At 70.1% G+C, this 57,671-nt stretch carries 43 protein-coding genes (1 of these 43 running past the window's edge); 19 read left to right on the top strand and 24 right to left on the bottom strand.

The features are described from left to right. Together ACWGKJ_RS30935 and uvrA are read right to left on the bottom strand one after the other, a co-directional pair. Positions 1 to 223 carry the beginning of an alpha/beta fold hydrolase gene (locus ACWGKJ_RS30935; RefSeq protein ID WP_385026407.1) on the bottom strand. It extends 614 nt beyond the left edge of the window, so the window shows 223 of its 837 coding nt (coding positions 1-223); its start codon is at positions 221 to 223; its stop codon lies off the left edge, out of view. Between the two features lie 55 nt (positions 224 to 278). Next, positions 279 to 3,371, bottom strand: coding sequence for an excinuclease ABC subunit UvrA (gene uvrA, locus ACWGKJ_RS30930; protein WP_385026410.1), 3,093 nt, complete (start codon positions 3,369 to 3,371; stop codon positions 279 to 281). 188 nt (positions 3,372 to 3,559) lie between these two features. On the opposite strand from uvrA, the gene ACWGKJ_RS30925 reads away from it, so the two are divergent. Continuing rightward, the gene (locus ACWGKJ_RS30925; RefSeq protein ID WP_385026413.1) at positions 3,560 to 4,183 is read left to right on the top strand and encodes a maleylpyruvate isomerase family mycothiol-dependent enzyme; all 624 of its coding nucleotides are present in this window, start codon (positions 3,560 to 3,562) and stop codon (positions 4,181 to 4,183) included. 53 nt (positions 4,184 to 4,236) lie between these two features. Further along, on the top strand, positions 4,237 to 4,893 hold the full coding sequence (locus ACWGKJ_RS30920) for an MBL fold metallo-hydrolase (protein ID WP_385026416.1): 657 nt from the start codon (positions 4,237 to 4,239) through the stop codon (positions 4,891 to 4,893). 83 nt (positions 4,894 to 4,976) lie between these two features. Here ACWGKJ_RS30920 and ACWGKJ_RS30915 read toward each other — a convergent pair whose 3' ends face one another. The 4 genes from ACWGKJ_RS30915 to uvrB form a co-directional block, all read right to left on the bottom strand. Further along, a complete protein-coding gene (locus ACWGKJ_RS30915; RefSeq protein ID WP_385026419.1) occupies positions 4,977 to 5,963 on the bottom strand; it encodes a TerC/Alx family metal homeostasis membrane protein in 987 nt (328 codons plus the stop codon). A 361-nt stretch (positions 5,964 to 6,324) separates the two neighbouring features. Further along, entirely contained in the window at positions 6,325 to 8,247 is a 1,923-nt protein-coding gene (locus tag ACWGKJ_RS30910) for a TerD family protein (protein WP_385026422.1), read from the bottom strand. 153 nt (positions 8,248 to 8,400) lie between these two features. Further along, positions 8,401 to 8,967, bottom strand: coding sequence for a TerD family protein (locus ACWGKJ_RS30905; RefSeq protein ID WP_385026487.1), 567 nt, complete (start codon positions 8,965 to 8,967; stop codon positions 8,401 to 8,403). Between the two features lie 181 nt (positions 8,968 to 9,148). Then, positions 9,149 to 11,281: an excinuclease ABC subunit UvrB gene (uvrB, locus tag ACWGKJ_RS30900; RefSeq protein ID WP_385026425.1), complete on the bottom strand. Its 2,133-nt coding sequence runs from the start codon at positions 11,279 to 11,281 to the stop codon at positions 9,149 to 9,151. Positions 11,282 to 11,343: 62 nt separating this feature from the next. On the opposite strand from uvrB, the gene ACWGKJ_RS30895 reads away from it, so the two are divergent. Further along, positions 11,344 to 11,913 (top strand): methylated-DNA--[protein]-cysteine S-methyltransferase, encoded by a 570-nt coding sequence (locus ACWGKJ_RS30895; protein WP_385026428.1) that lies wholly within the window; start codon positions 11,344 to 11,346, stop codon positions 11,911 to 11,913. Between the two features lie 110 nt (positions 11,914 to 12,023). Here ACWGKJ_RS30895 and ACWGKJ_RS30890 read toward each other — a convergent pair whose 3' ends face one another. Both ACWGKJ_RS30890 and ACWGKJ_RS30885 read right to left on the bottom strand, forming a co-directional pair. Next, positions 12,024 to 12,386, bottom strand: a complete 363-nt coding sequence (locus ACWGKJ_RS30890) for a cupin domain-containing protein (RefSeq protein ID WP_385026431.1) — start codon at positions 12,384 to 12,386, stop codon at positions 12,024 to 12,026. After that, the gene (locus ACWGKJ_RS30885; RefSeq protein ID WP_385026434.1) at positions 12,373 to 13,155 is read right to left on the bottom strand and encodes a class I SAM-dependent methyltransferase; all 783 of its coding nucleotides are present in this window, start codon (positions 13,153 to 13,155) and stop codon (positions 12,373 to 12,375) included. Before ACWGKJ_RS30885 ends, ACWGKJ_RS30890 begins: the two co-directional genes overlap by 14 nt. A gap of 117 nt (positions 13,156 to 13,272) precedes the next feature. Between ACWGKJ_RS30885 and ACWGKJ_RS30880 the strand changes: the two genes are divergently transcribed. After that, positions 13,273 to 14,721: a WGR domain-containing protein gene (locus tag ACWGKJ_RS30880; RefSeq protein WP_385026437.1), complete on the top strand. Its 1,449-nt coding sequence runs from the start codon at positions 13,273 to 13,275 to the stop codon at positions 14,719 to 14,721. A gap of 65 nt (positions 14,722 to 14,786) precedes the next feature. On the opposite strand, the gene ACWGKJ_RS30875 is transcribed toward ACWGKJ_RS30880, so the two are convergent. Continuing rightward, positions 14,787 to 15,428, bottom strand: a complete 642-nt coding sequence (locus tag ACWGKJ_RS30875) for a nucleoside/nucleotide kinase family protein (RefSeq protein ID WP_385026440.1) — start codon at positions 15,426 to 15,428, stop codon at positions 14,787 to 14,789. A 75-nt stretch (positions 15,429 to 15,503) separates the two neighbouring features. Between ACWGKJ_RS30875 and ACWGKJ_RS30870 the strand changes: the two genes are divergently transcribed. Further along, the gene (locus tag ACWGKJ_RS30870) at positions 15,504 to 15,875 is read left to right on the top strand and encodes a nuclear transport factor 2 family protein (RefSeq protein ID WP_385026443.1); all 372 of its coding nucleotides are present in this window, start codon (positions 15,504 to 15,506) and stop codon (positions 15,873 to 15,875) included. 339 nt (positions 15,876 to 16,214) lie between these two features. On the opposite strand, the gene ACWGKJ_RS30865 is transcribed toward ACWGKJ_RS30870, so the two are convergent. Next, entirely contained in the window at positions 16,215 to 16,958 is a 744-nt protein-coding gene (locus ACWGKJ_RS30865; protein ID WP_385026446.1) for a DUF7873 family protein, read from the bottom strand. A gap of 191 nt (positions 16,959 to 17,149) precedes the next feature. Here ACWGKJ_RS30865 and ACWGKJ_RS30860 point away from each other — a divergent pair, with 191 nt between their 5' ends. Next, on the top strand, positions 17,150 to 18,916 hold the full coding sequence (locus ACWGKJ_RS30860) for a translation initiation factor 2 (RefSeq protein ID WP_453315875.1): 1,767 nt from the start codon (positions 17,150 to 17,152) through the stop codon (positions 18,914 to 18,916). A gap of 92 nt (positions 18,917 to 19,008) precedes the next feature. Here ACWGKJ_RS30860 and ACWGKJ_RS30855 read toward each other — a convergent pair whose 3' ends face one another. Further along, a complete protein-coding gene (locus ACWGKJ_RS30855) occupies positions 19,009 to 21,168 on the bottom strand; it encodes a hypothetical protein (RefSeq protein ID WP_385026452.1) in 2,160 nt (719 codons plus the stop codon). A gap of 60 nt (positions 21,169 to 21,228) precedes the next feature. Here ACWGKJ_RS30855 and ACWGKJ_RS30850 point away from each other — a divergent pair, with 60 nt between their 5' ends. The 8 genes from ACWGKJ_RS30850 to ACWGKJ_RS30815 all read left to right on the top strand — a co-directional run bounded on the left by ACWGKJ_RS30850 (position 21,229) and on the right by ACWGKJ_RS30815 (position 32,726). Then, the gene (locus tag ACWGKJ_RS30850; RefSeq protein WP_385026455.1) at positions 21,229 to 21,762 is read left to right on the top strand and encodes an HAD domain-containing protein; all 534 of its coding nucleotides are present in this window, start codon (positions 21,229 to 21,231) and stop codon (positions 21,760 to 21,762) included. Positions 21,763 to 22,828: 1,066 nt separating this feature from the next. Beyond that, a complete protein-coding gene (locus ACWGKJ_RS30845) occupies positions 22,829 to 24,550 on the top strand; it encodes a DUF262 domain-containing protein (protein ID WP_385026458.1) in 1,722 nt (573 codons plus the stop codon). Next, complete coding sequence (locus ACWGKJ_RS30840) at positions 24,537 to 25,802, top strand: type II toxin-antitoxin system HipA family toxin (protein ID WP_385026461.1); 1,266 nt, start codon at positions 24,537 to 24,539, stop codon at positions 25,800 to 25,802. Before ACWGKJ_RS30845 ends, ACWGKJ_RS30840 begins: the two co-directional genes overlap by 14 nt. An 896-nt stretch (positions 25,803 to 26,698) precedes the next feature. Further along, entirely contained in the window at positions 26,699 to 27,991 is a 1,293-nt protein-coding gene (locus ACWGKJ_RS30835; RefSeq protein ID WP_385026464.1) for an ABC transporter substrate-binding protein, read from the top strand. A gap of 12 nt (positions 27,992 to 28,003) precedes the next feature. Continuing rightward, a complete protein-coding gene (locus ACWGKJ_RS30830) occupies positions 28,004 to 28,930 on the top strand; it encodes a carbohydrate ABC transporter permease (protein ID WP_385026467.1) in 927 nt (308 codons plus the stop codon). Positions 28,931 to 28,954: 24 nt separating this feature from the next. Beyond that, positions 28,955 to 29,782 (top strand): carbohydrate ABC transporter permease, encoded by an 828-nt coding sequence (locus ACWGKJ_RS30825; RefSeq protein ID WP_385026490.1) that lies wholly within the window; start codon positions 28,955 to 28,957, stop codon positions 29,780 to 29,782. Next, positions 29,779 to 30,774: a LacI family DNA-binding transcriptional regulator gene (locus tag ACWGKJ_RS30820; protein WP_385026470.1), complete on the top strand. Its 996-nt coding sequence runs from the start codon at positions 29,779 to 29,781 to the stop codon at positions 30,772 to 30,774. The genes ACWGKJ_RS30825 and ACWGKJ_RS30820 overlap by 4 nt, the downstream gene beginning before the upstream one ends. 17 nt (positions 30,775 to 30,791) lie before the next feature. Then, complete coding sequence (locus ACWGKJ_RS30815) at positions 30,792 to 32,726, top strand: cellulase family glycosylhydrolase (RefSeq protein WP_385026473.1); 1,935 nt, start codon at positions 30,792 to 30,794, stop codon at positions 32,724 to 32,726. Positions 32,727 to 32,939: 213 nt separating this feature from the next. Here the strand turns inward: ACWGKJ_RS30815 and ACWGKJ_RS30810 are convergent, their stop codons facing one another. The 4 genes from ACWGKJ_RS30810 to ACWGKJ_RS30795 form a co-directional block, all read right to left on the bottom strand. Continuing rightward, entirely contained in the window at positions 32,940 to 33,356 is a 417-nt protein-coding gene (locus ACWGKJ_RS30810; RefSeq protein WP_385026476.1) for a hypothetical protein, read from the bottom strand. Positions 33,357 to 33,392: 36 nt separating this feature from the next. Beyond that, positions 33,393 to 34,562, bottom strand: coding sequence for an SWIM zinc finger family protein (locus tag ACWGKJ_RS30805; protein ID WP_385026479.1), 1,170 nt, complete (start codon positions 34,560 to 34,562; stop codon positions 33,393 to 33,395). Beyond that, on the bottom strand, positions 34,559 to 37,390 hold the full coding sequence (locus ACWGKJ_RS30800) for a DEAD/DEAH box helicase (RefSeq protein WP_385026493.1): 2,832 nt from the start codon (positions 37,388 to 37,390) through the stop codon (positions 34,559 to 34,561). The genes ACWGKJ_RS30805 and ACWGKJ_RS30800 overlap by 4 nt, the downstream gene beginning before the upstream one ends. A gap of 333 nt (positions 37,391 to 37,723) precedes the next feature. Continuing rightward, the gene (locus ACWGKJ_RS30795; RefSeq protein WP_385026482.1) at positions 37,724 to 39,166 is read right to left on the bottom strand and encodes a carboxylesterase/lipase family protein; all 1,443 of its coding nucleotides are present in this window, start codon (positions 39,164 to 39,166) and stop codon (positions 37,724 to 37,726) included. Positions 39,167 to 39,739: 573 nt separating this feature from the next. Between ACWGKJ_RS30795 and ACWGKJ_RS30790 the strand changes: the two genes are divergently transcribed. Next, positions 39,740 to 40,075, top strand: a complete 336-nt coding sequence (locus ACWGKJ_RS30790; RefSeq protein ID WP_385026484.1) for a hypothetical protein — start codon at positions 39,740 to 39,742, stop codon at positions 40,073 to 40,075. A 174-nt stretch (positions 40,076 to 40,249) separates the two neighbouring features. On the opposite strand, the gene ACWGKJ_RS30785 is transcribed toward ACWGKJ_RS30790, so the two are convergent. The 5 genes from ACWGKJ_RS30785 to rpsA all read right to left on the bottom strand — a co-directional run bounded on the left by ACWGKJ_RS30785 (position 40,250) and on the right by rpsA (position 44,713). Further along, complete coding sequence (locus tag ACWGKJ_RS30785) at positions 40,250 to 40,951, bottom strand: class I SAM-dependent methyltransferase (RefSeq protein ID WP_385032872.1); 702 nt, start codon at positions 40,949 to 40,951, stop codon at positions 40,250 to 40,252. A gap of 58 nt (positions 40,952 to 41,009) precedes the next feature. Further along, entirely contained in the window at positions 41,010 to 41,378 is a 369-nt protein-coding gene (locus ACWGKJ_RS30780) for a tetratricopeptide repeat protein (RefSeq protein WP_385032875.1), read from the bottom strand. 43 nt (positions 41,379 to 41,421) lie between these two features. Further along, entirely contained in the window at positions 41,422 to 42,021 is a 600-nt protein-coding gene (gene coaE, locus ACWGKJ_RS30775; RefSeq protein WP_385032878.1) for a dephospho-CoA kinase, read from the bottom strand. Between the two features lie 45 nt (positions 42,022 to 42,066). Next, entirely contained in the window at positions 42,067 to 43,005 is a 939-nt protein-coding gene (locus ACWGKJ_RS30770; RefSeq protein WP_385032881.1) for a PAC2 family protein, read from the bottom strand. A 193-nt stretch (positions 43,006 to 43,198) separates the two neighbouring features. Continuing rightward, positions 43,199 to 44,713 carry a 30S ribosomal protein S1 gene (gene rpsA / locus ACWGKJ_RS30765; RefSeq protein WP_164267217.1) on the bottom strand — a complete coding sequence of 505 codons (1,515 nt, stop codon included), beginning with the start codon at positions 44,711 to 44,713 and terminating at the stop codon, positions 43,199 to 43,201. Positions 44,714 to 45,168: 455 nt separating this feature from the next. On the opposite strand from rpsA, the gene ACWGKJ_RS30760 reads away from it, so the two are divergent. Together ACWGKJ_RS30760 and ACWGKJ_RS30755 are read left to right on the top strand one after the other, a co-directional pair. Next, on the top strand, positions 45,169 to 46,008 hold the full coding sequence (locus ACWGKJ_RS30760) for a class I SAM-dependent methyltransferase (protein WP_385032885.1): 840 nt from the start codon (positions 45,169 to 45,171) through the stop codon (positions 46,006 to 46,008). Between the two features lie 4 nt (positions 46,009 to 46,012). Continuing rightward, positions 46,013 to 48,664: an ATP-dependent RNA helicase gene (locus ACWGKJ_RS30755; protein ID WP_385032888.1), complete on the top strand. Its 2,652-nt coding sequence runs from the start codon at positions 46,013 to 46,015 to the stop codon at positions 48,662 to 48,664. Between the two features lie 40 nt (positions 48,665 to 48,704). Here the strand turns inward: ACWGKJ_RS30755 and ACWGKJ_RS30750 are convergent, their stop codons facing one another. From ACWGKJ_RS30750 to polA, 4 genes are all read right to left on the bottom strand, one after another. Beyond that, positions 48,705 to 49,703, bottom strand: a complete 999-nt coding sequence (locus ACWGKJ_RS30750; RefSeq protein WP_385032891.1) for a DUF3068 domain-containing protein — start codon at positions 49,701 to 49,703, stop codon at positions 48,705 to 48,707. Between the two features lie 34 nt (positions 49,704 to 49,737). Then, positions 49,738 to 49,878, bottom strand: coding sequence for an SPW_0924 family protein (locus tag ACWGKJ_RS30745; protein ID WP_385032894.1), 141 nt, complete (start codon positions 49,876 to 49,878; stop codon positions 49,738 to 49,740). Positions 49,879 to 50,221: 343 nt separating this feature from the next. After that, positions 50,222 to 51,469 (bottom strand): lytic transglycosylase domain-containing protein, encoded by a 1,248-nt coding sequence (locus ACWGKJ_RS30740; protein WP_453315874.1) that lies wholly within the window; start codon positions 51,467 to 51,469, stop codon positions 50,222 to 50,224. Between the two features lie 264 nt (positions 51,470 to 51,733). Then, positions 51,734 to 54,445 (bottom strand): DNA polymerase I, encoded by a 2,712-nt coding sequence (gene polA, locus ACWGKJ_RS30735; protein WP_385032897.1) that lies wholly within the window; start codon positions 54,443 to 54,445, stop codon positions 51,734 to 51,736. A gap of 124 nt (positions 54,446 to 54,569) precedes the next feature. On the opposite strand from polA, the gene ACWGKJ_RS30730 reads away from it, so the two are divergent. Together ACWGKJ_RS30730 and ACWGKJ_RS30725 are read left to right on the top strand one after the other, a co-directional pair. Further along, positions 54,570 to 56,849, top strand: coding sequence for an FdhF/YdeP family oxidoreductase (locus ACWGKJ_RS30730; RefSeq protein ID WP_385032900.1), 2,280 nt, complete (start codon positions 54,570 to 54,572; stop codon positions 56,847 to 56,849). 95 nt (positions 56,850 to 56,944) lie between these two features. Then, positions 56,945 to 57,427, top strand: coding sequence for a PaaI family thioesterase (locus tag ACWGKJ_RS30725; protein WP_385032903.1), 483 nt, complete (start codon positions 56,945 to 56,947; stop codon positions 57,425 to 57,427). Positions 57,428 to 57,671 lie beyond the last annotated feature (244 nt).

Raw genomic sequence — 57,671 nt, 5'->3', positions numbered from 1 at the left:
GGTCGGCGACCGAGCGGGCCACCGTGTACGGGCCGTCGGAAGGGCCCGAGCGGCCGCACCCCCGCTGGTCCCAGCGGTGCACGGCATACCCGGGCAGCAGATCCGCGACGTCCTCAAGGGTGTCCCACAAGCCGGGACCGCCGTGGCAGAACACCACGGGCGGGCCCGCACCCCGGCGCACGGCCCAGAGCCGTGCGCCATCATCGGTCCGTATCCCTGTCACCGCTGCACCCCCGTCGCCATCCGGAGCCCGGTCGGCTCCCGGCGGCCCGACCCCGTCACGAAGCGCGGCGCGTACGCGGCACCTTCTTCGCCACTGCTTTCTTGGCCGCTGCCTTCTTCGTCGCTGCCTTCTTGGGCGTGGTCTCCTTGGTCGCCGCCGTTTTGACCGCCGCCGTCTTGACCGCCGTCTTCCTGGCCGCGCCCGCCTTCCCGGCTGGTGCCTTCGGCGCCGCCTTCTCCGCTGCGGCCCTCTTCAAAGCCGCCCTCTTCGCCGGTGCCTTCCCGCCCGGAGCGGCGTCGCTGATCCGCTCGCTGTCCAGGATGTCCCGGAGGAACTTCCCGGTGTGGCTGGCGGGGACCCCGGCAACCTGCTCCGGAGTGCCTTCCGCGATGACCAGGCCACCGCCGCTGCCACCCTCGGGGCCCATGTCCACGACCCAGTCGGCGGTCTTGACGACATCCAGGTTGTGCTCGATGACGATCACCGAGTTGCCCTTGTCGACCAGGCCCGACAGCACATTGATGAGCTTGCTGATGTCCTCGAAGTGAAGGCCCGTCGTCGGCTCGTCCAGGACATAGACGGTGCGGCCGGTGGAGCGCTTCTGCAGCTCGCTCGCCAGCTTCACCCGCTGTGCCTCGCCGCCCGACAGCGTCGGCGCGGACTGCCCGAGCCTGACGTAGCCGAGGCCCACCTCGTTGAGCGTGCGCAGATGACGCGCGATCGTCGGGACGGCCTCGAAGAAGTCCAGGCCCTCCTCGATCGGCATGTCCAGGACCTCGGCGATGGACTTGCCCTTGTAGTGGACCTCAAGGGTCTCCCGGTTGTAGCGCGCCCCGTGGCAGACCTCGCACGGGACGTACACATCCGGCAGGAAATTCATCTCGATCTTGATCGTGCCGTCGCCCGAGCAGTTCTCGCAGCGGCCGCCCTTGACGTTGAAGGAGAAGCGCCCCGGCAGATAACCGCGGACCTTGGCCTCCATCGTCTCGGCGAAGAGCCTGCGCACATGGTCGAAGACCCCGGTGTACGTAGCCGGGTTGGACCGGGGGGTACGGCCGATGGGCGACTGGTCGACGTGGACGACCTTGTCGACCAGGTCGTCGCCGTCGACCCGGGTGTGCCGGCCGGGGACGGTACGCGCGCCGTTGAGCTCCCGCGCGAGGTGGGTGTAGAGGATGTCGTTGACCAGGGTCGACTTGCCGGATCCGGAGACACCGGTGACCGCTGTCAGCACGCCCAGCGGGAAGGACACATCGATGTCCTGGAGGTTGTTCTCCCGGGCGCCGTGCACCGTCAGCCGCCGCCCCGGGTCCACCGGCCTGCGCACGTCCGGGATCGGGATGGCGCGCTTACCTGCCAGATACTGGCCGGTCAGGGACTCCTCGTTGGTGAGGAGCTCCTTCAGCGACCCGGAGTGCACGACCTTGCCGCCGTGCTCACCGGCGCCGGGGCCGATGTCCACGACCCAGTCGGCGACCTTGATGGTGTCCTCGTCGTGCTCCACGACGATCAAGGTGTTGCCCATGTCGCGGAGGCGGACGAGCGTCTCGATGAGGCGGTGGTTGTCGCGCTGGTGCAGCCCGATGGACGGCTCGTCCAGTACGTACAGCACACCGACAAGACCGGAGCCGATCTGGGTGGCCAGCCTGATGCGCTGCGCCTCACCACCGGAGAGGGTGCCGGCCGCGCGGTTGAGCGAGAGGTAGTCGAGACCGACGTCGACCAGGAACCTCAGCCGTTCGTTGACCTCCTTGAGCACCCGCTCGGCGATCTTCTTGTCGCGCGCGTTGAGCCGCAGCCGGCCCAGGAAGTCCGCGCACTCGCTGATCGACATGGCGGCGACATCGGCGATGGACTTCTCCATCACCGTCACCGCCAGGACGATCGGCTTCAGCCGGGTGCCCTCACAGGTCGGGCAGGGCACCTCGCGCATATAGCCCTCGAAGCGCTCCCGGCTGGAGTCGCTCTCGGCCTCCGAGTGCCGCCGCTTGACGAAGGGCACCACGCCCTCGAAGGAGGTCGTGTAGGCGCGCTCCCGGCCGTACCGGTTGCGGTAGCGGACCTCGATCTGGGTCTTGTGGCCGTACAGCAGAGCCTTTCTGGCGCGCTGCGGCAGCCCGGCCCAGGGGATGTCGGTCCGGAATCCGAGCTCGTCGGAGAGCGCGCCGACCAGCCGTGCGAAGTACTCCTTGGTGTGGCCGTGCGACCACGGGGAGATCGCTCCCTCGTCGAGTGACTTGTCCTCGTCCGGGATGATCAGCTCGGGATCGACCTCCATCCGGGTCCCGATGCCGGTGCAGTCGGGGCAGGCTCCGAAGGGCGAGTTGAACGAGAAGGAGCGCGGCTCCAGCTCCTCGAAGGACAGGTCGTCGTAGGCGCAGTAGAGGTGCTCGGAGTACATCCGCTCACGCTCGGGGTCGTCCGCGGGCAGATCGACGAAGTCCAGGATGACCATGCCGCCGGCCAGTCCGAGCGCCGTCTCGACGGAGTCGGTGAGGCGGCGCTTGGCGCTGTCCTTCACGGTGAGGCGGTCGATGACCACCTCGATGGTGTGCTTCTCCTGCTTCTTGAGCTTGGGCGGCTCGGCGAGCTGGATCGTCTCGCCGTCCACCCGGGCGCGGCTGTACCCCTTGGTCTGGAGATCGGAGAAGAGGTCGACGAACTCGCCCTTGCGCTCCCGCACGAGCGGCGAGAGCACCTGGAAGCGGCTGCCCTCGGGCAGTTCGAGGACCTTGTCGACGATGGCCTGCGGGGACTGGCGCGAGATGGGCCTGCCGCACTGGGGACAGTGCGGCTTGCCGATGCGCGCGAAGAGCAGACGCAGGTAGTCGTAGACCTCGGTGATCGTGCCCACGGTCGAGCGCGGGTTGCGCGAGGTGGACTTCTGGTCGATCGAGACAGCGGGGGACAGGCCCTCGATGAAGTCCACATCGGGCTTGTCCATCTGCCCGAGGAACTGCCGGGCGTACGAGGAGAGCGACTCGACATAGCGGCGCTGCCCCTCGGCGAAGATCGTGTCGAACGCGAGGGATGACTTGCCCGATCCGGAGAGCCCCGTGAAGACGATCAGGGAGTCACGCGGGAGGTCGATCGAGACGTTTTTGAGATTGTGCTCGCGAGCGCCACGAATGATGAGACGGTCGGCCACGCCGGTCCGCACCTTTCTGAGAGAAGAAGCAGGGGCGGAGCCCCCTCCCCAGGGTATGGGGGGCGCCTCAGCGATGTCGGGTGATGGGTTGTTGGATGTCTCTCACGAGCCTATAGCACGCGCATTCGATTACCGGCCTTCGGTAAAGAGCTTCACCCAAAGGAGTGGCGGGGCCTATCGTCAGCCGCATGATCGATCACGCGCGCGACCTGAGATCCCTGGACGAGGCGACCGAACGGCTCCTGGCCTCGGCCGCCGGACTGGACAACGCCGCAGTGGCGGAACCGTCACGGCTCCCCGGCTGGTCCCGCGGACATGTGCTCGCCCATCTCTCCCGTAACGCCGACGCGGTCGGAAATGTTCTCGCCGGGCTGCCGATGTACGCGTCCGCCGAAGCCCGCGACGCCGACATCGAGCGTGACGCCCACCGTCCGCTCACCGCGCAGCTCGCGGATGTACGGGAGAGCGCGGCCCGGCTCCGTGGGCGCGCGTCCCAGCCCGCCGACTGGTCGCGCACTGTGACCCTGCGTAACGGTGTCACCGACACGGCTGCCGGTATCCCCTTCCGTCGGTGGGTCGAGATCGAGCTGCACCACGTCGACCTCGGAATCGGCTACGAGCTGGCGGACCTCTCCGCTGAATTCACCGAGCGGGAGATCGCCTTCCTGCGGGAGCGCTTCTCCGCCGATCCCGCGGTGGCCGGGGTGACGGGACCCGACACGGCTCTGCTGGGCTGGCTGTCGGGACGCGGCGACGGCCAGGGGCTGACGGCTTCCGGCGGTGGCGCGCTGCCGGTCCTGCCCTCGCTCTAGAAGGACGTACGGCGGCGGTCCCCGCCCCGGGCCGCCGCTCTAGACTCGGCACCATGACGTACAGCGGAGTGGTGAAGGTCGGCGGCCCGGCGGACGTACACGAGCTGACAGCTCTGATGATCTCCAAGGTCGCGGTGGGCCCGATGAACAACAACGCGTATCTGCTGCGCTGCCGGGAGACCGGTCAGCAGCTGCTGATCGACGCGGCCAACGACACCGCGACGCTGCTGCAGCTGATCGGGGCCGACTCCATCGCCTCCGTGGCCACCACCCACCGCCACGGCGACCACTGGCAGTCCCTGCAGGAGGTCGTGGACGCCACGGGCGCCCGCACCTACGCCGGGCGGTACGACGCCGGGGGCATCCCGGTCGCCACGGATGTGCCCGTGGAGGACGGTGACACGATCCGGGTGGGCCGGGTCGAGCTGAACGCCCGCCGGCTGATCGGCCACACCCCCGGCTCCCTCGTGCTCATCTACGACGACCCGCACGGCCACCCGCATGTCTTCACCGGTGACTGCCTTTTCCCGGGGGGCGTCGGGAACACCCATGGCGACCCGGAAGCGTTCACCAGCCTGCTCGACGGTGTCGAGGAGAAGCTCTTCGACCGGCTCTCGGACGAGAGCTGGGTCTATCCGGGGCACGGCCATGACACCACGCTGGGCGACGAGCGCCCGCATCTCGGAGAGTGGCGCGCCCGCGGCTGGTGAGCCGCAGGCGCGCGTACGCCCTCTCAACCGGGCCGGCCGGAGCCTCTCCCCCCCGACCGGCCCGGTCAGGCCGGGCCCCGCCGTCAGACGTCGATCCGGTCCTTGCCCGGTGCCTCGGCCTCCTCGGCAGCCTGCTTCCGTCCGGCGATGAGACTGGTCACCGTGGTGACGGCCAGCACGCCGCAGATGACCGCGAGCGAGACCGGAACGGAGATCTCCGGGACAGGCACCCCCGACTCGTGCAGCGCGTGCAGCAGCAGCTTGACGCCGATGAAGCCGAGGATGACCGACAGCCCGTAGCTCAGGTGCACCAGCTTCTTCAGCAGGCCGCCTATGAGGAAGTACAGCTGGCGCAGCCCCATGAGGGCGAAGGCGTTGGCCGTGAAGACGATGTACGGGTCCTGGGTGAGGCCGAAGATCGCGGGGATCGAGTCCATCGCGAACAGCACGTCCGTGGTGCCGATGGCGAGCATCACGACCATCAGCGGGGTCATGATCCGCTTGCCGTTCCGCTCGATGAAGAGCCTGGTCCCGTGGTACCGGTCGGCCACGCCGAGACGTCGCTCGACCGACTTGAGAAGGCGGTTCTCCTCGAACTCCTCTTCCTCCGCGTCCGATCGCGCTTCCTTGATCAGCTTCCAGGCGGTGTAGATCAGGAACGCGCCGAAGAGGAAGAAGACCCACGAGAAGCTCGCGATGATCGCCGCGCCGGCCGCGATGAAGACCGCGCGGAGCACCAGGGCGATCAGGACGCCGAGCAGCAGCACCCGCTGCTGAAGGTGGGAAGGGACCGAGAACTTCGCCATGATCAGGATGAAGACGAAGAGGTTGTCGACGCTCAGCGACTTCTCGGTGATGAAGCCGGCGAAGAACTCGCCGGACGCCTGGCCGCTGCCGAATAGCAGCAGCCCGAGGCCGAAGAGGGCGGCCAGGACGATCCAGACCGCGGTCCAGACTCCGGCCTCCTTGACGGACACGTCGTGGGGCTTGCGGCCGATCACGAAGTCGACCGCGATCAGTGCGCCCAGACCAAGAATGGTCAGCGCCCACAGGGTCAGTGAAACGTCCATCACGCCTCCGGCGATTGCTACGGCTACTTGATCAGCGTCGTCGCTGCCGGAGGTCTCTTCCACCCGTGCCGGACGGACCGGTACGCCGGGCCGGCGCCCCGGGGCCCTGACAGGTCCGTACTGACGGGTGCGCCGCACTTGGGGAGTACTCCCCTCCGCACCAAGAACAGTACAAGGAACACCAAGGGATAGTAAAGGGATTGGTAAGGGTAATTCAAAGACGCAGGTCAGCGCCTTGGGAAAGCGAGGGCCCTGGGAAAGCGAGGGGCTCAAGTACAGGAACAGGAGGACGGGGACGGCCGGCGGGACCCGGTCCTGGTCGGGCCATACCGGGCGGGCCGAGACGGTCAGGCGGTCCCGGTCAGGACCGGCGGGCCGCCGCGACCTGGTCCAGTACCGTCCGGAGCACCGCGCTGCCCGGCGGCGGCAGCGAGGGCTCAAAGGTCCAGGCATGCCCGACCCAGGGATCGGCGATGTGGTCGTCCGGCACCGGAGTGATCCGCAGGAAGGAGCGCCACAGGGGATCGAGCACCGGGCCGTACCCCCGCGCGTCCTCCCGGTCCGCGACCATCAGCAGATGGACCCCGGCAGCGGGCCCCTCGTCGGCCAGGTAGCGCAGGTGGGTGAGGGCCCGGTCGTCGAACCCGTGCGGGAAGTCATTGACGATCAACAGCTGCTCCGCCGTGTCCAGATCCGGCGGCAGGGAGTCGGCCGCGCCCCCGCGGACCGCCATCTGCGCCAGATCCACCCGCCGCACCAACTCCGCGAGGACAGCGGCCACCCCCTGAGCACCGGTGGCCGGGGGCGCGCCGAGCACTCCGGAGCCGGTCAGGGGAGCCAGCGGTCCGGCGCCCGAACCCGCCGGGTCGATCACCCGGACGGTGAACTCCCCCGCCGGGTGCACGGCCAGCAGCCGGGCCGCGTGGGCGACAGCGGTGTCCATGGCGCGCGTACGCAGCGCGGCGGAATCAAGATCCGCCGCGGATCCGGTCCGGCCGCTGTCGACCCAGAGCCCGCGCTCAAGCGGCAGCCGTACCAGCATCGGAATCCGCAGCGCGGGCCGGACCGGCAGATGCAGATCGCCGACGCGCAGCGCCGACGGTGGCTGCGTCGGCACCCGGTACCCGTGCCAGACCGGGTGGTCCCAGCGGGCGAAGGCCGGGGCCAGGGCAGGTTCGACCACCCGGGACTCGGCCGTCAGCTGATCGAGATCCCGGTCGAGCACCTCCCTTGCCCGAGCCGCCAGCCCGTCCCGCTTCTCCTGGGCCTGCCGCCGTGCTTCGGCGCCCGCGGATCCGGTACGGCCGCGCGGGTCGGAGAGGGCGTCGGAGGTCTCGCGCTCCAGGCGTGAGTCGGCGAAGTCGACGGCGCTGCGGTACGCGGCCGCAGTACGGGCCAGGTCCTCGAACATGCCCCGGACCTGGTTGTACAGACGCTCCTCCATGGACCAGCCGTTGGCGTCGCCCGCGACGGGCTGGGGCTGCTCCCCCGGCCGGGGGCGGGGAACCGCCGGGGATGGCGCCGGGGGCGCGGGGCGCTGCCGGCGGGGGTGCGTGTAGTCGACCGGGCCTGCGAGACGTCCGCCGGTCCCGGTACCACCGGGCCCCTCGACCGGTACGGGGCGCGTGGGCGGCGGCGTGGCGGCGGGAGGGCCCGCATCCGCGTCGCGGCCGGTGGGAGCTGTCCTGTCTCCCTGCGCGGGACGCGGTGGGCCCGTCGATGCGGCGTGCGCTGCGTCGCCCACGGCCGCGGTGCGGATCGTGTCCGCCAGCGCTCCGGCACCCGGCAGCCCCTGGTCACCGAGCAGGTCGGCGAGGCCGCCCGCGTATCCCTGGCCGACGGCACGGACCTTCCACGCCCCCTGTCTGCGGTAGAGCTCCAGGGCGATGACCGCGGACTCGGCACCGAGTCCGGTGAGGGTGTAGCTGACGATCTCCGCGCCGTCCGGCCCCATGACAGCGGTGAACGGCGCGGCGAGGGAGCCGAACGAAGGGGGCCCGCCGGTGGCTGCGGGCAGTGCCAGCAGGACGTTCACCCGGTGTACGGCCTCCGGCAGCGACTCCAGGTCCACCGTGAGCCGATGGTCCGGCGCCGTCCGCCGTGACACTTCGAGACCGGGCAGCCGCGGGAAGCCGGGGTGGGCGACCCACTCCGGGCCACGGACCCTTCCCTGCACGTCACTCAGGACCGCGCCGGTGAGAACCGGCCTCCCTGCCGACACCCGGATCTCCAGTCGGACCGGGGGCAGGGGGTGGTTCTGTCCGCGGACCAGCTCGGCCGTCATCGCGCGTGTCCCCTCGTCGCGTCGCGGTGTGTCAGCTTGTGGTTCCGGCGGCCTCTGAAGAGGTCTGAACAGCCAGTTCTGAACAGGCAGTTCCCGGCAGCCCAAGGCCGCCGGGAACCGATCGCGCGCTCTTCGGGCGCCGGGTGGTGACGCCTACAGGTGCGGCAGGATCGCGGGCATCAGGTCCTGGAACGTACGGCCGTTGGCCGGGTTGCCGATGGCCGTCATCTGCCAGCTGCCGCCCGCGCGGTGCACCTTCGCCATGATCTGGGCGGTGAACTGGCCGCCGCCGTCGAGCGTGTAGCGGGCGAGCTCTTCACCGTTGGTCTCGTCGACGATGCGGCAGAAGGCGTTCTGCACCTCCTGGAACGTCTGGCCGGTGAAGGAGTTCACCGTGAAGACGATCTGGTCGATGTGGACGGGGACCCGCGCGAGGTCGACAAGGATCGCCTCGTCGTCGCCGCCCTGACCCGCGCCGCCGACCAGGTTGTCACCGGTGTGCTGCACCGAGCCGTCGTCGCTGACGAGGTGGCGGAAGAACACCACGTCCACCGGCTGCTTGTCGGCGAAGAGCACCGCCGACGCGTCGAGGTCGATCTCCCGGGTGCGCGATCCGAACAGGCCACGGCGCGGCGCCGCCTGCCAGCCGAGTCCCATCCGCACCGCGGTCAGGGTGCCCCCGTCGTTCTTCTGCAGGCTGATGGCCTGCCCCTTGGTCAGATTGACACCAGGGCCCTTGGCAAAATTGGCCGTCACGCGCTGTCCCTTCTTCCTGTTTCCCCACGTTTTCCCCGCACCCTACGCAGACACGCGGACATCGCAGGAGGGCCGGGGCTCTTTTGTGTCGTTGTTGCAACAACTGTCGTTCTGGCCGCATCGGGCCGGGCGAGTCCGCAACGGGTCAGGCCAGCCCGCCCTCCTTCATCTGGCGCAGCTCCTTCTTCAGTTCACCGACTTCGTCACGGAGCCGGGCGGCCACCTCGAACTGCAGATCCGCGGCAGCGGCGCGCATCCGCTCGGTCATCTCCTCGATGATTCCGGCCAGTTCCTCGGCGGGGCGGTCGGTCGGGACCGCCTTCGCACCCTTCGCGGCCTTGCCGCCCTTTGCCGCCGCGCCACCGAGCGCGGGGACCGGGGCGGTCGGCTGCTTGCCGTCCTTCGCCTTGCGGTAGCCCGTGCCGAGCAGCTGCTCGGTATCGACCTCCTCGCGGGCGATCGTCGCGACGATGTCGTTGATCTTCTTGCGCAGCGGCTGCGGGTCGAGGCCGCGCTCCTTGTTGTACGCGACCTGCTTCTCACGGCGGCGGTTGGTCTCCTCGATGGCCTTCTCCATCGCCGGGGTGACCCGGTCCGCATACATATGGACCTGCCCGGAGACGTTCCGCGCGGCACGGCCGATCGTCTGGATCAGGGACGTGCCCGACCGGAGGAAGCCCTCCTTGTCGGCGTCGAGGATGGCCACCAGCGACACCTCGGGGAGGTCGAGACCCTCACGCAGCAGGTTGATGCCGACCAGTACGTCGTACTCCCCGGCCCGCAGCTCGCGCAGCAGCTCGATACGGCGCAGGGTGTCCACATCGCTGTGCAGATAGCGCACCTGGATACCCAAGTTGAGGAAGTAGTCGGTGAGATCCTCGGCCATCTTCTTGGTGAGGGTGGTGACCAGGACCCGCTCGTCCTTCTCGGTACGCGTACGGATCTCGTGGACCAGGTCGTCGATCTGCCCCTCGGTGGGCTTGACCACGACCTCGGGGTCGACGAGTCCGGTGGGGCGGATGATCTGCTCCACGAAGCCGTCGCCCCGGGAGAGTTCGTAGTTGCCCGGCGTGGCGGAGAGGTAGACGGTCTGCCCGATCCGCTTCTGGAACTCCTCCCACTTCAGTGGCCTGTTGTCCAGGGCGGAGGGCAGCCGGAAGCCGTGGTCGACGAGGGTGCGCTTGCGGGAGGCGTCGCCCTCGTACATCGCACCGATCTGCGGAACCGTGACATGCGACTCGTCCAGGACCAGGAGAAAGTCCTCGGGGAAGTAGTCGAGCAGGGTGTTGGGCGCCGTGCCGGGATCGCGGCCGTCGAAGTGCATCGAGTAGTTCTCGACGCCGGAGCAGCTGCCGATCTGGCGCAGCATCTCCAGGTCGTAGGTGGTGCGCATGCGCAGTCGCTGGGACTCCAGCATCTTGCCCTGCTTGTCCAGCTCCGCGAGCCGCTCCTCCAGCTCCTTCTCGATCCCGTTGACCGCCTTCTCCATGCGCTCCGGGCCCGCCACGTAGTGCGTCGCGGGGAAGACGTAGAGGGACTGGTCCTCGCTGATGATCTCGCCGGTGAGCGGGTGCAGCGTGGAGAGCGCCTCGATCTCGTCGCCGAACATCTCGATCCGGACGGCGAGCTCCTCGTACACCGGGAAGATCTCGATGGTGTCGCCGCGCACCCGGAAGGTGCCCCGTGTGAACGCCGTGTCGTTGCGGGTGTACTGGATGTCGACGAACCGGCGCAGCAGCTCGTCCCGGTCCACCTCCTGGCCGACCTTGAGGGAGACCATCCGGTCCACGTACTCCTGGGGTGTGCCCAGGCCGTAGATGCAGGAGACGGAGGCGACCACGACCACGTCGCGACGGGTGAGCAGTGAGTTCGTGGCCGAATGGCGGAGGCGCTCGACCTCCTCGTTGATCGAGGAGTCCTTCTCGATGTACGTATCGGACTGCGGGACGTACGCCTCGGGCTGGTAGTAGTCGTAGTACGAGACGAAGTACTCGACGGCGTTGTTGGGGAGCAGCTCGCGGAACTCGTTCGCCAGCTGGGCGGCGAGCGTCTTGTTCGGCGCCATCACGAGCGTGGGGCGCTGCAGCTTCTCGATCATCCAGGCAGTGGTCGCCGACTTGCCGGTACCGGTCGCACCGAGCAGGACGACATCCTTCTCACCTGCACGGATACGCTTGTCGAGCTCGGCGATGGCCGTCGGCTGGTCACCGCTGGGCTGGTAGGGACTGACGACCTCGAAAGGCGCCACCGTGCGTTCGATCTTGGAAACGGGCCGCATGCAACCACCGTACGACCACCCACTGACAACCGGGTCCCTTCGCCGTCCGGGCCACGCTGTCGGTGGGCCGCCGTACGGTGGGGGACGTGGAGAACGAAACGCAAAGTGTCGAGTGGGTCACGGTCGGCAGCGCCATCGGTCCGCTGCTCCTGGCCGCGAGCGGCCGGGGCCTGGTCACGGTCGTCTTCCATGCCGTCCCCGCGGTGCGCCGCAGGGCGCTGGAGCGGCTGGCCGCCCGGTTCGCGGCCCCGCCCGTTGAGGACCCGGAATCGCCGCGGCTGGCCGAGCCCATACGCCAGCTCGCCGCCTATTTCGACGGCGGGCTGCGCACCTTCACCCTGCCGCTGGACTGGTCGCTTTCCGCCGGGTTCAACCGCCAGGTGCTGCGGGAGCTGGCGGCCGGGGTGCCCTACGGGTCGGTGGTGGGGTACGGCGATCTCGCCGCCCGGGTGGGCCGGCCGGGGGCCGCGCAGGCGGTGGGTGTCGCGATGGCGTCGAACCCGCTGCCCGTGGTGGTGCCCTGCCATCGCGTGGTGGAGAGCGACGGCGGCCTGGGCGGGTTCGGCGGCGGCCCGGAGACGAAGCGGCAGCTCCTGGCACTGGAGGGCGTTCTCCCGCAGCCTCTGTTCTGACCGGTCCGCTCCGGATCGCTTCGGCCCGCCGCGGCCCCCTGGCGTCCGGCGGGCCGGCCGCCCCGCGGGCGGGCGCGGCCGGGATGTTCCGCGGCCGGAGCCCAAGGGCTTCAGAGGCTGATGTGGTACGCCTTGCGCAGCGTCTCGTGGACGGTCCAGGTCGTACGGTCGCCCTCCCGCAGCACACAGGCGTCACCGGGGCCGATCCGCATCGTCTCGCCACCTTCGACGGCGACGGTCGCCCGCCCGCTGACGACGACGAACAGTTCGTTGGCCTCGGTGTCGGTCACCACTCCGGGCGTGATCTGCCAGATCCCGCGCAGCTGCGTGCCGTCCGGGGACTCCCACAGGACCTTTCCGGTGACCACCGGGTCTCCGGAGACGATCTGTGCGGCGTCGAGCGGTTCGGGCTCCAGCTCGGCATCCGGTATGTGCACGGCGAAGGAGGCGGGGGTCTGATCAGTTGTCGTCATGGCGGGCAACCTTAGCGACCAGGACGGGCTGGAAGAATCCGGTGTCCACGGGGGCGTGCCAGCCGGTCTCCGTGAAGCCCGCGGCCTCCGCGAATCCCGCCGTCTCGGCCGGGGCCAGCGCCCAGTAGGTGGCGCGCCGGGTCCGGGTCGCCCAGGTGCCGTCCCCGGGCAGCAGCTGGAAGTGCTCCAGGTCGTAGCGTTCGCCGTCCGGGTGCCAGTGCCACAGCTGGAAGGTGATGGTCCTGCCGCCGTCCGGTCCCACCGCCACCTGGGGCGCAGTGGACTGCGGCTGTTCGCGGCGCAGTTGCTCGTACGGCCGGGTGGACAGCAGAAGCAGCCCGCCGGGCCGCAGCACCCTGCGCATCTCGCCCAGTGCGGCCCGTACGTCGTGGGGCGTCAGCAGGTGGGGCAGCGAGTTGTCGGCACAGACGACGAGGTCGAAGGAGGCGCTCCGGAAGGGCAGTGCGCGCATATCGGCGGCGCACGCGGCGAACGGCAGCCCGCGCGCGGCTGCTTCACGGGCGGCCCGTGCGGTGGCCACCGGGCTGAGATCACTGCCGGTGACCCGGTGCCCGTGCGCCGCGAGTCCGAGCGCCTGGGTGCCGATGCCACAGGCGCAGTCGAGAACGTCGCGGCCGCCCGGACCGAGCGCCGCGGAGGCCAGCGTGTCGAGGGCGGCCCCCTGCCGCGCGACGGCGGCATCCCAGTCCGCGTACACCGCGTCGTAATCGGCGGCGAGTTCGTCGTAGAAGCGCCGGGTCGGGTGCATGGTGCGCAGGTTATCGGGGCGCGGACAGGGACGCTCAGCCGATTGTCAGTGGTGGCGTCTAGCTTGGAATCAGTGGAGACCGGCCGGAGGGGGCCGGTCCTTGGGGAGGGGTGTGCCGTGGTTGCTGTGGGGTCGGGAGAGACGACATATCTGGAGCTTTCCCAGGAGGGCGCCGGAGCGCACAAGTTCTACGAAGTGACCGTCAGCGGGACGACGGTGGCCGTGCGGTACGGACGGATCGGCGCGGACGGCCAGCGCCAGGTCGCGTCCTTCCCGACCCCGGCCAAGGCTCAGGCCGCGGCGGCCAAGAAGGTGGGCGAGAAGGTCCGGAAGGGGTATGCACCGGCCGTGCGGGGGCAGCGGGCGGCGCGCGCGGTGACGCGCCGCCAGGTGACATCCGCTCCCTCGACGGCACGGGCCACGGCCCCCGTCCTCTGGCGCTTCCGTACCGGCACTTCGGCGTTCGGGATCCACATCGACACGGACCACTGCTGGGTGGGCAATCAGCACGGCGATGTCTACACACTCGGCCACGACGGCGAGGTGCTGTCCCGCTTCTCGCTGCCGGACGGCGTCAAGTGCCTGGTCGCTGACGACTTCTGGATCTACGCGGGCTGTGATGACGGCAAGGTGTACGACCTGTCGTCCAAAGTGCCCTTCGCCGCCTACGAGATCGCGGAGGACATGGACATCTTCTGGCTGGACATCCACGAGGGCGTGCTGCACGTGTCGGACCGCAGCGGCGGCCTCACGGTCATCGACCACGAGGACGAGTTCCAGTGGTCGCGCCGCTCCAAGGGCAGCAATGCCTGGATGGTCCGGGCCGACGACCATGCGGTCTACCACGGACACACCCGGGGTGTGACGGCGTACGCGGCGGACGGCAGCGGCGAGTTGTGGCACACGGACACCCACGGCGGAGTGCTGTTCGGCTGGCAGGAGGAGGCATCCGTGTACGCCGGCACCGGCCGGCAAGTGGTCGAGCGGCTCTCCAAGGCGACCGGCCGCAGCGAGGCCAGGTACCAGTGCGACGCGGCCGTGTACTCGTGCGCGACATCCGCCGACGGCGAGTATGTCTTCGCGGGCGACCTGGCCTCGTCCGTCTACTGCTTCACCTCGGACGGCACCCGGCTGTGGAAGCTGGGTACGGGCGGCGGCTCGGCGCTCTCCATGCAGTACCACGAAGAGAAGCTCTATATCGTCACCACCGACGGCTCACTGGCCTGCATCGACGCGAGCGAGACAGCGATCACGGCGGCACAGGGCGGGAGTCTCCCGGTCGCCGTGGATGTGAAGCAGGCTGCCGCGCTGCCCACCTACACACCGATGGCCGACGTGGCCACGGTAAGCGCGCTGCCCGCGCCGGGCGCCGGGGTCGTCGTGGAGTGTGTGCAGGCCGGCGGCAGGCTGCGGGTCCAGGTGGTGTCGGACGGCTATGAGCCTGCCTGGCATGTGCAGTTCCCCCGGGGCATACGACAGGCGGGCGCCCGCTATGTGGTGGATGCCCTGCACCCCTCGTCGGGTGGCTTCTACCGGGTACGGGGCGAGATAAAGCGCCTGGTCTAGGGGTTCTGCTCTCCGAGTTCTCCGATGCTCCGAGTCCGGGTCCGGGTCCGGGGGATCTGTCCGGATCAGGCCGGTGGGCCGGACCAGGCAAGGTGGTCGGGATGATCTGCCCGGATGACGACATCCGCGGTCTCCGCGGGGCAGACCTCTTCCTCGTACCGCTGGAAGGCGGGCAGCGTCCACTGCTCGTCCGATCCGGTACGGCGCTGGAGTGCGCCCGGCGAAAGCCGGAGATGGATGCCCAGATCGAAGGGAAACCAGTGTCCGAAGAGCAGCGGTCCCTGCACGATGAGTACCGCGCCCTCCGGCAGCTGCTGGTACGGGCTGCGGGTGGCGCGGTCGGTCACCGGATCCCAGAGTTCGGGCAGCACACGTCCGCTGCCGCCCGCCTCTAGTGGGCCGAAGACCTCGCGCCAGAGCGCGCCGACGTCGAACCAGCCGCTGTAGTACGCGTCCGGGTCCCGCTTCCCGTACTCGTACCGCAGCGAGGCCGGGCGCAGGAAGCCCTGTGTACTGACCACCTGGACGGATCGGCCGCGCAGCCGCAGCCCTTCGGCGACAGCGGCGGCCAGCTCTCCCGTGGGCGCGGCAGGTGCACCGTCCAGCGCGATCTTGGGCCACGGACCACCGTCCGATGCCTTCAGTTCGTCGGCGCTCCGGACCAGAGCACCGGCCAGCCGTTCCCAGGAGATCGCTTCGAGTCGCACCCGTTCATCATGACCTGTTCATCACGGCCTGTTCACCGTCCCCCTTCCCCGAACCGGGCCTCTACGATCAGCCCCATGAATCTGGAATTCGCACAGAGGTTCGCTGCGGAGTGGCGGGAGGACTGGAACTCGCACGACTTGGAGCGCATTCTCGCGCACTACCACGAGGACGTGACCTTCAGTTCGCCGATGATCGCGCGCTTCAACGGTGACGCATCGGGGACGGTCCGGGGCAAGGACGAGCTGCGTGCGTACTGGCGGACGGGGCTCGCCCGTATCCCGGATCTGCACTTCGATGCCATGGACGTACGGGCAGTGGTGGATTCGCTCGTGATCGACTACCGGAACCAGATCGGCGGGCGGGTCTACGAGGTGCTGACCTTCCGGGACGGTCTGGTGATCGCGGGTTTCGGTGCGTACGGACCGGTCCTCGCCGTCGAGGAGTAGGGCATGGAGCGGGCCCGGAGGTATGTCCAACCTCCGGGCCCTGGTGATGCCGCCCCACTGCACACGCCGGTACGTTTGAGAGCACAGGTCAGCTGTTACGTCATCGCGCTCTGCCATTGAGCTACCGCCCCGGGAAGAGGGGCGGGCCGGGGTCGAACCGGCAACCGACGACCAAGCCCGTGCCCGGTCGGGCCGGCGATGGGCGGCGCATACTGAATCTGGAGCGAGAGTCTGAGGCAGAACGCGGCTCATGCCGCTGCATCACGACGAACTTCAGTTTCAGTTTGCGCTCCTCGCGCGCCCCGGGCCGCACTGAGGCGGCCCGGGGAGTCTGTGACGCTACCCCTGTCCGTCCCCCAGGAGGTAGCCGAATACCGCATCGCCCACGTACTCGTCGGCGACATCGGCGCTGTTCGCGTCCTCGCGGGCGAACTTCACCGCCTGCTGAAGCTTCTCGATCCGGCCCACCAGCTCATTGACCCGGCGGGCCGGCAGCGCGCCGGAGAACTTCACCGTGGTCCAGTAGCCGACCGGCACATCCTCGTAATACACCTCGACCTGTGCCGGGTGATTCTCGGTCGCCTCGGCCTTGACGTGGTTGCGGGGCACTTTTCTCGTACGGACCGTGCGCACCGGCTCTGTCTTCCAGGCGTCGGTTGAAGGGTCCTGCACCCAGAATTCGGATGCGTCGAGAATCGGCAGCTTCCGTGCGAAGGCAAGCAGCTCCGTGAGCTGTTTCTCCAGGAAAAGCAGATACGGGACCGGTACGGCGGTGAGCAGTACACGTCCCTCGACCTTCACATCGGCGCGGGCGGAGCAGTTCGCCCAGTCCTTGGTGGCAGTGACATCGAAGAGCCTGGTCAGGGTGGCGGCGGTGTCCCGCAGCACATCCTCGGCCTGCACCTGCACCCGCGTGGACTCGGGGGGCAGCTGCTCGCCCTCTTCGTCCTTCGGCTGGTAGGTGCGGGAAATTCCCGACAGCAGGACCGGCTTCTGCAGTCCCTGCTGGGCTGCGGTGAGGTCCTGGTGGGACTTGGACTTGATTCCCTTTTCGACTGCGATGATCTGATTGAGTTTCGCCACGGATGGAACGTAGCAGCGACAACTCCCTTGCATCCAGGGGTTATTACGGTGCACGACTCAGGGGGCGGGGAGCGGATACGGCGCTCCCCGGTAGGATCTCGGTATGCCACTGTCCGGGCCATCGCATCCCTCCCTCACATCCGTCAGAGGATGGCAAAAACGCCATTCACGGCAGCCCGACCGCGACTAGAATGAACAATCCGAAAGCGGGCAGCGGGCAGCGGGCAGCGGGCAGCGGGCAGCGGGCAGCGGGCAGCGGGCAGCGGGCAGCGGGCAGCGGGCAGCGGGCAGCGGGCAGCGGGCAGAAGACCGTCCTCTTCGCAGCGCGTTCGGCGACGGCGCTCCACCGGCTCCTCGATGTGGCACCGGTCTTCGCCGGTGACAACCGGATCGGTCAACGCCGCTTCACGCTGGTCCCCGGCTCGGACTTCGCCGTCGACGCACTCGCCGCGATAGAGCACGCGGGGGCACCCACCATCCCCTGGGCGGAGGCCCTGCGGCAGCCCCACGACCTGATTGTCGCCGCCAGCCCCAAGGGCGATCTGGACCTGCTGACCGGGCCGCTCGCCCTGCTTCCGCACGGTGCGGGCTTCAACAAGTCGCTCGCCGACGAGGGCTCCGACGACACGGCGTCCGGGCTCGATCCCGTATGGCTGCTGCGCGACGGCCGGCCCCTCGCCGAGCTGCACGGGCTCGCCCATCCCGGCCAGGTGGCGCGGCTCGCAGCCCGCAGCCCGGCCGCCGCCGCCCGCGCGGCCGTGGTCGGCGACCCCGCGCTGGACCGTATGCTCGCCTCACTTCCACGCCGGGCCGCCTACCGCACCGCCCTCGGGACCGGAGGCCGCCGGCTCATCGCCCTCACTTCGACATGGGGGCCGGAATCCCTGCTGGCGCGGAGGCCGGAGCTGCCTGCTGAGCTGACCGCGCAACTCGACTACGACGCTTACCAGTTGGCGCTCATCCTGCATCCGAACGTGCACAGCAGGGCGGGGGCGTACGACCTGCGGGAGGCTCTCGCCCCTGCCCTCGCGTCAGGGATGATCCTGCCGCGGCCGTACGAGGAGTGGGCCTCGGTCCTGGTGGCGGCCGACGGTGTGGTCACCGACCACGGTTCGACGGCGCTCTACGCGGCGGCGCTGGGCACTCCGATGGCAGCCGCGTGCGACGGCGGCGGCGAACTCGTCCCCGGCACACCGATGGCCGAACTCCTCGGCCGGGTAACGGCCCTGGACACACCGGCCACTCTGGAAGCGGCCCTTGCCGCTCACTCCCCGGGCACGCTCCGCGCGCTGGCCGCCCCGGCCTTCGCCGAACAGGGCAGGGCCCTGGGCCGGCTGCGGACCGAGCTCTACGCGCTACTCGATATCGCTCCCCCGACGTCCGGGATCAGCGCTCGCCCCCTTCCGCCGCCCACTCCCGCCGTGTCCAGCCCAGCCGCCTTCGCGGTACGGACGGAGGTCGACGGCGAGGACATCCGCATCGAACGACGTCCCGCCCCCACTGAGTCTCCGGCCCACCACCTCGCGGCCGAGTTGGAACGCGCCACCGTCCCGCAGTCCCAGAGTGCGGCACTGCTCTTCCGCCGCCGTACCGGGCCGCACCTGACCGCGCCGCTCCTGACCGCACCGCACTCCGTCACCTGGACGGCGGCCGGCTGGACCGCGCGCGCCCTCTCCGACCACCCGGGACGCCGTACCGCCGCGGTCGAGCTCTCCGCCGGCCGCTGGCTGCTCCGCAGACCGCAGGCGCCGCTGCTGACCGTCCGCGTCGAGGGGTCCCCCGGAGAGGGAACCGTCGTACGGACCGATCCGGCCGCCGTACTCTCCGGCGTGCACGCCTGGCTCACCGCCAACCCCCATCCCGGCGTCCCGCTCACCCTGCACTGCCGGGTGGCGGGCCGGACGTACCGTACGCACCTGACGCCGGCCACCGCCGACGAAGCGGCGCACGAACTGTAGCCACCGCGCGGCAGACACGGGGCACAGGCATGAGGCACAGGCACGGGGCACACTGCCCCGCCCCGCCCGGGCAGGGCGGGGGAAGGACCGGATTACGGCGCGCCGCCCCCGTCGGAGTCCGCGTCGGGCAGGCCGCCCTCCCGTTCGCGGATCTCACCGGCCGAGGCCCGGTGCGAAGCCGCTGTCTCCTCGTCGCCGCAGGCCGCCGCCAGTGAGGCCATCGCTTCCAGGATCCGCACCTCGTCCCGTCCCGCACCGCGCTCACGGGCACCCACCAGGGCGGCGGCGTACAGCTCGGCGGCCTCGTCGTGCCGGGCCAGCCGTTGCAGCACCCGGCCCAGTTCAAAACCGGTCCTGGCGGTCATCCGTTCACGCTGCTGCTCCCTGGCCGTCGCATGGGCCCTCGCCAACAGCTCTGCTGCCCCGTCCAGTTCGCCCAGGGCCGCTGCCGCCTGTCCCAGCAGGTGGTTCTGGAGCAGCGCTCCGTACGCGTTGCCGATCCGGGTGTGGATCTCCCGTGACTCCTCGAAGTCCGGCACCGCGCGCGCCCAGTCCCCCTGTACGGAACGGACCCTGCCACGGAACTCCAGCGCGGACGCCCACAGTTTCAGCGCGGCTCGGGCCGGCGCGGGGGCTTCACCGAGCAGCCGGGCTCCGTTCACCGCGAGCCCCACCTCGGTCTCCGCCTCCTCGTACCGCCCCTGTTCCCAGAGCGGCCGGGCGAGCTGGCAGCGCATGCGCACCAGGGCGGCGGTGTGTCCGGCCCGCTGGGCGGCGTCCCGGCCGGTGCGGAACGCTTCGGTCACCTCGCCGAAGTGCGCGTGATCGAGGAAGTGCGTCCACAAGGGTTCGCAGAGCGCCCAGGCCTCTGTGTCCATGCCGTACGCGTACGCGGCGCGCACACATCCGTACAGCGCGAGCCGTTCGGCCTCCAGCCACCGCAGGGCGTGCTGCTTGCTCGCCCCGAACTCGACATCCGGTGCGCCTGCGACGGCGGGCACGGGCTCGGCGAACGTCATACGCGCTCCCGCGGCCAGCTCGTCCGCCCGCTGCGCCTGGCGCAGATACCAGCGGATCACCCTTCCGCGTGCCTCGGCGGCCTCGCCCTCCTCGCCGTACCGGCGCGCGCAGCGCACCGCGTGGGCCCGGAGCAGATCGTGCATCACCGGGCGGCCGCCCCGGCCCGGCAGCAGCAGACTGGCCCGCTCCAGTTCCTCCAGGGCATCCTCGGCCGCATCCGCATCCGCGCCGAACAGTGCGGTGACGGCCTCCGGAGCGAGATACGGAACGGGGTACACCGCGAGCAGCCGGTACAGCCGGGCGGCCTCCGGACCGAGGTCCCCGTATGCCGCGTCCCAGACGGCTTCGACCATGGGGAGCCCCCTCTCCGCGAGCTCGTCGGTCAGCTGGGCGACCAGGCGCAGCAGTGTCCTCCTGCGGTGCTTGCGCAGCCACTCGCCCGCGACCTCCAGTGCGGCGGGCAGGCCCCCGCATGCCCGCGCCAGGGCCTCGGCCGCCGCCGGCTCGGTGGAGAAGCGCGGGTCGTCGGCGATTTCGCGCAGCAGCTGGGCGGCGTGCCCATCACCGAGCGGGCCCAGGGGAATCTCCAGGCCGGGGCCACCCTTGAGATCGTCCAGCCGTCCCTGGCTGATGGCGATCACCACGCACTCCGCCGACGCGGGCAGCAGCTCCTCCAGCTCAAGACCGACCCGGACGTTGTCGACCACGACGACCAGACGTCTGCCCTGGGTACGGGCCCAGTACTGTCTGCGGCGCCCGGCGTACGTCGGCTCCACCCAGTCCGGCCGCACTCCGAGCGAGCGGAGCAGCTCTCCCAGGACCTCGGCAGTCTCCACGCCGCCGTCCCTGCGGTGGTCGTCGAGGTCGACGAACCGCAGGGCATCGGGGAACTCGCCGGCCAGCCCCCGCGCGAGCCGCACCCCGAGCGCCGTCCTGCCGACGCCGCGCAGCCCGTGGACCGCTACGACGAACGGCCGCTCGGCCCCACCGCCGCCGGCTCCCCCGGCCGCCCCTCCGGCCGTCGCCCGGTGTTCCCGAACCGCCCTGCTGACAGCGGCCTGTTCGTCGTCCCTGTCGACGAAGTGCGCGGCGCCGGGCGGCAGCTGGAAAGCGGCCACCTCGGGGCCCGTATCCGCGCTCTCATGAAAGTGGACCTCCCCCACGCTTCCGGCCTGGACGACCGTCCCCACTCTGGCCTGACCGCTCACGCTGTTCCGCGTCTCTTCGACCACGTATCAACTCTATGCAGTACCACTGACATTGGGGCACGCCACAACGGGAAGTCAGGTGACATGACGGATCGCCCGCTGCTCCTCATCGACGTGGATGGCCCCCTCAACCCGTACGCCGCCCGGCTCGTCCGGCCGCGCGGTTACACGACCCACCGGCTCCACCCGGCGAACTGGCTCGCCCGCCAGACGCCTGGCTCCCGGAGCCACCGCCGCGGCCTGCGCGTCCGGCTCCACCCGGAGCACGGCTCCCGCCTCACCGCACTCCCCTTCGAACTCGTCTGGGCGACGACCTGGATGCACGAGGCGAACGAGATGATCGCCCCGGTCATCGGTCTGCCGGGCAGCCTTCCGGTCATCGAATGGCCCGAGCTCTTCGCCAAGGACCCCGACGGCCTCTACTGGAAGACCCGCCCGCTCCTGGAGTGGGCAGCGGGCCGCCCCTTCGCCTGGGTGGACGACATGATCACGGACCTCGACACGGCACATGCCACGGCGCACCATGACGCGCCATCGCTCCTGCTGCGGATCAACCCCCGACGTGGCTTACGGGAGAAGGACTTCACCTGCCTGACCGACTGGTCGAAGTCGCTCTGACTGGTGGGCAAGGCCGACAGAACCTGTGATGGCCGGAGGCCGTCGTCGCGTCCACGGCCAACAGTTTCGATAATGACGGCACTGCCTACAGGCTCCGCCCCTATGCGCGTCCTTGGGGTGATCCGACACATTGGGCTGCCCGACACCACACCCCAGCGCCTCCCTGACGTAGCTCCTGCCGATGTCCCCCGAGCGCGGTATATGGGCGAGGCAACACGGCACGGCCATTCTCATCGACAGGGCCAATCACCGCACCGCTGACCACACAGTTTGGGCCGACTCGCCCTAATGCAGCCGCAGAGCATGTCCCGAGGCCGGACGTTTCCCGAGCTGGGCACACCAACTCCGTCAGGACAGGCCCGTTCAGCGCGCTGTTCCGCAAGGAAGTACTCGTCGGTATCCGCGACATGCCCAGCCTTGAGATCCAGACCGCCCGAGCCTGAGCGACCTGGAGTTCACCCCGCTGTATCGGTACGCCTGCTGCCATCCGCGCCAGAACAGCCAGAGCTTCTCGCTATCCCGTGGGCATACGGGCGCCGTAGGCTGGGATGCCCACCGAGTCCATCGCCGACTGGCCTGAGGCCTGGGGCATTCATAGTTACGCTCAGGACGTACATCAGGCCCATCGATAGCCTTATTCACCCGACGCAACTGCTGACCTACTGTAAGGACCAAGTCCGAAGTGAGTGCGACGCCGCTGACCCCCGAGGCCCCTGCCAAGCTGTGCGGCTTCCAGCTGACGGGGAGGGCTTGGGCGTAGCAGAATATAACAGGTCCGCCTCAGCGAATCCCCGGTCGGTGGTGTAGCCGCCGGCAAGATGATCGAGCCCGCTGGCCTCCCATTCCATCCCCGCCTGACAGCGCCTCATTCCCCTCCTCCAGTACGACTGTCGGCCCGCTCCCGCTCATCTCGAGGCCGAAACTACCGACGGCCGTTGGCCTCCACTCGTACCGTAGGACACTCCACATGCTGAGGACACGTCCCACCCCATGGAGGAATCGAGTTGATGCCAGCCATCATTACTGTCAATGTGCAATCCACAACCCACACCCCGAGGCGACTCTCATGAACACCGCCGGTCTCGATACCCAGCCCAGCGCCGATACATACGAACTCGAAGATCTAATTCCCCGTGCATGGGCCGGACACGTCCGCGTGCCCCACTTCCAGCGGGACTTCCGCTGGGGCACTCAAGACGTCCTCCGCCTGTTCGACAGCATTGTCCGCGGCTATCCGATCGGCAGCCTACTCCTGTGGGTGCGACACTCACCGGCTCAGCGTATGACTCTCGGGGCGCTATCGATCGACGCTCCGGAGTCTGATAGCGCACTCTGGGTTGTTGACGGCCAGCAGCGCATTACAAGCCTAGCGAACTCATTGCACCCCGATGGTAATCAGCGGGCTCCGTTCGATGTCTACTACGACCTAGCCGAACAGGAGTTCATCGCTCCGCCTACTCACCACTCTCCGCACCAGATCCCGGCTCGTATTCTATTCGATCTTGACAAGCTCTTGGATTGGTTCGACAGCACAGGTAAGAGTGCGAAGGAGTATTTCCCTGTGGCACGCCAGGTCGCCAAGCGACTTCGGCAGTTCAAGATCCCCGTTTACCTCGTTAAACAGGAGGATCGTGAGGCCTTGACCGACATTTTCGACCGGATGAACAACTTCGGGAAGCGACTGAGCCGAGCCGAGATCTTCTCCGCTCTCTTCGCCGGGGACGAGGAAGGCGCCAACGACCGTCTCACCATTTCCCGGATTGCCGACCAAATCGCGTCCCAGACCGGTTTCGGGACTATCGACGACGACACGGTTCTGCACGCCATACTGGCACGCCGTGGGCCCGACCCGTCGCGCGAGATCCGACTGGAGTTCGACGACGAGCGGCGTCGCGCGAAATCGGATTTTCCCGGTGAAGACCGCGATACAGCCTTCGCGGAAGGCGAGGTCGCACTCCTTCGCGCAGTGGAGTTCCTGCAACAGACTGCGGGCGTCCCACACCTTTCTATGGTCGCTTACAAGGCGATGCTCGTCGTTTTCACCCGCTTCTTCGCGCATTTTCCGGATCCGGACGACCGCCATCTCCAGTTGTTGCGGCGCGTCTACTGGCGTGTCGTCCTCACAGGGCCAGCGGTCTTCAAAGGAAGTTTCACCTCCCTTGCAAGGGTCCTCTGCCAGTACATCCACCCCCAAGACGAGCGACGTTCCGTAAGAGAGTTGCTCGATTCCATGAAAGACGCGAATCCTTACGTCCCCAGTGCACTCAAGTTCCGCACCAACGAGGCCATTTCAAAGATCATTCTTTGCTCTTGGTGGGAACTTAAGCCGCGCTCGCCATTGTCCGGGCTGCCCTATGACATGCACGACCTGGCGGAAGCACTCGCTGACCAGACAACCGCAGCTCCTGTGGTCCACCGGGTCTACCCGCGCGGCCTTCCGCAGAGTCAGCAGTTCTGGGCTGCGAACAGATTGTTCGTGCCGAGCACCACAGATCCCGCAAGTGAGTTCCCCATGCGGTTCACTCGGCGTCCTTTCGATCTCGACGACGCCACTTGGGCTGCCGTCCTGGGCTCGTACTGCTTGGATGACCAAGCGATCCAAAGCTTGAGTAGCAATCAGCCAGACGTCTTCCTAGATCGCCGGCAGCGCCTTATCAACCACCAACTAGCGAGCTTCCTGGACCGCATGGCGGAATGGGACCATGAAGACACACCCGCGCTGCGGGAACTCGACTTCGACGACGTGGACGACGACGAGTGGACAGAGCTCCCCGATGCCACTGCCTGAGAAGTTCTACGCCGCCCTGCTGCACGGTGCACGTATCGGAACGCTGTGCCAGAAAGGCGACTACACACGGTTCGTCCTGAACGACTCCTATCTCGGCGCGAGCCGTCGTCCTGTATTGGGGCTGTATTTCGAGGAAAACCTCACCAAACCGTACGCGACAGCGCTTCGTCTCCCGCCGTGGTTCTCCAACCTGTTGCCTGAAGGCCCGCTGAGAGAATGGATCGCCCTGGACAGGGGTGTCTCCCTGGACCGCGAAATGGAGCTATTGGCTCAGGTGGGCCATGATCTCCCCGGTGCCGTTCAGGTCCTGCCCGCAGCCGGCCCCGACGACACCTGGGAATGGCCGGACAGCGTAGCCGATTCGCAGGGTGGAGCCGGTTCCTCTTCTACACCCTCACCCTGGCGCTTTTCGCTCGCGGGGGTAGCACTCAAGCTCTCCATGCTGGCCCAGGGCGACCGGCTCACAGTGCCGGGTGCCGGCGAGTATGGTGACTGGTTGGTCAAGTTCCCTGACTACCGTCATGCGGATGCACCACGTAACGAATACACTATGATGACGCTCGCGAAAGCTGCGGGAATCGATGTTCCGGAGGTGAAACTACTTCACCGCGACGAGTTGGATCGAGTTCCCGACCGGATGTGGCCAAACGGAGAGGTAATGGCATATGCAGTGCGCCGCTTCGACCGGCTGCCCGACGAGCGCCGCACGCCGGTGCACATCGAAGACTTCGCACAGGTAAGGAACAAGTTTCCGGGCCCGGTCGAGAAGTACCAAAGCACCTTCGAGACCGTCGGGGCTATTGCCTATCGCGGGCACGATCTGACGTCATTGCGCGAGGTGGCACGCCGAATCGCTTTCTCCGTCGCCGTGGGCAACGGCGACGCACATCTCAAGAACTGGTCCCTGATCTACCGAGACAAGATCGTTCCTGCACTGTCTCCGGCCTACGACCTGGTGTCGACGGTTTTCTACAGACCCGCCGACGAGCCTGAGGACCTCGGTCTGAAGCTCGATGGCAGCAAGCGATTCGACAGGGTGCGGCTGGCGTCGTTCAGAAATCTCGAAGCACGACTCGACCATCGTCTGGGTCGCACGGATGCCGATCTTCAGTCGGTGGCTGCGGACGTCTTTATGCGTGTGCGAGACCTGTGGCCGGAATATAAACACCAGCTCAATGCCAACCCGCCCCTGCAGCAGGGAATTTCTGACTGGATCAATGCCCGGGCACAGGCTCTGCTGGGAACCAAGTAGCACGGATTGCCGTTGCCAAATCGGTGCCCCAGCATACATTTTCGTCCCCGGCGAGTACGAGCTGACCGTCAATCGACGGTCACTCTCGAATGAGCCTGACTCCCATCACTTGAACCGGAACGAGACTTTCAAGTTCAAGAGGCCCCAGAGAGAGCCACCGCATCAAGGTCTCCGGTGGGCAGGCCCCTACCCCGCTCGCTCTTGCCTCGCACTGGACCGTCTACCTGATTGAGCCTGCTCTACCCGTCACCGGCCGACGGTACGACAACGTACGCAAGGCCATGGCAGCCGAGCCGTCACGCCCGAGTCCCTGCAACTCCAACTTCATGCCCGCCCCTTGAGGCGGAAATAGGGCTCCCGCTCTCCCCTACAGCCTTGCAGTACGTTCGCCCGAAGTGACATACCCTGCACGACGCCGTGGGCAGAGCCACCAGGACGGTCAGACGATCAACAGCCCTATCGATTTTCACTCGTGGTCCTAAGCGATGTCAGCTCCACAAGGCGTCACATACGGCAGCTCAGCACTCCGCCAGAACGAAACCCAACGCCCAGGCGTCGAATGAGATGGCGAGCTGCAGCGTGCACACTCCTTTCTTTCCGTAGCCGTAACTCAGCCGCGGGCACCTTGGCCATCTTCTGCCACGGCGAATTGAATCACTTCCTGAGCCCCTACTGGCAGCTGTCTGATCTGCTGCCAAGAACTGGTTAGTCCAAAATTGTTTATTTGAGACAAAGCAGATGGGCCAGCGGGCCCACTCACCATGTGCAACGGGGGGTTGACCGCTCCCCCCTCGCCTCGTACGGTGCTCGCACCTCGCAGGTATATCGATTAACCACTATCGGTCAACCACCTCCTGGGTCCCCCTCCCCTGCTCCCCCGTAGGAGGCCGCACGCCGTGCGTTCCATGCTGAGTCGCCGTGGGTTCATGTCTGCGGGCGCCGCCGTCGCCGCCGGTGCCGCCGTGCCCGGTCTTTCCGGGTGCGGACTGGCCGGAGGGGACGAGTCCGATCCGGACACCCTGGTCGTCCACAGTTCGCTGGGCGGCACCGCGCCCGGTTCCGCGACCTACCGGGCCGTCCTCGACATGTTCCGTGAGGAGAACCCCGGGCTCAAGGTCAAGAGCCTGATCAACGGCGACGAGCTGGGACAGGTCTACGAGACCTCGCGACTGGCGCGCAAGGAGGCCGACGTCGTGATGGTCAACCTCTACGACAAGACCGTCTCCTGGACCGAGCTCGGCGCCACCGTGACCGTCAACGGCTATCTCGACGACTGGGATCTGCGCCAACGCATCCTGCCCGCCGCGCTCGACGAGTGGACCGACGAGAAGGGCCGGCTGCGCGCCCTCCCGTACATCGCGAGCAACTGGCCCGTCGCCTTCAACCGCGCTCTGATGCGCGGGGCCGGTGTCGAGGACATCCCGCTCACCGGGGACGCCCTGATCGCCGCCGCGAAGAAGCTGCGTGCCAAGGGCAGGGCCCCCGTCACCATCGGCGGCAACGACTGGACCGGGCAGAAGCTCCTCGCCCAGATCATCCAGTCCTTCCTCACCGCGGACGAGGCCAAGAAGCTCTACGCCACCGGTGACTTCAGCGGGATCAAGGGGGCCAGGGAAGGCATCGAGTACTTCGTCGAGCTGCGGGACGCCGGGGTCTTCACCGACAAGGCCCAGGGGCTCACCACCGACTCGATGACCACCCAGTTCAACACCGGGGCCGCCGCCATCCAGTCGGCGATGTCCTCCGCACTGGCCCGCGTCCCTGACAACGTTGCCGGCCATACCGACGTCGGCGGCTGGCCGCTGCCGCCCGGCGCTGTGCACGACAAGCCGACCATCCTGCGGACCTTCACCGTCTCCGGGTTCTGGGTCAGCCCCAACGGCACCGGAAAGATCGAGGCCGTGGAGAAGTTCGTCCGCTTCATGTACCGGCCGGAGGTCGTCGACCGGTTCATCAAGGAGGGCGGCCGGGACATGGCGGTGCGGACGGACACCCTCAGCGACCGGTTCCCGCTGGTCGCCAAGGCGCAGCAACTCGGTGACAGCGTCAGCCAGGTCGTGCTGCCCGATCTCTACGTACCGCCGTCGGCCGTCCAGCCGATGATCCAGGCCACCAGCACCGCCTTCACCCCGGGCGTCGGCTCCCGCCGTATTCTCAGCGCGCTCCAGGGCGCCTACCGCAACGCCTGAGGAGGCACCCCCATGACGATGACCTCGTCCGTCAGGCCCGCCTCCCGGCCGGCCGCCCCGCCCGCCGCGCCGCGCAAGCAGCGCGGTCCGCGCACCACGATCCTGGCGCTGCCCGCCCTGGCCTGGTACCTGGTCTTCATGGTCGGCCCGATGGCCGCGATCTTCGTCATCGCCGCGCTGCGCTGGCCCGGCATGCTCCAGCCGACGTCCTTCGCCGGAGCCGACAACTTCCGCGCCCTCTTCGACGATCCGGTCTTCTGGCAGGCTGTGCGCAATACCGGTCTGCAGATGGTCATCGCGCTTCCGGTGATGATCGTCTGTGCCTATATGGTCGGCTACTACGTCGCCCAGAAGCCGCCGGGCCACCGGGTGGTCCGCTATCTGCTGTTCGTCCCCGGGCTCATCTCCACCCCGGCCAAGGCGATGGTCTTCTACGCGGCGCTCTCCCCGGACGGTCTGGTCAACGGCTTCCTGAAGTCCGTCGGCCTGGGCTCGGTGACCGACGCCTGGCTCGCCAACCCCGACACCGCGCTCTACTGTCTGATCGCCCTGGACGTCTGGGCCGGAATCGGCTTCACCGCGGTCCTCTTCGCCGCGCGCCTCGACAGCGTGCCCGAGGAGATCGGCGAGGCGGCGCAGCTGGACGGCGCCGGGCACTGGCGCACCATGTGGCGCATCCACTTCCCGGTCATCAGGGAGTACGTGGGTGTCGTCACGATGCTCCAGTTCCTCTGGACGCTCTTCGGCTCCGCGCAGCAGGTGCTGCTGCTGACCCAGGGCGGACCGGCCAACTCCTCGACCACGCTCTCCTTCCTCGTCTACGAGAAGGCCTTCATGGAGAGCGACCTCGGCTACAGCCAGGCCGTCGGCGTGGTCCTCTTCCTCGCGGGGCTCGCCGGGCTGCTCGCCATCCGCCGCGCCTTCCGCCAGAGCTACTGATCGGAGCCCGACCCCATGGCCACCATGAAGTTCAGAAAGTCCTGGCTCCCCGCGCACATTCTGGTGTGGGCGTACGCCGTCCTGCTCGCCGTCCCGCTGTACTACTTCCTGGCGTCGGCGTTCAAGTCCAACGAGGCGATCTTCGCGCACCCGCTCGCCCCGCCGGCCTCGTTCGGTTTCGGGAACTTCCGTACCGCCTTCGAGAGCGCCGATCTGGGGATGGCGATCCTCAACTCCGGGATCGTCACGGTGTTCTCGCTGGCGCTGACGCTGGGGCTCGCCATTCCCGCCGCGTTCTCCCTGGCCCGTGCGCGGGGCCGGGTCGGCGCCGCCATCGAGAGGGTCTTCTCGCTCGGATTCCTGATCCCCACCTTCGCCGCGCTCTTCCCCACCTTCCTGCTCTCCGCGGCGACCGGGCTCTTCCACACCCGGCTGTTCATGGTGCTGTTCCTGCCCGCCACCGCGATGCCGCTGTCGGTGGTGATCCTCATCCAGTTCATGCGCACCATCCCGCCGGAGATGGAGGAGGCCGCCCGGATCGACGGCGCGTCGACCTTCGGCGTACTGCGGCATGTCTACACACCCATGTGCATGCCGGGCATCGCGACGGTGCTGCTGCTGAACTTCCTGACCTTCTGGAACGAGTACCTCTACTCACTGATCATCATCGGTCCGGACCCGGACCTGCGGACCATCCAGGTCGCCCTGCCCACCCTGAAGTCGCAGATCGGCACGGACTACGGGATCCTCACGGCCGGTACGGTCCTCACCCTCGTACCCGTCTGGATCATGTACACGCTGCTGCAGCGGCGGATGCAGCAGGCCCTGGTCAGCGGCGCGGTGAAGATGTGAGCGCGGCGCCCGCGGCCGGTGCACGGCCCACGATCAAGGACGTCGCCGCGCAGGCCGGGGTCTCCACGGCGGCCGTGTCCAAGGTCTTCAACAACACCGGCCGGATCTCCGAGCCGACCCGGCGCCGGGTCCTGGAGGCGGCCGGGCGGCTGGGCTGGTCGCCGAGCGCGTCGGCGAGCGCGCTGCGTAGGTCCCGTACCCACACGGTCGCGATGGTCGTACGCCGTCCCACCGATGTCCTCGGCACCGACCTGCACTTCTCCGAGCTGATCACGGGTCTGGAGAGTGAGCTGTCGCCGCGCGGGTACGGGCTGCTGCTGCATCTGACCGGCGGTGTACGCGAGGAGACGGCCCTCTACGAACGGCTCGCCGCCGAGGGCCGGGTCGACGGGGCGGTGCTGACCGAGCACCGGGCCGACGATCCGCGGCCACCTCTGCTGGAACGGCTCGGCCTGCCCGCGGTCCTGCTGGGCACGGCCGACGGCAACGGGGTCAGCGAAACGGTCCGCCATCTGCTGGACCTCGGCCACCGGCGCATCGCCTATGTCACCGGGCCGACCGGGCTGCTGCACACACGCTTCCGGCAGCAGGTCTTCGAGGAGTCCCTGGCCGCGGCGGGTCTGGCCCCGGTCGCGGTGGTCCACACGGACTTCACCGAGGCGGCGGCCACCGCCGCCACCGAACGGCTGCTCGGCCTGGACCCGCGGCCGACCGCCCTCGTCTTCGCCAACGACTCGATGGCGGTGTGCGGCATCGGGACCGCGCAGCGCGCCGGGCTCTCCGTGCCCGCAGAGCTCTCCGTCGTCGGCTACGACAATCTGCCCGTCGGCCGCTGGATCCATCCCCGGCTGACCACGGTCGACCAGTATGTCCAGCGGGCCGGCGCGGCGGCCGCGCGTGCGCTGCTCGCGCGGTGCGGCGAGGACGTACCCCCCGAACCCCTCACCGGACAACCCCGCCTCGTCGTACGCGAGTCGACCGGTCCCGTCTGATCTCTGGAGCACGACACATGCAGCGCCACAGCGCCCAGCTCGCCCACGACCCCGCCGTTCTGCCCTGGCTCGGTGCCAACTTCTGGTCCCGCACCGGCGGGCCCCTGATGTGGCGGAACTACGACCCGGGAGTGGTGCGCGAGGAGCTCGCCGTGCTGCGCGGGCACGGGCTCAACATGACCCGGTCGTTCTTCTACTGGCCCGACTTCCACCCCGAGCCGCACCGGATCGACGAGGAACTCTGCGACCGCTTCCGGGACTTCCTGGACGCGCACGGCGAGTACGGGATGGGCACGGTCCCCACCTTCATCGTCGGCCATATGTCCGGTGAGAACTGGGACCCGGTCTGGCGCGCGGGACGCGATCTGTACGAGGACGTGTGGATGGTCGGGCGGCAGGCGTGGTTCGCGAGCGAGATGACCCGGCGCTTCAAGGACCACCCGGCCGTCACGGGCTGGCTGATCACCAATGAGATGCCGGGGTACGGGCGGATCTACCAGGTCGACCCGCCCTCGTCGGACGTGGTGACGGCGTGGGCGCAGTCGATGTGCAACGCCGTGCGGGCGGCGGGCGGCACCCAGCCGGTCTCGCTCGGCGACGGCGCCTGGGGGCAGGAGGTCACCGGGCGCGACAACGGATTCTCGCTGCGCGAGACCGCCGAGTACGTCGACTTCGTCGGGCCGCACGTGTACCGCTCCGACACCGATGTGGTCCGCCAGCACTACCGGGCGGCCTTCGAGTGCGAACTCGCATCGGTGACCGGGCAGCCGGTGGTCCTGGAGGAGTTCGGGCTGTCCACGGACACCGTGTCGGCGCGCAACGCCGGGGTGTACTACCGCCAGACGCTGCACAATTCACTGCTGGGCGGGGCGACGGGCTGGATCGCCTGGAACAACACCGACTACGACGCCCTGTGGGACCAGTCTCCGTACGACCACCACCCCTTCGAGATGCACTTCGGCATCACGGACGGCGAGGGGCGTCCGAAGGAGCCGCTGCGGGAACTCGCCGCTTTCGCCACCGTGCTGGACCAGGTCGACTTCGCCCGCTGCCGGCGCGCGGACGCCGGGGCAGCGCTGGTCGTCCCGGCGTTTCTGGAGCGCGGCTACCCGTACAGCAGGCCGGCGGACCGCCCGCTGATCTTCTCCTCGCTCCAGCAGGGGTACGTCGCCGCGCACGGCGCCGATCTGCCGGTCGGGTTCGTACGGGAGGCGGACGGGCTCGCCGGCCATGACGTACAGCTGTATCTGCTGCCTTCGACCCGTCAGCTGACGACGAGGACCCGGCGTGATCTGGAGCGGCGGGCCCGGGAGGGGGCGACCGTCTATCTGTCGTTCTGCTCGGGCGAGCATCCGGCGACCCGGGGCCCGTGGTTCCACGACCTGGACGGGCTCTTCGGGGTGGAGCACCAGCTGTCGTACGGGGTGGCCGAGCCGATCGAGGACACGGTCCTCGACCTGACCTTCACCGAGGACTTCGGTCCGCTGAAGGCCGGTGAGACGCTGCGCTTCCCGGTCGCGGGGAACGAGGACAGCATCGCCTATCTGCCCGTCGTACCGGTGACCGCCCGGGTGGTCGCGACCGACGCGCACGGCCGGCCGGCGCTCCTGGTGAACGAGACCGGGGCGGGCCGGACCGTGCTGGCCACCTATCCGCTGGAACACATGGCGGCCCGCACGGCGCGCGTCAACCCCGAGCAGACGCACCGGCTGTACGAGGCCCTGGCAGAGGTCGCGGGGGTGGTCAGGACGGTGACGGTGGACTCCCCGTACGTCAGCGCCGATGTGCTGGTCCATGAGGACGGCCGGCGCTTCGTCTGGCTGGTCAGCCAGTCACCGGATGAGTTGACCGTACGGCCCGGCGGCGGACGCTTCTTCGGCCTCGGCACGGGAACGGAATCGCCCGAGGTGACGCTGGAGCCGTACGGGGTCCAGGTGCTCGAACTGCGCTGACGACCGGGAACCGGCGGGGGCATCGCCCCGCCGGGGCGCCGGTGCGTGCCGTGGCCGGGGCCAGTGCGGGGCCGGGGCCGGTGCGTGGCGGGGCCGGTGCGTGGCCGGGCCCGTGCGTGGCCGTGGCCGGGACCGGTGCGTCGCGGGCCCTGGCCGGTACGTGCAGTGGCCGGCGCGGCCGAGCGCACCTGCGCCGCGTTCACGCTTCGGCGTTCAGACCTGCCCGCCGAAGCGCAGGTTCTCGATGTTTCCGGCCTGGACCACCGTGCCGTGCTGGGTGCCGCCGCTGATGCTGTTCCGGACGGAACCGGGCGCCGGTGGCGCCAGCTCGTCCAGCAGGGCCCGCAGTTCGGCTGCCGCGTCCGGGTCGGCGAGCAGCGCACGTCGCATCCGCATCCGCCACTCCCCCTGTACGTCGGCGGCGGCCTCCTCGTCGCCCTCCCGCCGGGCCGCCGCCAGTTCGGCGCGGACCGCGTCCAGTTCGGCGGCGACCGCCGTGGCGTCCGTGCCACCGCGGCGCGCCAGGAAGGCAGCCACCCGGTCCCGGGTACGCGACCAGGCATCGGTCGCCATCTGCTGTACGAGCGTGGTCGCCCCCGCCGTCACCAGCGCCGTCAACTCCGCGTCCACCGTGCCCCCTTGTGTCGGTCCGGACTTCGTCAAAGATTAGCGCCGGAGCGCCTCCACCGGGTCCGCGTGCGGCGCGTCGCGGGGCCACCAGTCGTCACGCCCCGGGTCGGATTCGTACGCGTACCAGCGGCTGTCCCGGCCGAAGCGGAGCTGAAGGGCGCCGCCGGGCACGGTCAGCCGGTTGCGCGAGGGCTGGAAGCGTGGCAGCCCGGCGGCGGCCAGGGCGGGGCGGGCCCGGTCGAAGGGTCCGGCGGGCGGATCCCAGGGGGTTTCGAGTACGGCCAGTCCTTCGGCGCCGCCCTGCCGCCAGGCGGCGACCGCGCGCGCCAGGTCGGTCGGGGTGCGGCCGGTGGCCGTCGCGAGATCGCGGTAGAGGGTGCGGGTGGTGGCGGTGAGTCCTGCGGTGGGCCGGGCCGCTGCCAGCCGGACCGCGTCCTGCCACGGGGTGAGGCCGCTCACGGGGTCGGCGCCGGTGGTGAGCAGCGTATGGGCGCGCGCGGCGGCGTCGGTGGCCAGGTCGTCGAGAGCCGAGGGATCGGGCGCTCCGGGTGCCTCGGGGTAGCCGGGCGGGCGGCCGGGGTACGGCCCGGTGGGCAGGGGCGAGGGAAGGGGTGGCAGAAGGCGCGGGACGAGCGCATCGCGGGCGGGGACGCCGGGGGCCGGTGGTGCGGGGGGCTGCTCCCGTGCGGAGTTGGCCGCGCTGCGTCTGGCCAGTTCATCGAGGAGTTCGCGCTCGCTCCGGCCGCGCATCAGGAGCAGGACGAACGGGTCGGAGTCGAGGAGCCGGGCCGTCTCGTAGCAGAGGGCGGCGGCGTGCTTGCAGGGGCGGCCGCTGTCCGGGCAGGTGCAGGACGGGACGAGATCACCCGGTGCCGGGAGCAGGGCGACCCCGGCCTCGGCCGCCGCGTCGACCAGCGAGTGCGGCATGTCCTTGTCGAGCAGCGCGGCGATGTGCCCCGGCTGGGCGGCGGCGGCCTCCAGGAAGTGGTCCCAGTCGCCGCCCGAGAGCGTACGCACGCGCAGTTCGGCCCGGTAGGGGCGCGGGCGGCTGCCGTGCACATAGGCGAGGATGCGGCCGGGCGCGACGTTCACCGCGGCGACATGGCCGCCGTCCGCGTATCTCCTGCCCCGTTCGAGGCGTCCCGGGTCGAGCGACAGCGCTTCCAGGGCGGCGACCCATGCCTCTCCCCACCAGCTGCCGCTCATGCGGGCCTCCGCAGGGACACCAGGTCGGCCAGTTCCGCGTCGCCCAGCTCGGTGAGGGCGCTCTCTCCTGAGCCGAGCACCGCGTCGGCCAGCGCACGCTTGGCCGTCAGCATCTCGGCGATCCGGTCCTCCACGGTGCCTTCCGTGACCAGCCGGTGGACCTGCACCGGCTGGGTCTGGCCGATGCGGTAGGCCCGGTCGGTCGCCTGTTCTTCGACGGCCGGGTTCCACCAGCGGTCGAAGTGGATGACATGGCCCGCCCTGGTGAGGTTCAGCCCGGTGCCGGCCGCTTTGAGGGAGAGCAGGAAGACCGGGCACTCCCCCGCCTGGAAGCGGTCCACCATCTCCTCGCGCCTGGCCACGGGCGTCCCGCCGTGCAGCAGCTGAGAGGCGATGCCACGGGCTGTGAGGTGGTCGGAGAGCAGCCGGGCCATCGACACGTACTGGGTGAAGACCAGGACGGCGCCGCCGGAGCCGCCTTCCGCGAGGATGGTGTCGAGAAGCTCGTCGAGGAGGGCGAGCTTGCCCGAGCGTCCGGCGAGCCGGGAGGGCCCCTCCTTCAGATACTGCGCCGGGTGGTTGCAGATCTGCTTGAGCGCGGTGAGCAGCTTCATGATCTGGGCGCGCCTGCCGAGGCCCTCACCGGCTTCGATGACCGCCATCGACTCGCGGACGACCGCCTGATAGAGCGATGCCTGTTCCCTGGTGAGAGGGACGGGGCGGTCGGTCTCCGTCTTCGGCGGCAGCTCGGGGGCGATGCCGGGGTCGGACTTCCTGCGGCGCAGGAGGAACGGTCTGACGAGCCGGGCCAGCCGCTCGACCGCCCCGTCCTCCTCACCGTTCTCGACGATCCTCGCGTGGCGGGCACGGAACGTCTTCAGCGGTCCGAGGAGTCCGGGGGTCGTCCAGTCGAGGAGCGCCCACAGTTCGGACAGGTTGTTCTCCACGGGAGTGCCGGTGAGCGCGACCCGTGCCGGAGCGGGGATGGTGCGCAGGGCCTTCGCCGTGGCCGCGTGGGGATTCTTGATGTGCTGCGCCTCGTCGGCGACGACCATGCCCCACGGGTGCCCGGCCAGTGCGGCGGCGCTGGTGCGCATCGTCCCGTAGGTCGTCAGCACGAAACCGCCGTCGGTACCGGCCAGTGAGCGGTCGGTGCCGTGGAAGCGGCGGACGGGCACGCCGGGGGCGAAGCGGGCGATCTCGCGCTGCCAGTTGCCGAGCAGTGAGGCGGGGCAGACCACCAGCGTGGGCTCGGGGCGGGCGCGGTGCAGATGGAGCGCGATGAGCGTGATCGTCTTGCCGAGGCCCATGTCGTCGGCGAGACAGCCGCCGAGGCCGAGTGAGGTCATCAGGTCGAGCCAGCCGAGGCCGCGCAGCTGGTAGTCGCGGAGGGTGGCGTCCAGGCCCTGGGGCTGTGGCAGCGGGGCGGTGTCGGACGTGAGCCTGGAGTGCAGGGCCGCGAGCGCGCCGACCGGGACCGCCTCGACCGGCTCGCCGTCCACATCGGCGCTTCCGGTCAGGGCCGCCGACAGCGCGTCCACCGGCGCGAGGAGCCCCAGCTCCCGCTTGCGGGCCTTCCGTACGAGCGCCGGGTCGATGACGACCCACTGGTCGCGCAGGCGCACGACCGGGCGGTGCGCCTCGGCCAGGAGGTCCATCTCCGATTCGGTCAGCCGGTCGTCGCCGATGGCCAGCTGCCAGCTGAACGAGAAGAGCTGTTCCGCGTCGAAGAAGGGGCTGCCGTCCGTGGCCGAGCCGGGCGCGGGTCTGACGACGGCTGTCGCGGACAGCGACCGGACCAGGTCACGCGGCCAGTGCACGGCCACGCCCGCCGCTGCGAGCCGTGCGGCGGCCGGGCCGAGCAGCTCGTACAACTCGTCTTCGGACAACGGCAGTACGTCGGGCACGGGCCGGTCAAGGAGCCCGGCCAGCGGTGGCCAGACCCGCGCGGCGCGCCGCAGTGCCAGTACGGCGTCGATCCGCACCCGGGGCCCGAAGTGCTCATGGCCTTCGCCGGCCCAGAGCCGCCCCGCGTCGGCCACCAGGGTCGGATCGGCGAGGCTGTGCACCTGGACGACGGCCGCTGCGGCCCGCCGCTCCCGGGCCGGAGCACGACCGGCCGCTCCGGTCTCTTCGGTGGTGCCGGTCTCGTCGGCGGCTTCGTCAGTGGGGGCGGGCGGATCGTCGGCCCGGTCGAACAGCTCGTAGCCGGAGAGGTCGAGCCGGAGCGAGACCTGTACGCCCGCGTCCGCCCCGGCCGCCACCTCGGCGGCCCACTCCCGCAGCCCCGGCAGCCGCTGCGGTGCGCGGGCGGCATAGGCGGCTCCGGCAGCGGCGGGCGCGGCCGGGGTGCGTGGCAGGGTGTCGGCGACGGCGTCGTAGAACGATCTGAGCAGCGCCTCGGGCTCGGGGAGCTCCAGCGGTGTGCGGCCGGGAAGCGGGACGGCGTACGCATCGGGCGGCATGGCGGCGGCCACCGCACGCAGATGCGCGACATCCTCCGCGTCGAGCGGGCCCGCCCGCCAGGCGTCGTGGTCGTCGGCGGTCAGTCCGGGCAGGAAGCGCCCCCGCGCCGCCAGTTGCAGGGCGTGCAGCGCCGCCGCGCTCCAGCAGCGGGCGGCGGGATGGGCGACCGGGGAGTGCCGGGCGGCGACCAGGAGCGGCAGCGCGTCGGTGAGGGGCAGCAGTACGGCGGACACGGTACGGCGACGGACCGCCGAGCCATGCCGCCTCACGACCACGAGCTCGTCGGAGCCCGCGGCCTCGCCCTCCGGGTCCCAGAAGGCGAAGGCTCCCTCGCGAGGCAGGGCGGCGGGCAGGAAGACCACGGCCCGCCGGGTGAGCGCCTCGGTCCCGGCGCCGCCGAACGCTCCTTGCGCCCGGCCTTGGGCCTGGCCCTGCGCCCGCCCCTGTGTCCCCCCTTGACTCCGCCCCTGCGTCTGCCCTGCCTGTTCCGCTGTCCGCCGCACCCCGCTCACCTGCCTCTCCGCCCTGGTCCCCACCTCTCTGCGAGTGTAGGTCGGGGGTCCGACAGCCCGGTCCGGCCGCGTGCTGCGGCGACCGGGCCGGGGTGCTACCAGCCCCCCGGAAGAGCTCCCGGCACCGGGCGGGACTGGGCTGAGGGCCGTGGGACCGCAGGGTCCGCGGGACCGCGGACCGGCTCAGCGCACCCCGTCCCACAGGGCCCGCTCTCCGGGACGCGGATCGTCGACCGGGCCTGACTCGTCGGCGAAGACCATCGTGGTGCGGTCCTCCGGCCCGTACGCCGGCCACCCCGGGTCGCCGGTCTCCGCGAAGGCCACCCAGGCGCCGTGCACCGTGTCCGCCAGGGCCTGCGGCGGGTGGCTCCCGAGCATCGGGAGATAGGCCGGATCATGCAGCCGGTCGAAGACGAAGCCCAGTTCGACGGCGTGGCAGGCGCCGAGCCGCCCGCCGAACTGCGGTGAGCGCCAGCCGAACTCGTACACATACGAACCCGGCACGGCCTCAGCCAGGCGGAGCGCGGGAATCCGGTAGAACCAGTCGGTCCCCAGCGCGTCCAGCAGCTCACCCGGGGCGGCGCCCGGACGGCCCGCGCGGTAGACGGCCAGGGCCCGGTCCGCGTCGAGTCCGTACGCCGCCGCACCCAGTCGCAGCCGCTCATCGGTGATCGTGTCCATCCGTTCGGTCGGGACCATGAAGAGACGGTTCTCCTCCCGGTTGCTGCCGACGAGCAGCTGGACACCGCAGTCCGGGCCTGGCAGGGCGAGCCCGGGTGCGACCGGCTCGAAGGGCATCGCGTTGAGCGCGGCCTCCCCCCACAGCTCAGGATCGGGGCGGCGTCCGAGCTCGGCGCGCAGCTCCGACTGCGCGCCGAGCAGCGTCGCGAGCGGCAGTGCGGCGAATGCCCCGGCGGTCGGAGCGACCCCGAGCCGCTCCGCGAGACGCGCGGCGATCAGCCGGGCGGAGCGGGGGCGCAGGAAGTGGTGTGCGCCCCCGCTCTGCAGGACGGCCCGCCGGAACAGGCCCCGGGCCGGCTCCATTCCGAGCAGCAGGCCGATACTCATCGCACCGGCCGACTCCCCGAAGAGCGTGACCCGGCCGGGGTCGCCGCCGAAGGAGGCGATGTTCTCGTGCACCCATTCCAGGGCCGCGATCTGGTCCAGCAGTCCGCGGTTGTCGGGCGCGCCCTCCAGGCTCAGGAAGCCGTCCGTACCGAGCCGGTAGTTGACCGTCACACAGACCACGCCGTCGCGCGCGAACGCCCCTCCGTCATAGGCGGACGCCGACCCCGAGCCGTTCTGGAACGCCCCACCGTGCAGCCAGACCATGACCGGGAGCCCACCGTTGGGACCCGGCTCCGGCGTCCAGACAGCGAGGTTGAGACAGTTCTCGCCGTCCCTGCCGAGCTCCTCCGGGATGAGGGCGTCGAAGGGGGGCGTGTACGGCGCTCTGGGCGCGGTCGGACCATGTTCGTCCGCCTCGCGTACGCCCTGCCACGGCGCGGGCGGCGCCGGCGCGCGGAACCGGCGCGGGCCGAACGGCGGTGCCGCGTAGGGGATCCCGAGGAAGGATGCCACCCCCGCGTCGTCCATCCGGCCGCGTACGGCGCCCTGACGTGTCATGCACACCGGTTCCATCTGGTTCGCGTCTCCACTCTTCGGTTCTGGCCCCCAACGGCACACTTGACAGCGCACGTTCGGCACCGCGTGTTCGGCACCGCGCGTTCCACGGGGCCGCCCGGGAAAGCCCCTGCTCGGGCCCGGCCGGAAAGCAGAAGGTGCCGGGCACACCACGATCCCCACACTCTTCCCCCCGCCCGGCTACGCACATGCGGCCGCGGTCGAAGCGGCACAGCGGCTCGCCTTCATGGCTGGTTCGTTACCGCCGGACACGGCGGGCGGGCTGGTCCGCTCCGGCTTCCGGCTTCCGGCTTCCGGCTTCCGGCTTCCGGCTTCCGGCTTCCGGCTTCCGGCGGGTCATACGGGCCTCCGGACCGAGCGCGGGCCCGCGCATCTCGACGCTGCCCGCTCGGAATCGGCCGCCTGGAGTATCCGGGCCGACCGGCCGAGACCACCGCGACCGCCGAGCGGGGGACTGGGCCCGGTCCCCCGCTCGGCCCAGCACCGGATGCCGCGGGGTCCGGCAGCGGGCAGGGTTGCTCCCACCAGTGACTCTCCGTACAGACGGGACCGCGCATGTCCGATCACCGGCGCCTCGGCCTCATCGCCGGCGCAGTGCTCCTGCCGTTCGCCGTAGCCGGCTGTTCCGGTCTCAGCCGCTCGGCGGTCGGCACGATCTCGTACACCACACCGGATTCGAAGGTCGTCACCGTCTCGAATCCGTCCGTGACCGGCTGCCACCCGCTGCCGCGCGGAGGGGCCGCGTCCGTCGCCAACAAGACGCTGATCGACATGTGGCTGTATCCCGGCGCCGGATGCACCGGGAAGCCGTCGATGTACAACGCGACCACGCTGACGAACACGGTGACACCACCGCTCCGGGCCTGGCAGAGCTACAAGCTGGTCCACTGAGGCGGTGACGGCCACGGCGGGTGCTGCGGTGGCGGCTGTGACCGCGGCGGCCACTCCCGTGCTCGCCACGGTCGCAGCCACCACCTCACGCGACAACCGCACGTGACAACCGCGAGCGGCGCCCGGCGCGGGCGGCATGTCCACGGACGGCCGCCCGCGCCGGGCATCGGCTGTTCACCCTGCGGGCAGCGCCCGGAACCAGGTGCCGTCGTCCGTCAGACAGCTGTCCACGACGAGCCCCGCATCCCCCAGGTGCCGCTCGAACTCCGCTTGGCTCAGCGGGCGCGACAGGAAGGTCTGCGTCCACACCGCGTCGGGATAGACGTACTCGCAGAGCATCGCGTCCACGCCGTCGCCCACCGGGGTCGCGGACTTGATCCGGACCAGTCCGCCCGCGCTGTTGCGCCGCTCCCTCGGTACGTCCGCGTGCCAGTCCAGCCCTTCGCGCTGCACCAGCACGCACCCGTCGTCCTTCACATGCCTGCGACAGGTGCGCAGCAGCCCCTGGCGGACCGCCGGGTCCCCCGCGTGCACCAGGAAGGACGCCAGCATCACCACGTCGTAGGTCTCGCCGGTGTCCAGCTCCTCGATAGGGCTGCAGACCGTGCGGACGCTGTCTATGCCCTCGATCTGTTCCAGCATTCCGGGCGACTCGTCCACCGCGGTGACCGTGAAGCCCCGTTCGGCCAGCGGCCGGGTCACCCGGCCCGCCCCGCTGCCCAGTTCGAGAATGCTCGCTCCGGCCGGAACCGCCGCCGCGACGACATCCGGCTCGTCCCCGACCGGCAGCCGTTTGTACAGCTCGACGGAACACCCATCGGGTGTTCTCGCCCCCGGTCCCGTACCTTCGTACCCCTCACGCATCCGGATGCTCATGCCTGACAGAACGAACGTGCCCCGGCCGTCGTTCCCGCCATGGCCCCGAACTCCCTTCTCACTCCTCGGAGTCGAACCGCGCGGCCCGCAGATACTCCGGCTGCGGATCGAGCGCCGCCGCCAGCCTGAAGTGTCGCCTGGCCTGTTCGGGGCGGCCGGCCCGTTCGAAGGTACGGGCCAGGGCGAAGTGCGCGAAGGCGTTGTCCGGTTCCCGCTCCAGGACCAGCTGGAATTCCAGCTCGGCCGGGCGGAGTTGCGCGGCGGCGAAGAACGACCGGGCACGCAGCAGACGCGCCGCGGTGTTCTCCGGGTGGGCGGCGATGACCTCGTCCAGCAGCTTCACCGCGCCACGCGGGTCGCGGGCATCCAGCAGCTGTTCGGCCGCGCGGTAGTCGATGACATGGGTCTCGGGGGTGCTGTGGGACATCGTTACCGGCCTTTCTCCGTTGTCGTCCGGGCTCTGCGGGACGTCAGTCCCCGGCCCGCGCTGTCAGCTGCTCCCAGACCGAGCGCACCTGTGGCTCCAGTCCGTCCAGCGGTCCGTCGTTGTCGATCACCAGGTCGGCGATCTCGCGGCGCTGCTCCCTGGTGGCCTGGGCGGCCATCCGGGCGCGGGCCTCGGACTCCTGCATTCCGCGCAGCCCCACCAGCCGGTCGAGCTGCGTCTGCGGTGACGCGTCCACCACGACCACCAGGTCGTAGAGGGGGGCGAGCCCGTTCTCGGTCAGCAGCGGTACGTCGTGGATGACGACCGAGTCCGCCTGCGCCAGGCCCTCCAGCTCTGCGGAGCGGGCTCCGACGAGCGGGTGGACGATCGAGTTCAGCGTCGCCAGACGTTCCGGGTCGGCGAAGACGATCGTTCCCAGGGCCGGCCGGTCCAGAGTGCCGTCCGAGGCGAGAACGGACGTGCCGAACGCCTCGACCACAGCTGCGAGACCCGGAGTTCCCGGCTCGACCACCTCGCGGGCGATCCGGTCGGCATCGATCAGGACCGCTCCGTAACTGACAAGCAGCCGGGACACTTCGCTCTTGCCGGCACCGATTCCACCGGTCAATCCCACTTTCAGCATGGCCAGGAGCCTAGGCCCTGCCCAATCGGACCTGCTGCCGGGGCGTCAGACGTCACCTTCGCGCTCCGCGAGAAACCGTTCGAATTCGCGGCCGATCTCGTCCGCAGACGGCAGTTCGACCGCCTCGGCGACCAGGTTGCCCCGGGTCTCCGATCCGGCCAGCGCGTCGTACTGGTGCTCAAGTCCCTGGACCAGAGCGGTCAGTTCCTCGTCGCCCTCGCCGATCTGGCGCTCGATCTCGTCCTGCGTGCGCTGCGCCTCGGTGCGCAGGGCGTGCGCGACGCTCGGCAGTACGAGTCCGGTCGCCGCGGTGACGGCCTCCAGGGCGGTCAGTGCCGCGTCCGGGTACGAGGAGCGTGCGACGTAGTGCGGAACATGGGCGGCGACCCCGAGCACATCGTGCCCCGACTGCGCGAGCCGGTACTCCACCAGCGCCTCCGCGCTGCCGGGCACCTGCGCCTCGTCGAACGGCGACTTGTGTCCGGGCATCAGGTCCGTGCGGTTGCCGTGCGGGGTGATGCCCACCGGGCGGGTGTGCGGGACGCCCATCGGGATTCCGTGGAAGTTCACCGAGAGACGCACGCCGAGACGGTCGACGATCTGCTCGACCGCGGCCGCGAACCGCTCCCACTCGACGTCGGGCTCGGGGCCCGAGAGCAGCAGGAAGGGTGCGCCCGTGGCGTCCTGGACCAGGCGCACTTCGAGCGCCGGGGTCTCGTAGTCGGCCCACTGGTCGCGCTTGAAGGTCAGCAGGGGGCGGCGCGCGCGGTAGTCCACGAGCCGGTCGTGGTCGAAACGGGCGACCGGCTGGTGGGGCAGCGTGTCCAGCAGCCCCTCGACGATCTGGTCACCGGTCTCACCCGCGTCGATGTACCCGTCGAAGTGGTAGAGCATGACAAGTCCGGCCGACTCCTGGCCCAGCGCCACATCGACGACTGCCAGGCCCTTCGGCTCCCATGCGTACAAATCTTGCGGATCAAGCACGATTACCGCTCCTCCTCGTGTTCACCGGGGAGAACGTCCCGTACCGGCCGCGCATTCCCCGCCGTCACGTCTTCACAGGCGACAGCCCCGCCCGTGGGGACCACCCGTGTGTCCGGGCCCGGACATGAGTGAGGCCCGCCCCCCGGAGGGAACGGGCCTCGACCTCAGCTACTCACCAGCTGGGACCTGAGCGTCAGCTCTGGCCACCGGCCAGCTTCTCGCGCAGGGCCGCCAGGGCCTCGTCCGACGCCAGGGCGCCGGAGTTGTCGTCCGACTCCGAGGAGTACGAACCGCCCGAGGCACCCGCACCGGCGTTGCCACCGCTGGCAGCGGCCGGAGCGGCAGCACCCTCGGCAGCAGCGGCCTCGTCGGCCTCGCGGCTCTTGATGACCTGGGCCTGGTGCTGCTCGAAGCGCGCCTGCGCCTCGGCGTACTGGCCCTCCCAGGCCTCGCGCTGGGTGTCGAAGCCCTCGAGCCAGTCGTTGGTCTCGGGGTCGAAGCCCTCGGGGTAGATGTAGTTCCCCTGGTCGTCGTACGACGCGGCCATGCCGTACAGCGTCGGGTCGAACTCGACCGAGGCCGGGTCCGAACCGAAGGACTCGTTGGCCTGCTTCAGCGAGAGGCTGATGCGGCGGCGCTCAAGGTCGATGTCGATGACCTTGACGAAGATCTCGTCGTTGACCTGGACGACCTGCTCCGGGATCTCCACGTGGCGCTCGGCCAGCTCGGAGATGTGGACCAGGCCCTCGATGCCCTCGTCGACGCGCACGAACGCACCGAACGGAACGAGCTTCGTGACCTTGCCCGGGACGACCTGACCGATCTGGTGCGTACGGGCGAACTGCTGCCACGGGTCTTCCTGCGTGGCCTTGAGCGACAGGGAGACGCGCTCGCGGTCCATGTCCACGTCGAGAACCTCGACGGTGACCTCCTGGCCGACCTCGACAACCTCGGAGGGGTGGTCGATGTGCTTCCAGGAGAGCTCGGAGACGTGCACGAGACCGTCGACGCCACCCAGGTCCACGAAGGCACCGAAGTTGACGATCGAGGAGACGACGCCGGAGCGGACCTGACCCTTCTGCAGGGTCGTGAGGAACGTCTGGCGCACCTCGGACTGGGTCTGCTCAAGCCAGGCACGGCGGGACAGGACCACGTTGTTGCGGTTCTTGTCCAGCTCGATGATCTTGGCCTCGAGCTCCTTGCCCACGTAGGGCTGGAGGTCGCGGACACGACGCATCTCGACCAGGGAGGCCGGCAGGAAGCCACGGAGGCCGATGTCGAGGATGAGACCACCCTTGACGACCTCGATGACGGTGCCGGTGACGATCCCGTCTTCTTCCTTGATCTTCTCGATGGTGCCCCAGGCACGCTCGTACTGAGCGCGCTTCTTCGAGAGGATCAGGCGGCCTTCCTTGTCCTCCTTCTGGAGAACCAGGGCCTCGATCTCGTCGCCGACCTTGACGACCTCGTTGGGGTCGACGTCGTGCTTGATCGAGAGCTCGCGGCTCGGGATGACGCCTTCGGTCTTGTAACCGATGTCGAGGAGGACCTCGTCCCGGTCAACCTTGACGATGACGCCGTCAACGATGTCGCCATCGTTGAAGTACTTGATCGTCTCGTCGATGGCCGCGAGGAACGCGTCCGCGTCGCCGATGTCGTTGACCGCAACCTGCGGCGTGGTGGCGGTGGTCTCGGTGCTGCTCGTCATGTGGGAAAGGGCTCCGGTACGGACATTGAAGTCGTAGGTACTGCTACGCCGGGAGCCCGTATCGCCTCTGCAGACGCCGGACAGCCCAGGAAGCGCCGATCCGGGTATTCCGTGCTCGTTGCCGAACACATCGGTGGCGCCTCGATAACCGAGGGGACATGCAACAGATGCAAGCGCAGCCTGCTAGGTCTGAGGAGCGCAGGCTCGCAGCGCAACTTGTAGCATACGGGGGCAGCCGGACACGGTCAATGCGCGAAGGCGCACACCCGGGGCGGATCGCACCAATCCCGGCACAACTTCAGTCGCACGAGGCCACATCGGCTCCGCCCGGTCCGGCGCCGCGTTCTCCGGTGCCACCGGGCCTGCGCCGCCGACCGCCACCGCCCAGCGGATCACCACCGCCGATCACCACCGCCGATGACCGCCTGCCGGTACCGACGATACAGACTGGCACGATGAGCGAAGAGTACGAGTACGAGCCCGAGGCGACACGCCGTGACGCCGGGGACACCGAGAGCAGCCGGGCCAACCGGGGCTGGTGGGACCGCAATGCGGACGAGTACCAGACCGAGCACGGCTCCTTCCTGGGCGACGACCGTTTCGTCTGGGGGCCCGAGGGCCTCGACGAGGTGGAGGCGGAGCTGCTCGGGCCCGCTGAGGAGCTGAAGGGGCTGGACGTACTGGAGATCGGCGCCGGAGCCGCCCAGTGCTCGCGCTGGCTGGCCGCCCAGGGCGCCCGCCCGGTGGCCCTGGACGTCTCCCACCGCCAGCTCCAGCACGCGCTGCGGATCGGCGAGAACAGGCCGGGTGCGGCCTCGGTCCCGCTGGTGGCGGCGGACGCCTCGGTGCTGCCGTTCCGCGACGGCTCCTTCGACCTGGCCTGTTCCGCGTACGGCGCCGTGCCGTTCGTCGCCGACCCGGTGAAGGTGTTCCGGGAGGTGCACCGGGTGCTGCGGCCCGGCGGCCGGTGGGTCTTCTCGGTCACGCACCCCATCCGCTGGGCGTTCCCCGACGAGCCGGGCCCCGAGGGCCTCACCGCCACGTCCTCCTACTTCGACCGCACCCCGTACGTCGAACAGGACGAGCGGGGCAACGCGGTCTACGTCGAGCACCACCGCACCCTCGGCGACCGGGTCCAGGACGTGCTGGCGGGCGGGTTCCGGCTGACCGGTCTGGTCGAGCCGCAGTGGCCCGAGTGGAACACATCGGAGTGGGGCGGCTGGTCCCCGTTGCGGGGGAGGCTGATCCCCGGCTCGGCGATTTTCGTCTGCGTGCGGGACGACGTACGAGACTGACGGGGTGATCCGTACCGGCGCGCTCGACGTGCTTCCCGTCCGTACCGCCGTGCCCGCGCTTGAGCGGGCGCTCGACGCGCGCGGCGCCGCCGTGCTCTGCGCGCCGCCCGGCACCGGCAAGACCACGCTGGTCCCGCTGGTGCTGGCCGGGCTCGTCGGCGGGGCGGCCGGGGGCGGTCCGGTGCGGAAAGTGATCGTCGCCGAGCCGCGCCGGATCGCCGCGCGGGCCGCCGCCCGGCGGATGGCGTGGCTGCTCGGTGAGCGGACCGGCGAGCGGGTCGGCTTCACGGTGCGCGGTGAGCGGGCGGTGGGACCCGGCACGGTGGTGGAGGTCGTCACCACCGGGGTGCTGCTCCAGCGCCTCCAACGTGACCAGGAGCTGGCCGGGGTGGATGTGGTGATGCTCGACGAGTGCCATGAGCGCCACCTCGACGCGGACACCGTCGCCGCCTTCCTCCTCGATGTACGGGCCGCACTCCGCCCGGAGCTGCGTCTGGTGGCGGCTTCGGCGACGACCGACGCCGAGGGGTGGGCGCGGCTGCTCGGGGACGCCCCGGTGGTGGTGGCGCACGGTGTCTCCCATCCGGTGGAGACGGTGTGGGCGCCGCCCGCCCGGCCGGTGCGGCCGCCGCACGGGATGCGCGTCGACCCCGCGCTGCTCACGCATGTCGCCTCGGTCATCGGGCGAGCGCTGGCCGAGCGGACCGGCGATGTGCTCTGTTTCCTGCCGGGCGTCGGTGAGATCACCAGGGTGGCGGGGCAGTTGGCGGGCCGGCTGCCGGACCGGGACGTCGAGGTGCTCCAGGTGCACGGGCGTGCGCCGGCCGCCGTGCAGGACGCGGTGCTCGCCGGTTCGTCCGGCCGCCGGGTGGTGCTCGCGACCTCGGTGGCCGAGTCGTCCCTGACGGTGCCGGGGGTGCGGGTGGTGGTGGACGCCGGTCTGGCGCGCGAGCCGCGCACCGACCATGCGCGCGGGCTGAGCGCGCTCACGACCGTACGGGTCTCGCAGGCCGCGTCGCGTCAGCGCGCGGGACGGGCCGGCCGGGAGGCGCCCGGCACCGTCTACCGCTGCTGGACGGAGGCCGAGGACATCCGGCTCACCCGCTTCCCCTCCCCCGAGATCAAGGTCGCGGATCTGGCCGCCTTCGCCCTCCAGGCGGCCTGCTGGGGCGATCCGTCGGCCGGGGGTCTCGCCCTGCTCGACCCACCGCCCGCCGGAGCGATGGGCGCGGCGCGCGAGGTGCTGGCGGCGGTCGGCGCGGTGGACGGGGACGGCCGGGCCACCGGCCGGGGCGTACGGATGGCACGGCTCGGGCTGCACCCCCGGCTCGCGCGGGCGCTCCTCGACGGCGCGCACGAGGTCGGCGCACGCCGGGCGGCGGAGGTGGTGGCGCTGCTCAGCGAGGAGCCGCCCAGGGAGTACGGGGACGATCTCGCCGCCGCCTGGCGGGCCGCACGCACGGGCGGCGACGGCTATGCGGCCCGCTGGCGCCAGGAGGTCCGCAGGCTCGCCTCGGGGGTGGACGGCGTACGGGCGGAACCGGGTGCGCGGGGCGGAGGCGGTGAACGGGGTGCGCGGGGCGGCGGCGTCGGCAGCGCCGACGGAGGCGGACACGGTGGCGGGCATGGAGGCGGGCACAAGAGCGGTCGGGACAGCGGTCGGGGCACCGTTCCGGTCAGCGATGACGCCGTGGCGGGGCTGGTGGCCGCTCTCGCCTTCCCCGAGCGGGTGGCACGGGCCAGGGGCGAGGGAGCGTTCCTGATGGTGTCGGGGACCGGGGCGGAGACGGCGGCCGGGTCCCGGCTGCGCGGTGCGCCGTGGATCGCGGTCGCGGTGGCGGACCGTCCGGCGACCGCCGCATCGGCACGGGTACGGCTGGCCGCCGTCATCGACGAGGACACCGCGCGGCTGGCGGCGGGACATCTGCTCGGTACCGCCGACGAGGTCCACTGGGCGGACGGCGAGGTAGTGGCCCGGCGGGTGGAGCGGCTGGGCGCGGTCGAGCTGACGGTACGGGCACTGAAGAGCCCGCCGCCCGCTCTCGTACGGGAGGCCCTGCTCGACGGGCTGGGGCGGGAGGGGACCGGGCTGCTGCGCTGGACCCCGCACGCACGGGAGTTGCGGCAGCGGCTGGCCTTTCTGCACCGGGAGGTGGGCGGCGGCTGGCCGGATGTGTCGGACGAGGCGTTGATGGCACGTGCCGGGGAGTGGCTGGAGCCCGAGCTGTCCAGGGCCCGGCGGCGCAGCGATCTGGCGCGGATCGAGGCCGGACAGGCGCTGGGCAGGCTGCTGCCCTGGGCGACCGGTGAGGCGGCGCGGCTGGACGAGCTGGCGCCCGAGCGGTACGAGGTGCCGAGCGGGTCCCGGGTCCGGCTGGACTACGGCGGGGCGCAGCCGGTGCTCGCGGTGAAGCTCCAGGAGATGTTCGGCCTCACCGAGACCCCGAGGGTGGCGGGTGTGCCGGTCCTGGTGCATCTGCTCTCCCCGGCCGGGCGCCCCGCCGCCGTGACGGCCGATCTGGCGTCGTTCTGGCGGGAGGGGTACCGGTCGGTGCGGGCGGAGCTGCGCGGACGCTACCCCCGCCACCCGTGGCCGGAGGACCCTTCGGACGCCGCGCCGACCCGGTACACGAAGGCACGCCAGAACCGGGGGTAGGAGTTCTGGTTGCCGGAGCCCGCCGGATCTCCTGCCGGTTTCAGGCGATGACCGGCTCCGGGTCGGGCAGCCGGGCGTCCGGGCGGTCCGGCTCTCCCGGCCTGCGGCTGCGCGCCTCCAGCCAGAGTGCGAGGGCGAGCAGGCAGATACCGAGGCCCAGGAAGCCCCAGGGCAGATACGAGGTGAGCAGCAGCACGAGCAGCCGGTTCGATTTGACCAGGCCGACCGTGTAGTTGACGTAGTCGGGGCGCATCTTCACATCGCCGGCGAAGGCGGTGACCTTGGCCCGGCCCCCCAGCAGGGTGCCGCCGCGCAGCTCCTCCTTGTGGATCTCCTCACCGTTGACCGGGGCTCCGGTGACGGGGTCGACCCAGAACATCCGCTTGGTGGAGTACCAGCGGGTGGTGCCGGTCTTGGCGACGGATTCCGGGGTGATGCCCTTGACCGGCATCTTCTTGGGCAGCGACACCTTGGTCCAGGGGATGGTCTGCTCGAAGTAGTAGACGTCCAGGCCGTGGAACTTGACCGTGCCCTTGTAGTGGATCGGGGACGAGGTGCGGGTCTGCGCGTCGAAGTACTCGTAGTCGCGCTTCTGGGTGAGGAAGGGCCACTTGAACTCGATGCCCTCGCGGCTGACCGGGACGCCGTCGACCATCTCGCCGGTCGCGTGGACCGGGGCCTGGCTGTGCGCGTCGAAGATGTAGCGCTCGGGGATCTCGGAGACCATCTTGCCGTCCGGTCCCGCGACATAGGACAGGGAGTCCCAGACGACGACGTCGCGTCCCGCGCTCTGTTCGATGCGGTTGGACTCGGCCACATTGCCCCGGAGGGTCTGCACGATGGTGACCTGGGGGACCTTCTTGGCCTGCATGGTGCCGTAGTCGAGGAGGGTCGCGGGCTTCGCCTGGAGGACTTCCTCCTGGTACTGGTTGGCCGGGATCTTCGCCAGCCGGGGGAAGGCGTACCAGCGCAGCAGCGGGGACATGGCGGCGCAGAAGACCGCGAAGGCGAGCAGCACCAGACTGGCTTTACGGCGCATGGCCGTCCTCCTACTGGATCTTGGGCCTACTGGCTTACTGGCTCTTGGGGCCTGGGACGGTGGTGAGCAGCGGTTTGGGCGAGGTCCTGCCGGTGGGTGAGCCGACCGCCGTGATGGTGAGGACGAGGGCGAAGGCCACGGCCAGCCCGATGGCGGCGGCGACGAGGGCGCGCATGCACGGCCTCCTACGTGATCTGATACATCGTCAGGGATGGGGCACCGTAGCAACGGGGCGGCGAGATGAGAACACGTTGCGCGGACCTGTTGCGTGACCGCGCCGGGTACGACGGCGACGGCCCTGGCCACCCAGGGCGGACCGGCACACGGCTGAGCCCGGCCGCACACCGCTTCCGGGTGTACGGCCGGGCTCAGCGGCTCGGCTTCGGGACCGGGGCTTCAGGACCGGGCTTCAGAGAGGGGAGTTCGGGGGGCAGGAGCTCGGGGCCGGAAGTCCAGGACTGGAGTTCTGGACTGGAGTTCTGGACTGGAGTTCTGGACTGGGAGTTCAGCGCCCTGGGTCAGCCGGTCGCGCAGGGGGTCGGGGTGCTCCCGCTCGGGGACGGCGAGGGAGAGGGCGAACCGCTCGCGCTGCCTGAGGGGGACGGGGTGGGCGTGGGCGACGGTGAGGGGCGGGCCGAGCCCGAGGGGGAAGGCGAAGGGCTCGCGCTGTCCGACGGTGAGGGCGAGGGCGTCGGGCAGCCGGATCCGCTCGGCGTGGGCGACGGCGAACCGCTGGGGCTGCCCGAAGGGCTCGGCGAGGGCTTGCCGCTCTTGCCGGGGCTGGGGCTGGCGCTCGGGACGGAGATGGTCCCGGTGCCGGACTTCGTCGGCCTGGGGCTGGGCCTGGACACCTTGGACGGGAACGGGGACGGCGTCTTCCCGGGGTGGGACGAAGTGCCGCCCATACCGGGAACGCTGCTGTTGTCGCCTCCGGCTCCCTGGTTGTCGGGGCCGGTACCGGTCGGCAGTACGCCCGTGCCGTCCGGGACGTCGTGGACGCCCTTCTTGTAGAACTCGAACCAGGACAGGACCGTACTCAGATACTCCTGCGAGTGGTTGTAGCCCAGGATCGCCTGGTCGAGATCGTGCTGCACGGCGACGTCCCGGCCGTCGGCGCAGAGGTAGCGGCCGGTGGCGAGCGACGCGTCGAAGATGTTGTTGGGGTCCTTCTTGCCGTCGCCGTTCCCGTCCTGGCCCCAGGTGGCCCAGGTGGAGGGGATGAACTGCATCGGGCCCACCGCACGGTCGTGCGTCGCGTCACCGTCGTACTCGCCGTTGTCCGTGTCGGAGATGTCGGCGAAGCCCGCGCCGTTGAGCACCGGTCCCAGGATCGGGCTGAGCGTGGTGCCTTCGGAGTCGACCCGCCCGCCGCGTGCCTGGCCCGACTCGACCTTGCCGATCGCCGCGAGCAGTTGCCACGGCAGATGGCAGCCGGGGTCGGTTCCTGCCACGCGCTGCTCCGCCTTCCGGTAGGCGGCGAGCACCGAGGCCGGTATGCCCGCCGCGGCAGCTCCGGTCGGAGTGGTGGCGGGAGGTGCCGGCTTGGCGGGGGTGTTCAGTGGCGGGAGGTCGGTGAAGTACGGGGAGTCACCGCTCACCGGGGTGCCGGAAGGTGGCGTCGCGTCAGCGGCCTGCCGACTGCTCTCCGGGGACTGGCTGCCCATGGCGTCAGGCGCCTGTGAAGCGGTCATCGCCGCCACCGCCAGCGCGGCCACCGTGGTCGCCGTCGCCCCCTTGCGCAACCGGCTGCTGAAGTGCGGTGCCATAGGTGTGGTCCCTCCCCGTCGACTGATCGCGCTCCCCAGCGCGGGACTCCGGCGACATTACGACAACTGCCGTCCCCGTGACACCGGTCACTGACCGTTTTCACCGTTTCTTCAGTTACGGTCCGTCCGGCGTCTTTCTGCGGCGGCGGGCGGAGCGGAGCCCGTCCGGACTCTCCTGGAATCCGGACCGGGCCCGCCCCGAGCACCGCGTCGCGAGACCGCGCCGGGGCACCGCGTCGTCGCGAGACCGCCCCGGGCCCGGGGTCAGTGCGCGGCGGACTCCCAGTCCGCGCCGACGCCCACCGACACATCAAGGGGAGCGCGCAGTTGGGCTGCGGCGGCCATCTCCCGGCGGAGGATCTCCTCCACCTGCTTGCGCTCCCCCGCGGCGATCTCCAGCACGATTTCGTCGTGCACCTGGAGCAGCATCCGCGAGGAGAGCCCGGCCTCGGTCAGCGCGCGGTCGACCTTCAGCATCGCGACCTTGACGATGTCCGCCGCCGTGCCCTGGATGGGGGCGTTGAGCGCCATCCGCTCGGCCATCTCACGGCGCTGCCGGTTGTCGCTGTTGAGATCGGGCAGGTAGCGGCGGCGTCCCAGCATCGTCTCGGTGTATCCGGTGGCGCGTGCTTCCTCGACGACGCGCTGCAGATAGTCCCGCACCCCGCCGAACCGCTCGAAGAAGGTGTCCATCAGCCCGCGCGCCTCGCCGGCCTCGATGTTCAGCTGCTGGGAGAGGCCGAACGCCGAGAGCCCGTAGGCCAGTCCGTACGACATCGCCTTGATCTTGCGCCGCATCTCCGGGTCGACAGCGGTCTTCTCCACCCCGAACACCTGGGAGGCGACCGTGGTGTGCAGGTCCTCGCCGGAGGTGAACGCCTCGATCAGCCCGGCGTCCTCCGACAGATGCGCCATCACCCGCAGTTCGATCTGGCTGTAGTCGGCCGTCATCAGGGATTCGTACCCCTCGCCGACGACGAAGCCGCGGCGGATTGCCCGGCCCTCGTCCGTACGCACCGGGATGTTCTGCAGGTTGGGGTCGGTGGACGACAGCCGTCCGGTCGCCGCCACCGTCTGGTTGAAGGTGGTGTGGATCCGGCCGTCCGCGGCCACCATCTTGATCAGGCCCTCGACGGTCACCCGCAGCTTGGCCTGCTCCCGGTGGCGCAGCATGATCACCGGCAGCTCGTGCTCGGTCTGCGCCGCCAGCCAGGCCAGTGCGTCCGCGTCCGTCGTGTACCCGGTCTTGGTCTTCTTCGTCCTGGGCAGTCCGAGCTCGGCGAAGAAGACCTCCTGCAGCTGCTTGGGCGAGCCCAGGTTGAACTCGTGTCCGACCGCCGCGTGCGCCTCCTTCACGGCCTGCTGCACCGCTCCGGCGAACTGCTGCTCCATCCCCTCCAGATGCGCGCGGTCGGCGGCGATGCCGTGTCGCTCCATCCGGGCCAGCAGGGCCGATGTGGGCAGCTCCACATCGTGCAGCAGCCCGGCGGCGCCCACCTCTTCGAGCCGTGTGCCGAACGCATCGCCGAGGTCCAGCACCGCGCGGGCCTGGGTCATCAGCGACTCGGCCTCGGCCTGCTCGTCCGTACCGAAGGCGAGCTGGCCGTCGGCGGAGGCCGCCGGGGCGAGCTCGCGGCCGAGATACTCCACGGCCAGCGGCTCCAGCGCGAAGGAGCGCCGGCCGGGCTTCACCAGATAGGCGGCGAGCGCGGTGTCCATGGCGACGCCGCCGACGCTCCATCCGTGCTCGGGGAAGACCCGCATCGCGTTCTTGGCGTTGTGCAGGACCTTGGGGCGCTCCGGGTCGGCGATCCAGGCGGCGAAGGCCTGCTCGTCGGCCTCGTCCAGCTGGGTCGTGTCGAACCAGGCGGCAGGCCCGTCCGCCGCGGCCAGCGCGATCTCGCGGACATTGCCGGTGCCCAGCGCCCAGCTCTCGACGGTGGCCACGCCCAGCGGTTGTCCGCCGTGCTCGGCCAGCCAGGGGGCCAGCTCCCCGGAGGCCAGCACCGAGCCGTCCAGCTCCACTCCGGCGGCCGGGGCTGCAGGGGCCTCGTCCGCCGCACCCGGGTCGACGGCAAGCAGCCGCTCACGGAGGCTCGCGTTCCGGATCTCCAGTACATCCAGTACGTTCGCGAACGCCTCCCGGTCGTACGCGGCGCGCACCAGGTCCGCCGGGCCCTTCGGCAGCTCGACGTCGCGGACCATCTCGGTGAGCCGGCGGTTGAGCCGCACGGACTCCAGGTGGTCGCGGAAATTCTGCCCGGCCTTGCCCTTGACCTCGTCGGCGCGCTCCACGAGCTGGGCGAACGAACCGAACTGGTTGATCCACTTCGCGGCGGTCTTCTCGCCGACGCCGGGGATGCCCGGAAGGTTGTCCGACGGATCGCCGCGCAGCGCCGCGAAGTCCGGATACTGCTGCGGGGTCAGTCCGTACTTCTCCTCGACCTTCTCCGGTGTGAAGCGGGTCAGCTCGGAGACGCCCTTGGTCGGGTACAGCACGGTGACGTGGTCGCTGATCAGCTGGAAGGAGTCACGGTCACCGGTGACGATCAGCACCTCGAAACCGGCGGCCTCGGCCTGGGTCGCCAGGGTCGCGATGACGTCGTCCGCCTCGAAGCCCTCGATCGCGAAGCGGTCCACCCGCATCGTGTCCAGCACCTCGCCGATCAGCTCGACCTGGCCCTTGAACTCGTCGGGGGTCTTCGAACGGTTCGCCTTGTACTCGGGGAACTCGTCCGCACGCCAGGTCTTGCGGGAGACGTCGAACGCCACGGCGAAGTGGGTGGGTGCCTCATCACGCAACGTGTTCGCCAGCATCGACGCGAAGCCGTAGACGGCGTTCGTCGTCTGACCGCTCGCGGTCGTGAAATTCTCCGCGGGCAGCGCGAAGAACGCACGGTACGCCAGGGAGTGCCCGTCCATGAGGAGCAGGCGGGGGCGGGTGTCTGCGGTCTGCTTCGATGCTGTCTTTGCCACGGGTCCGATCCTGCCACGGAGCACTGACAATCCAGACCTCCGGACACCTCGCCTCAGCCGCTGTCGGTGCCACGTGACAGGATCGGATACGTACGAAGGATCCGCCCGCTCGAAGGGGAGCGCCATGGCTGCCAAGCCGCCCGCAGGTGACCCGGTCCAGGACGCGCCGCAGGTCGCGGCCCCGAAGCACGCTGCCGCCGGCCTGCCCGCCATCCGTCACACCCTGCAGATCGCGCAGCAGCAGATGGGCGTGGTGCGGACCGCGAGGACCCTGCTCAAGGTCAATCAGAAGGACGGTTTCGACTGCCCCGGCTGCGCCTGGCCGGAGGGCGAGAAGCGGCATACCGCCGAGTTCTGCGAGAACGGCGCCAAGGCCGTCGCCGAGGAGGCGACACTGCGTCGGGTCACGCCCGCCTTCTTCGCCGCGCACCCCGTCGCCGACCTCGCATCGCGCAGCGGCTACTGGCTGGGACAGCAGGGCAGGATCACCGAGCCGATGCTTCTGCCCGAGGGCGGCGAGCGCTATGAGCCGGTCAGCTGGGAGCGCGCCTTCGAGATCATCGCCGATGAGCTGCGCGCCCTGGAATCGCCCGACGAAGCGCTCTTCTACACCTCGGGCCGTACCAGCAACGAAGCGGCGTTCCTGCTCCAGCTCTTCGCCCGCGCCTACGGCACCAACAACCTGCCCGACTGCTCCAACATGTGCCACGAGTCGTCCGGCTCGGCGCTCTCGGAGACCATCGGGATCGGCAAGGGCAGTGTCTCCCTGGACGACATGCACCAGGCGGACCTGATCATCGTGGCCGGGCAGAATCCGGGTACCAACCACCCGCGGATGCTCTCCGCCCTGGAGAAGGCCAAGGCCGCGGGCGCGAAGATCATCTCGGTGAATCCGCTGCCCGAGGCGGGGCTCGAACGGTTCAAGAACCCGCAGACCCCGCAGGGCATGCTGAGGGGTGCGGCCCTCACCGATCTCTTCCTGCAGATCCGCATCGGCGGCGACCAGGCGCTCTTCCGCCTCCTGAACAAGCTGATCATCGAGACGGATGGCGCGACCGACGAGCTCTTCGTACGCGAACACACCCATGGGTACGAGGAGTTCGCCGCCGCGGCGCGCGCCACGGAGTGGGACGCGACGCTCACCGCCACCGGTCTCTCCCGCGCGGACATCGAGCAGGCCCTCGCGCTGATCCTCGCGTCGAAGCGGACCATCGTCTGCTGGGCCATGGGCCTCACCCAGCACAAGCACTCGGTGCCGACCATCCGTGAGGTGGTCAACATGCTGCTGCTGCGCGGGAACATCGGCCGCCCCGGCGCCGGCGTCTGCCCCGTGCGCGGGCACTCCAACGTCCAGGGCGACCGCACCATGGGCATCTTCGAGCGGCCCGCCCCCGAGTTCCTCGACGCCCTGGACAAGGAATTCGGCATCACCTCGCCCCGCCACCACGGCTACGACGTCGTGCGCGCCATCGAGGCGCTGCGCGACGGCCGGGCCAAGGTCTTCTTCGCCATGGGCGGGAATTTCGTCGGCGCGACACCCGACACCGAGGTCACCGAGGCGGCGATGCGCCGCGCCTCCCTCACCGTGCATGTGTCGACCAAGCTGAACCGCTCGCACGCCGTCACCGGTGCCCGCGCGCTGATCCTCCCCACCCTGGGCCGCACCGACAAGGACGTCCAGGCGAGCGGAAAGCAGTTCGTGACGGTCGAGGACTCCATGGGGATGGTCCACGCCTCCCGCGGCAACCTCGCCCCGGCCGGCCCGCGCCTTCTCTCCGAGCCGGCCATCGTCGCCCGGATGGCACGTGCGGTCCTGGGCGCCGGATCCGCTATCGGCTGGGAGGAGTTCGAGAGGGACTACGCCACGATCCGGGACCGGATCTCGCGCGTCGTCCCCGGCTTCGAGGACTTCAACACCCGTATCGCGGCCCCGGCCGGCTTCGCCCTCCCGCACGCCCCGCGCGACGAGCGCCGCTTCCCCACCGCCACCGGCAAGGCGAACTTCACCGCGGCCCCCGTCGAGTACCCGGAGCTCCCCCCGGGCCGGCTGCTGCTGCAGACCATGCGCTCGCACGACCAGTACAACACCACGATCTACGGCCTCGACGACCGGTACCGCGGCATCAAGGGCGGCCGCCGCGTCGTCCTGGTCAACCCGGACGACGCGCGTGAACTCGGCCTCGCCGAAGGCTCGTACACCGATCTGGTCAGCGAGTGGAAGGACGGTGTCGAGCGGCGCGCCCCCGGCTTCCGGGTGGTGCTCTACCCGACCGCACGCGGCTGCGCCGCCGCGTACTACCCGGAGACGAACGTCCTGGTCCCGCTGGACGCGACCGCCGACGTCAGCAACACCCCCGTGAGCAAGTCCGTAGTGGTCCGTCTGGAAGAATCCGGCACGGCCTGAGCGTTTGCTCAGGCCGCCGGGGGGCGGACCCGCCAGCGGGGTCCGCGCCGGGCACCCGGCGCAGCAGCAGCCACGACGATCGGAGCCGGACCACCATGGGCGAGCAGACCACCGTGAAGTTCCCTCAAGAGGTCATCGACGCGTACGCGGCGCTCGGTGTGGACCTCCCCGGGCTGTTCTCCGCCGGTGATCTCGGCCGGCGGATGGATGTGCGGGTCGTCGAGGCCTCCGCCGACCGCGTGGTCGGCACCATGCCGGTCGAGGGCAACACCCAGCCGTACGGTCTGCTGCACGGCGGCGCGTCCGCCGTCCTGGCCGAGACCCTCGGCTCCGTCGGCTCGATGCTGCACGGCGGTCCGTCCAAGCTCGCCGTCGGCGTCGACCTCAACTGCACCCACCACCGCGGCGCCCGCAGCGGGCTGGTCACCGGGGTCGCCACCCCGGTCCACCGCGGCCGCTCCACCGCGACATACGAGATCGTCATCACCGACGAGCAGGACAGGCGGGTCTGCACGGCCCGGCTCACCTGTCTGCTGCGCGACGCCCCAGGGGCAGCTTCCGGCGGCTCCGCCGGCTGACCCGCACGCCCGGCGCCCGCCCGTACCTCCGGCACTCGGATCCCCAGCGGCGCCGGCCGGACTCCGCACCTCCCGGCTGTCGGATCCCCGACGGCCCCCGGCGGCCCCGGTCGGCCCCCAGCGGCCTGATCCGTCACTCACGACGTGGCCGTTGCACTTTCACGTAACGCTGCGTCATACGGACGCAACGAATGAGCGTGCCCGTGACCCTCTCCGCGAAGCCGCCGCCGGACAGTCCGGCGGC

It is taken from the genome of Streptomyces sp. NPDC054757 (assembly GCF_053612185.1).
Note: the sequence above shows the minus strand (reverse complement) of the source record. Positions and strands in the feature narration are given on the sequence as shown.

Bases quoted from the DNA above. Each gene is read 5' to 3' on its own strand.
- ACWGKJ_RS30730 (WP_385032900.1), top strand. From the start codon at position 54,570: ATGGCTGCCAAGCCGCCCGCAGGTGACCCGGTCCAGGACGCGCCGCAG.
- ACWGKJ_RS30915 (WP_385026419.1), bottom strand. From the start codon at position 5,963: ATGGACGTTTCACTGACCCTGTGGGCGCTGACCATTCTTGGTCTGGGC.
- rpsA (WP_164267217.1), bottom strand. From the start codon at position 44,713: ATGACGAGCAGCACCGAGACCACCGCCACCACGCCGCAGGTTGCGGTC.
- ACWGKJ_RS30910 (WP_385026422.1), bottom strand. From the start codon at position 8,247: ATGACGGCCGAGCTGGTCCGCGGACAGAACCACCCCCTGCCCCCGGTC.
- coaE (WP_385032878.1), bottom strand. From the start codon at position 42,021: ATGCTGAAAGTGGGATTGACCGGTGGAATCGGTGCCGGCAAGAGCGAA.
- ACWGKJ_RS30850 (WP_385026455.1), top strand. From the start codon at position 21,229: ATGACGGATCGCCCGCTGCTCCTCATCGACGTGGATGGCCCCCTCAAC.
- ACWGKJ_RS30860 (WP_453315875.1), top strand. From the start codon at position 17,150: ATGAACAATCCGAAAGCGGGCAGCGGGCAGCGGGCAGCGGGCAGCGGG.
- ACWGKJ_RS30745 (WP_385032894.1), bottom strand. From the start codon at position 49,878: ATGCGCGCCCTCGTCGCCGCCGCCATCGGGCTGGCCGTGGCCTTCGCC.
- ACWGKJ_RS30760 (WP_385032885.1), top strand. From the start codon at position 45,169: ATGAGCGAAGAGTACGAGTACGAGCCCGAGGCGACACGCCGTGACGCC.
- ACWGKJ_RS30815 (WP_385026473.1), top strand. From the start codon at position 30,792: ATGCAGCGCCACAGCGCCCAGCTCGCCCACGACCCCGCCGTTCTGCCC.
- ACWGKJ_RS30920 (WP_385026416.1), top strand. From the start codon at position 4,237: ATGACGTACAGCGGAGTGGTGAAGGTCGGCGGCCCGGCGGACGTACAC.
- ACWGKJ_RS30795 (WP_385026482.1), bottom strand. From the start codon at position 39,166: ATGACACGTCAGGGCGCCGTACGCGGCCGGATGGACGACGCGGGGGTG.
- ACWGKJ_RS30750 (WP_385032891.1), bottom strand. From the start codon at position 49,703: ATGCGCCGTAAAGCCAGTCTGGTGCTGCTCGCCTTCGCGGTCTTCTGC.
- ACWGKJ_RS30840 (WP_385026461.1), top strand. From the start codon at position 24,537: ATGCCACTGCCTGAGAAGTTCTACGCCGCCCTGCTGCACGGTGCACGT.
- ACWGKJ_RS30780 (WP_385032875.1), bottom strand. From the start codon at position 41,378: ATGTCCCACAGCACCCCCGAGACCCATGTCATCGACTACCGCGCGGCC.
- ACWGKJ_RS30845 (WP_385026458.1), top strand. From the start codon at position 22,829: ATGAACACCGCCGGTCTCGATACCCAGCCCAGCGCCGATACATACGAA.
- ACWGKJ_RS30870 (WP_385026443.1), top strand. From the start codon at position 15,504: ATGAATCTGGAATTCGCACAGAGGTTCGCTGCGGAGTGGCGGGAGGAC.
- ACWGKJ_RS30785 (WP_385032872.1), bottom strand. From the start codon at position 40,951: ATGAGCATCCGGATGCGTGAGGGGTACGAAGGTACGGGACCGGGGGCG.
- uvrB (WP_385026425.1), bottom strand. From the start codon at position 11,281: ATGCGGCCCGTTTCCAAGATCGAACGCACGGTGGCGCCTTTCGAGGTC.
- ACWGKJ_RS30830 (WP_385026467.1), top strand. From the start codon at position 28,004: ATGACGATGACCTCGTCCGTCAGGCCCGCCTCCCGGCCGGCCGCCCCG.
- ACWGKJ_RS30885 (WP_385026434.1), bottom strand. From the start codon at position 13,155: ATGCACCCGACCCGGCGCTTCTACGACGAACTCGCCGCCGATTACGAC.
- ACWGKJ_RS30925 (WP_385026413.1), top strand. From the start codon at position 3,560: ATGATCGATCACGCGCGCGACCTGAGATCCCTGGACGAGGCGACCGAA.
- ACWGKJ_RS30740 (WP_453315874.1), bottom strand. From the start codon at position 51,469: ATGGCACCGCACTTCAGCAGCCGGTTGCGCAAGGGGGCGACGGCGACC.
- ACWGKJ_RS30790 (WP_385026484.1), top strand. From the start codon at position 39,740: ATGTCCGATCACCGGCGCCTCGGCCTCATCGCCGGCGCAGTGCTCCTG.
- ACWGKJ_RS30725 (WP_385032903.1), top strand. From the start codon at position 56,945: ATGGGCGAGCAGACCACCGTGAAGTTCCCTCAAGAGGTCATCGACGCG.
- ACWGKJ_RS30825 (WP_385026490.1), top strand. From the start codon at position 28,955: ATGAAGTTCAGAAAGTCCTGGCTCCCCGCGCACATTCTGGTGTGGGCG.
- ACWGKJ_RS30805 (WP_385026479.1), bottom strand. From the start codon at position 34,562: ATGAGCGGCAGCTGGTGGGGAGAGGCATGGGTCGCCGCCCTGGAAGCG.
- ACWGKJ_RS30890 (WP_385026431.1), bottom strand. From the start codon at position 12,386: ATGACGACAACTGATCAGACCCCCGCCTCCTTCGCCGTGCACATACCG.